We start from the raw sequence: 57,671 nt of genomic DNA on the forward strand, positions 1-57,671 counted from the left end.
AACCAAACTAAGGGCTAATATGAAGTTATCACCCAGATGCATAAGAATCAAATGCTATTGGGTACTTCCTTGATTTAAATCTTTTATTAAAAATTTGTCTGTAGTGGATGACCGAAACTAGTCATTAATTTGTAGGTAATTAACGTGACTTAGAGTATCTAAGGTTATCTGACTTTCAAGAGCTTAGGCGATCGCTTTTGTCCCAAAGTTGCTTATGTTTAATCGAATGACTTCACTCAAACCACATCAGATTGAACAATTAAGCTAAATACTCATGACTTAATTTTTGAACCTACTGGTTACGCTAATACTTGAAAGGTGAGCCATGGTGATTTACGAGACGACCGTCCGCACCATGGACGGGGCGGTCGAGCATCCACGGATGGACTTGAACAACATCCATGTTTAACTGCCAGTTCGCCGTCCATGGCTCTCGTTCATAAGCTCAGAAACCCTAGGTTTCAATTCACCGCGTCGGGGAGCAAGTGCCATGGCAATCCATTATGAAAGGCTTACAGCAACAGCTAAGCTTACAAAGACTAAATTGGCTGGTCATCCCGCTCAATTTCCATAAAAAATAGAACTTTGACAGCCCTATTTTCATAGAAAAGACCGACATCGCAAAATACTTCCTTTAACTTGCATATAGGCCCTCTTTTTTGTGATGGGATGATTCTTGGTCGAAAAATCCGAGCACTAAGAGGGCCTCTAGTTCTAACTTTCTAATCCTGAGTTCAGGTTAAATTAGCAGTGCTCAGGGCATGTTTACGCAAATCTCGTAATACCACAGGTCTGCGTATGGATGTGATACTTGCGCCCCTAAAGTAAATACGTTGCCATTTTCATCGGTTACTGAGCCTGTACCTATAGGCACTTCACCTTTGTTAATGCCGTCCCACATAAATCTGTTGGTACCGTAACTGGTGTTACTGTAAACAAAAGTTTGTCCAGTAAAGCCTGCATCGTTACGACCTTGGTTGTCACCTGCAAAGGCACATTGGGGAGTAATTGCTGCTGATGGTACAAAGCTGAAATTATCGAACTTGGCACTATAACTGGAAGACCGCGTAGTCCCCCATGTCAGAAGTTCAAATAAATCACCGGTATTAACTTCGATACCCTGAGCTGAACCAGAAGCACTGCCGGCTGTAGAGAGATTGTAAGACACGCCATTTATCAGGTACTTGATGACATCACCATATTGACCAGCTGAGTAGATGGATATCATCCAGTCAAAGTTGATGGTTCCCTTTAAGGGTATGGTGATTGATGCCGTTACACCACCTCCGCCGGAATTGACTACTGCTGTCAATGCCGAGCTGCTCATGCTTGAAGCTGCGACACCCGATATGCTCCAATGAGCCGGAGCAAAGGCTCCTGTAAATCCATGAACCGTTGCATCACTATAAGTTCCGCACTTGTAATGATACCGGATAGTATTGCTGGTGGGTCTTTCCAGTCGAAGGTAGCTCAGTACCTTATTGTTTGGACAACTCACATTGTGTCTATCAAGAAAAACTGCGTTACCAGCACCATCGTCATCTGCAGCAGTAAAATAATCCGTCACATTACTCAGCGTTTGATTGCCACAGCGGTAATTATAACGAGCAGTGCTCGCGGTCGGACGTTCTAAATGCAGATATTGAAGCCCTTTATTCTCACAATTTATAGTGTGTCGATCCAAGTAAATAACATTGCCCCCACCATCATCATTGTCAGTAGTAAAGACGTTAGTGCTGTTGTCATTGCCCATTTCGGTGCACTGATATTCATAAGCAATTTCGGTTAATGAAGGTCTGAACAAGTGAAGTGAACTCATTGCATTAACGCCGCAATCGACATGGTGCCTATCAAAGAATAGGAAGTTTCCTTGACCATCATCATTTGCAGGGGTCGACATTTGATAGGTTGCCGCGATGGCGAGGGGTGAAAATGAGGCAATTAGGGTAAAAACCAATACCGCTAAGTTTCTATATGCCCTACTTATAAAATTTATCTGACGTAGTGTGAGATTTTTAGACTCGATCTGTGTTTTCATTACCCTTTCCTTTTGGTAGATGTTTCATCGATTTGGTTTACACAATCGTATAGGTAGTCTGGATCACCTATAAGAGAAACAAATGTAGTAGAAGAATGTTAGTTTCACCACTAAGAAAAGTTCGGGTTGCGAATGTTCAAAAACGGGAAAAAGAGAAAAAAGCAGGGACTAACACATCTTTTGTTAGTCGTATTTATTTTTTGAACAAAGCCACTTACTGAAATTCTAAAAACTAGAAATGCAAACATTTTGTAATTCTGCCAATAGTATTTTATGGCTGGTTTACGACAGCTACATTCGGTGCCCTTCCCATTTTTTGTATTATTTTTATGCAAGTAACGGCACAATTGAGTTAACCGTTATTGAAATGGAAAGTACCGTTTTAAAGGCAGATGTATTCAAAGAATCCTTGTACAAGAGGTGCTATTTTTCATTAACGACTCTATCTGTGTATCAACATTCATTTATGCAAATCTTGATTTAGGCTCGAAAGTAAAAACTTTGGTGCTAATATCGCCTTTTGGTATTGAGGTCGTAGAACTTGAAAACTAACAAGCGCCTTAAACATCGTGGCCTGCGGCCACTAGACTCGCAACAAGTTACTCGCCGTTCGAGCTTGTTATATTTGAGATATTCAAAATGAAAGTTGAAATTGTTGATTACAATAGTGTATGGCCACAGAAGTATGAAAGTGAAAAAAAGCTCCTGCTTAGTGTAGTTGGAAATGCTATTGATAATATTCATCATATTGGTAGCACATCAATCGAAGGGTTAGCAGCAAAGCCAATCATCGACATCATAATTGAAAGCCCATCACTAGACATTCTAGATAGCTGCAAAGATCAATTTGAATTATTAGGTTATGAAGCTTTAGGTGAGTTCGGTATGTCAGGTAGACGCTACTATCGCAAAGGTGGAGAACAAAGAACTTATCAAATTCATGCCTTTGTTACAGATGACAAAAATGTGCACCGACATATTGCTTTTCGGGAATACTTAAAAGCTAATCCAGAGGTGCTTACTGAGTACGAAGAACTCAAAAGAAGAGTTGCACGGGAATGTAATAATGATATTAGCGTTTATTGTGATGGAAAAAATGATTTCATCCAAGAGCATGAAGCTAAGGCATTAGAGCGTTGGCAACTTCGCACATAAAAAACCAAATAAAAAAGGCGGCAGGTGAAATTCATCCTGCTGCCCCAATCCTTTATCTCTGCTTCTAGATGGCTTCTCTGTATCTTTTATATTGCTAGTGATTTCAAGGCTATTCACTTCGAACGGCATTGCGAAACTTAAAGCCGTCTTGCCTCGATCACGCTATCGACCTGGGTCAGCTTCGATAACACCCGCGATAAACCATCAAGGTTATAAAGCTCTAGTTCCAACTCAATCGCGGCGGTCTGGTTTTTAGTATCCGATGACGAACTCATGGCCAATACATTGGATTTTTCGGCAGCCAACACTGAGGTTAAGTCACGCAATAAACCGCTGCGATCGTGGGCTAATACCCGCAGACGCATGCGATAACCGCCGGAGTAATTTTCGCCCCAGACCACATCGACACCGCGCTCTGGGTGAACCCGCATTAACTCTTTAACTTGTTCACAATCAGCGCGATGTACAGAAATGCCGCGGCCTTTAGTGATAAAACCTAAGATTTCATCACCGGGAACGGGCTGGCAACAACGGGCGATATGGTTAAGCAAGTTTCCCACACCGTTGACTTCAACCTGACCACGGCCACTGGAGGTCGGCTTATGTTGGCCTTTCTTAACTAATTCTTCGACGGCATCTTCTTCTGACACTTCGTCGAGTCGCAGACGACTCTGAATATGGTTAACCACTTGATGCAGACGCACATCACCGCCGCCAATGGCCGCCAGTAAGTCATCCATGCTCGCCATATTAAAGCGCTCGACCGCGATGGCCGCGTCTTTAATTTTAAGGCTCACCCGCGCCAGTTCGGATTCGAGCATTTCTTTGCCGGCGACAATATTCTTGTCTCTGTCCTGCTGCTTAAACCAATGCTGGATTTTTGAACGCGCCCGTGAAGTACGGATATAACCTAAGTTAGGGTTAAGCCAATCGCGCTTGGGGTTGGGCTGTTTCGAGGTGATGATCTCGATACGCTCGCCCGTTTCAACCTGATAGGTGAACGGCACAATACGGCCATCGACCTTAGCACCAATACATTTATGTCCCACTTGTGAGTGAATGTAATAGGCAAAGTCGAGCACGGTTGAGCCCAGTGGCAAGTCGACAACTTCACCGCTTGGGGTGAACACATAGACTCTGTCTTCAAACACTTGGCTGCGCACTTCTTCGACCAAGTTGCCACTTTCAACCACGTCTTCCTGCCATTGCAGAATTTTACGCAGCCAGTTAATTTTTTCTTCGTAGCCGCTTTGCTTACCGGAATGATTGCCTTCTTTGTATTTCCAGTGCGCGGCCACACCCAGCTCTGCATCTTCATGCATGTCTTGGGTACGAATTTGAATTTCAACGGTTTTGCCCTCAGGCCCCACCACTACGGTATGAATCGATTGATAACCGTTAGGTTTAGGGTTAGCGACATAGTCGTCAAATTCCCGCGGAATATGGTGCCAAAGCGTATGCACAACACCTAACGCGCCATAACAATCCTGCAAACGCTCAGTAACGATACGCACGGCGCGCACGTCAAACAACTCATCAAATTTGAGGTGTTTGCCCTTCATCTTGCGCCAGATACTGTAGATATGTTTCGGCCGGCCGTAGACCTTAGCGCGAATTTGATCTTCATCTAATCTTTGTTGCAACTGACTGACAAACTTATCGATAAATACTTCACGATCCAGTCGTTTGCCATCTAATTGCTTAGCGATGTCTTTGTAGGTATCTGGATGCAAGTAGCGAAAAGAAATATCTTCCAGCTCCCACTTCAATTGGCCAATCCCTAAACGGTTGGCCAGCGGCGCGTAAATATCGGCAATTTCACGGGCCAGTAGTACGCGAGTTTCTTCGTCGGCATTTTTCACCGCCCGCAACAAACACACACGCTCAGCAAGCTTAATCACCACGGCGCGCACATCTTCAACCATAGCCAGCAACATGCGGCGGATATTGTCGATTTGCGGCTCGGTGGAGCGACTATTGGGATTGATTTTTAAGGCGCCAATCGCATTCATGGTCACAACGCTCGCCACTAAACGCGCCAGCGGCTCACCAAATTTTTCTTTGATGGCTTCTTCGGTCAGTAACCCAGCATCGAACACCACAAACAAAATTGCTGCTTGCAGGGTTTCAATGTCCATGTTCAGCGGTGCGAGGATTTCGATCATCTCTCGGGCACGTTCGAGCAGTTCTCTCTTCGCCGCAGGACTCTTAGCGGGCAAAGCATCAATCTGCCCAATCAAGGAGAGCAGCATCTGCGCTTCATCGGCATGACCGACATAGCGAGCCACCCAATCTTCTAAGTGAAAATCGGGATCATTAAAGTGCGCTTCGCGAACAGAGACCATCTAATTTATTTCCTTATCCGTGCTCAGAGAGAAAGTGGGCACCACTTCAGCTCTCCTATCTTCAGCATTGGCGCGAACTTGTCAAACCCAACCGACGCAATAATCACATTTTTTACGTTATTCAAACGCTTTGCTTACTTTGCCAGCGCAAATTACTTGGTTAATTCAAACAGTGCCATGGCTTCGATATGGTGTGTCTGTGGGAACATGTCGATAAGTCCCAATTGCTGTAAGCGGTAACCGCGCTCTAGCAGTACAGCGCTATCGCGGGCCAAGCTCGCAGGATTACACGAAACATACACGACTTTGCGCGGCTTCATTTTCTTCAGCCATTGCAAGCTTTCAAATGCCCCAGCACGGGCAGGATCGAGCAGTAATTTATCAATTTTGCCCATCCAAGGCTCAAGGGATAAATCCGCGCTTAAGTCGCCATGGTAAAAGGTCAGTTTATCCAAATTGTTAGCTTTAGCGTTCACCCGTGCCTGAGTCACCATCTCGGCAACCCCTTCGACGCCAATCACATCCGCGCCCATTTTCGCTAAGGGCAAACTGAAATTCCCCATGCCGCAGAACAAATCCAAAATGCGTTCATCAGGCGCTGGCGCTAACCAATCCATCGCTTGAGCGACCATGGCCTTGTTAATTTGTCCATTCACCTGCACAAAGTTACCTGGGGTGAAGCTTAAACTCACCGCATCCGACTCAACTTTGTCATCTAACAGCTGATAAACCGGTAACACTAACTCGGCGCCAACGCCTTGGAATTGGCCTTCATTATCCTGCAGACAAATGTGAATTTGATGCTGCTCAGCAAAGGCTGACAGCTTAGCGAGATCTTTATCGTTAAGCGCCTTAGTGATACGCAGCACGGCGAAGTGACCATTATCGGCGGCAATCAACTCAAGGTGGCCTAAGCTCGCTTTAGCCGACAATTGATTCAGCAACTTAGCAAAGGGGACGATCAAGTTCGATAACGGCTTAGCTAACACCAGACACTGACTGATTGGCACCACATTACTGCTACTGGCGGCGCGAAAACCTAAGCTTAAGTGCTTGGTATTTTTATCAAATAAGGTCGCAAGACGGGCGCGGCGACGATAATGCCACCCTTCACCCGTTAATGCGGGCGATAAAGCGCCGCCTTCGGCGCCGGCAAACTTAGCCATAATATCCAGTAGCGCCGCTTCTTTATGCTCACGCTGGCCCGATAATGACATATGCTGTAAGTCGCAGCCGCCGCAGGTGTGATAGTGTGGACACTCAGGCTCGACGCGCTCAGAGCTAGGTGCATCGACTTTAATTAACTTGGCGCGGGCATAATTTTTCTTTTGCTCGGTGAGCTGTACCGTCACGGTTTCATCGGGCAGTGCGCCTGGGATAAACACGACTTTACCTTGATGTTGTGCTATACCTGCGCCTAAGTGATCGAGCTGATTGACACTCAGTGATAACTTAGCCGACAACTGTTTGGAACTATTTGGTTTTGCTTTAAAAAATTGCGCCATTTCGGCCTCTAAATCAATAAAATACTGGCAAAGACCGCCCTCTTTCTGGCAGTCTTATAAAATTATCTTAGTCTCTGTTACAGGAAACACCGCCGCTGCTATGAACCCAGTCAACAACATGACCAAATACAGCCTACGTTCTTGGGTTCTTGTGCTGGCGCTCGCGCCAACAATCTTGGTCGGTATCCTTCTGGGCAGCTACTTTACCATAAATCGTTTTTATGAGCTTGAAGATACGCTCGTCGAACAGGGCAGCAATATTATCGAGCCGCTGTCGATTGCCAGTGAAATCGGTTTAGTGGCCAATGATCGCGAGGCGACCAAACGCTTACTCGCCGCGGCGCAGCTCAACAAATCCACCTTAGTGAAATCCATCGCGATTTTCGACGCCAATAATCAGCTCTTTGTGACCTCGCACTACCACAAAGATTTTGAAATTATGCGTTATAAAGAAGCCCTCAGCACACTGCATAAAACCGAAATAGAGCATGTGGGCGACAGTCTAATTTTACGGACACCGATTTTCTCCACCGGGCCCAGTGCCGCCCCCGCCAATTACGATATTCAGACAGACGGAGGTCAGCTCTTAGGTTATATCTCCATCATAATCAATAAAGAACGTGCCTTACTCGAGCAGCATAGAGCCGCGGTCGCCGCCTTTATTATCGTGTTGATCGGGGTACAGTTGAACTTACTGTTCACTTTCCGGCTGGTGAAAAACGTCACTCAGCCCATTACCGAGATGGTGCGCGTCGTCGCTAAAATCCGTGAAGGTAAATTGGACGCCCGCTTAGATGGCAACTTGATTGGTGAGCTGGACTTACTCAAACGCGGCATCAATGCCATGGCAGGGTCGCTATCGGAATACCATGATGAGATGCAGCAAAATATCGACCAAGCCACGTCGGATCTGCGGGAAACCTTAGAACAGATTGAAATCCAAAACGTCGAGTTAGATTTAGCTAAAAAACGCGCCCTAGAAGCCAGCCGGATTAAATCTGAATTCTTAGCGAATATGTCCCACGAGTTACGTACGCCGCTCAATGGCGTTATCGGTTTTGCGCGGCAATTAGTCAAAACACCATTGCATTCGAGCCAAGTCGATTACATCAAGACCATAGAACGCAGCGCCACTAACCTGCTGGGTATCATCAACGACATTCTCGATTTTTCTAAACTCGAAGCCGGTAAAATGGTGTTAGAAAACATGCCCTTCGGCCTTAGGGAAACCATAAGTGATACTATTACCTTGATCTCAGGCAGCGCACAGGCCAAAGGCCTAGAACTCGTCGTCGATATCGCCCCCAACGTGCCCGACAATGTCAATGGCGATGCCATGCGCGTGTGCCAAATCATCAATAACTTGGTTGGTAACGCGATTAAATTCACTGACTCTGGCAGCGTGATGGTCAAAATCGAACTGCAGAGCCAATCGGATGAACAAGTAGTACTGCGCTGTGATGTGGTCGACACCGGTATCGGTATCGATGAAAGCCAGCAGGACTTTTTATTCCAAGCCTTTGGCCAAGCCGATTCGTCGATTTCCCGCCGCTTTGGCGGTACAGGCTTAGGTTTAGTGATCACTAAGCGTTTGGTGAATCAAATGGGCGGCCAAATCGGTTTTACCTCATCCCCAGAAAAAGGCTCAAACTTCTGGTTCAGTTTGCCGCTCGGCTTAGGTCAGTTCCAAATCGGTGACTCACTGCCGCTCGAAAAACTCAAAGACAAAACCATACTGTTTTATGAGCCCCGAGTGCTGACTCATGCTGTCTTGAGTCGCCAATTGAATCAATGGGATACCAAAGTGACTCACCATCAGCATATCCCAAGCTTGCTGACCACGCTCAACACGGCCGAAGCGCCATACGACTATGTTCTCTTGAGTTGCCATGGGTTTAGCGATGCAGGACAACTGGTAAGCACACTTAACTTGGCGAAGACCAAAACCGATTGCCTTGTGGTGCTATACGATTGCCAAGAACAGGATGCCTTAACCCAATTTATTCGCCCGAATGCCGATGTGGTGTTGTCTCTGCCCGTGAGTGAGCACCAGCTTGCCCGCAACTTACTCTATCCACCGATGGAATACGACATCATAGCCCCAGTGACCATAGCCACGCCGGCGGCGCGCCAATCCTTAACCGTACTGGCGGTGGATGATAACTTTGCCAACTTAAAACTAATCGACACCTTGCTCAGTGAGTTAGTGACGACGGTTATCGCGGTCAACAGTGGTGATGAAGCGGTTAAACAGGCGAAGACTCGCACCTTCGATTTGATTTTTATGGATATTCAGATGCCAGGCACAGATGGCATTAGTGCCACTAAGCAAATTCGCCAAGGCTCAATGAACCGTAACACGCCGATTATTGCCGTGACAGCCCATGCGATTGCTGAAGAACGCGAGCTGATTTTAGGCAGTGGCATGGATGGATATTTACCTAAACCTATTGATGAAGCGGCGCTCAAAGACGTTATCCATCGCTGGATCACTCGGCCTAAATTCACCCATTTTGACCTGCATACGCTGAACTGGGATTTATGCTTAACCCAAGCTAATCACAAGGCAGACCTCGCCTTAGATATGCTGAGAATGCTGCTCGACTCCTTGCCACAAACCGTGACGACAATTCAGACGGCGCTGAGTCAAAACGATCACCCCGTCATGCTCAGTACTATCCATAAGTTGCATGGTGCGAGCTGCTACTGCGGCGTGCCTACAACCCAAAGATTATGCCAAGAAATTGAATCGGCGCTAAAACGTGAAACAGCGGTCGAAGATCTCGAACCCGAAATACTAGAGTTACTTGATGAGTTAACTAAGGTAGAATCTGCGGCAAATCAAGTGATATCACAGCTATCAGCGGAAATAACAGATGACCAAAAAAACGGGCTTCTTTAAACGTCTTAAGGCGTTAACACTGCCACAAAAACAACTCTTCGCCACTGCACTTTGCCAACGCATGTTGCCCAACTATCAACTGTTTTCCGAAGTCTGTGAGTTTGGTGACCCTGCTGTGTTGAGTACTGCGTTAGAACTACTGTGGCAATCCCTGTACGACCCTAAGCTTAAATTCAATATCGATGTGCATCTGCAACGTCTTGAAGATAACACCCCTGAACCCGCTGATTTTGAAGCCTATGGCGTCTATCCAGCCATGGACGCTGTTGTCGCCATATCGACCTTACTGGGTGCGATTCAAGGCAAGATTGAAGAAGATATCGTCAATATCAGCAAACTGTCATCGAGCACAGTGGCTAACTATATCGAAGCCATCAGCGATGTCGATTTAGTCGATGAAGCATTAGATGATTTTGTTTTTGCCCATGAAGTCATGGAAGAAGAGAAAGAGTTACAAAATTCTCTGCTGGAAATTATCGAAGAAAATCCAAAGATCACAGCGGAACTGGTCAAAGGTTTACGCAAAGACATTATCGAAGCGGGCGTATCAAATATCGGCATCAGCGTCGCTTAATTGATTCGGTGCTTGGGGCAACTCAAGCACCCTTATTTCTAAACAATATGTCTAAACAATGTTTCTAAACAATAAGCCTCTAGTCTCGACTGCAATCACTTTCAAGCAAGCCCAAAACGAGTAAAACCAAAGCTAGCAAGTTCCATCAGCCAATATTGAGTTATTCCAATGAAAAAGATTGTTTATCAAGGATTTGTCTTAACCAATAGCGAAGGACGAACCGACAGTTGGAAACTGACCATCAAAGATCAGCAGCGTATCGGTTCTTTATTCGAACTGCGGCGTTTAGTGGGATACTTCTTAGAACTCGGCATATTACCCGCGACACGCTCCAGCCTGCAGGACGCGAAACAAACGCAAAATACCATGAGCAAAAACACGGTAAAACCTAAAAGACGTTAAGCATCCGTTCCCCTCGTTAAATCAACGCATAGAGAATAACTCTGGCGCCTTTGACTGCATAAACTCAATAAAGACTCTTACCTTTAGCGGCTGCTGGCTGCGCTGATGATATAAAATCGAAATCCGCCTCTGCTCGCCAATCCATTCTGGCAATAATACTTTAAGTTTCCCCTCTTTAATCTGCTGTTTTACAAACAGTTCAGGACCATACAAGATCCCGCCATGGCCTAAGGTCGCCTGAATCGCACCGTGTAAATCCGTGAGGGTCAGCTTAGTTGGGCCATTAAAATAGAAAGACTCACCGCTCGGATGCTTTAAATGCCAATTAAACAGCGGCCAGACTTTTATCAGTTGATGGGCTTCAAGATCATCGGGATGCTCAAGTTTAGGTGCCTGAGCCAAATATTCTGGCGTGGCAAACAGGCAATAATCCAGCTCGCCTAAGGTACTCGACACCCAAGAAGAATCAGGCTGAGCCCCGCCGACAATCGCCACATCTATGCCCTTGTCGATCAAATCCACTAACTCATTGCTCTGGGAAATGTGCAAACGGATATCGGGATACAGGCGGCCAAATTCATTTAAAGCTTGAATGAACACGATGGAAATAATTGAAATCGGCGCGGCAATACGCAAGGTTCCCTCGGGTTTATCACAGCCTAAACCACTCAGTTCATCAAATTGAGCAACCACACTCTGGTAGCGTTGAAAGAGTGCCAGCCCTTCCTCCGTCAGTCGTAACTTGCGAGTACTGCGCATAAAAAGCTGCTTATCGAGCTTTTCTTCCAACTTAGCTAACTTGCGGCTCACTGTGGCAATGGGCATATCGAGCTCCTTCGCCGCCTGCGAAAAACTGCCCGCATTGACTAAATGCACAAAAAGATAGACAAGTTGTAGTTCAGCGCCTAAATCATCACTCATTGCATATCCTAATTCTGTTCTAGCAGCCCACTTTAGGCACTATATAAAGTCATCAACAATCACAGCGTACGCTAAGTCATTGTGTTTTAAACATCAATTAATCCACTTATACGACCATAGCGCAATAGCCTTAGACTGAAATGATATGTTATTTTGTGGCGAGTTTTACTGCGCTGGCGCTAGTTCTGGCTCTAAAGTGACATAAAAAAGGCAAGCGCCCACCTAAAATCATAGCGATAGTAGAAATGACGGTGATGGCTGAGTTTATTCAAATTTAATCGTAAGGATGAGTGAGGGAAATGACCATTTTAACCCCTCTGTTTGCCGTCTTCGGGATCATGTTGCTCGGCACACTAGTGCAAAAATTAAAACTCTTGCCCGTCGATACGGACCAAGTGCTAAACCAATATGTGTACTACATTGCATTCCCCGCGATCATGCTTATCGCCCTCGCGCAGCAGCCGATTGGTGAGATTTTGCAATGGGGATTTATTGCGGGCTACAGCACGGCTATGGTGATCACTTATCTTGTCTGCCTTGGGCTCTCGCTGCTTGCTAACCCCAAACAGCATGCGGTTGCCGCTATTCGAGCCCTCAATGCCACCTTTGGTAATACGGCATTTATTGGTATTCCACTACTCATCATCCTCTTTCCGCAGCAGCAAAGCGCCTTAGTCGCCGCTGCGATTGCCAGCTTATTATCCGTGCTGATGTTTGCCGTCGCCTTAGTCTCGATGGAACTGGCCACAAACACCCAAAGACAACACCACGCCTTAGTCATAATGATGATGGCGGTCGGTAAAAACCCTATCGTTATTGGTAGCTTAATTGGTGTCAGCATTTCGGCGCTAGAGATAAAACTACCTTCTGGGCTGGCGCTAATGATCCAGCAAATTGGCAATACCTCAAGCCCCTGCGCACTATTTGCTATCGGCATGGTACTCGCCAAAGCGATGCGCTACCAGAAAGATAGCAGCGTATTTAGCCCCAAAAATTTTATCGAACTGAGCCTTATCAACCTCTTCAAGCTGGCTATCCAACCGGCACTCGTCTACTTTATGCTTAACCGTTTTGGAGTCAGTGGTGACTACCTGATCATGGGCGTGATCTTGAGCGCACTGCCCACAGCCGCTAGCGTGTACTTACTCGCCCAGCGTTATAATACTCAGGCTTCAACCAGTGCTCAGGGCATTCTATTTGGCACCTTAGTCACTTTTTTCAGTTTGCCTATCTTAGAAAGCTTAGTAAGAACCTACGCATAATCAGTCAATTAAAAATATTTACTGCCGATAATGCCGATTATTTACCCAAGCCACTTTACTGTATATAAAATCAGTATATACTGTTTATCAATACAGTGGTTTGGTATGTTTTTCGACAGGAATTCACTATGCTTTGCCAACTCAGCATTAATAACTTCGCAATCGTCCGTTTTTTAGAACTGGATTTTCGCCCCGGTATGACCAGCATCACAGGTGAAACCGGTGCGGGTAAATCGATCGCCATCGATGCGCTAGGCCTGTGCCTAGGCAATCGTGCCGATGCCAGCAGTGTTCGCCCAGGAGCCAATAAAACCGAGGTCAGCGCCCGCTTTTCCTTGGACGATATTCCACTGGCAAAACGTTGGTTAGAAGATAACGATCTTGAACTCGATGATGAGTGTATCCTACGTCGAACTATTGGTAGCGATGGCCGTTCACGCGCCTACATCAATGGTAATCCAGTACCACTGACACAGCTTAAATTACTGGGTCAGTTGCTTATCGGTATTCACGGCCAACATGCGCACCATGCAATGTTGAAGAGTGAACACCAACTCACTCTGCTCGACAGTTATGCCAATCACAGATTACTTATCGATACGGTTGCCGCCAGCTTTCAACGCTGCAAACAAATTGAGGCCGATCTAAAGCAACTCGAAGCCTCCCAGCATGAACGTATTGCCCGTAAGCAATTAGTGCAATATCAAGTAGAAGAACTCGATGAGTTTGATCTTAAAGTCGATGAGTTCGATGAAATTGAGCAAGAGCACAAACGTCTTGCCAATGGCACTGAGTTGATTGATACCTGTCAGGCGAGCTTAGATATACTCACTGAAGGCGAAGAGAACAATATAGAGTCGCTGCTTAATCGAGTCGTTTCCCTCGCCGAAGATCTGCAAAGCTACGATCCTGCATTAAGCAATATCAACACTATGCTCAATGATGCCTTAATCCAAGTGCAAGAAAGCGCAGGCGAATTACAGCACTATTTGAGTAAGCTTGAACTCGATCCAACCCACTTTGCCTATTTAGAAGAACGGCTATCAAAAGCCATGCAACTGGCGCGTAAGCACCATGTCAGCCCAAATAAACTGGCCGAACATCATTTGGCATTAAAGGCAGAGCTGAGCACCTTAGACAGTGACGAAAGCAAGCTCGAAGAAATTCAACTACAGGTCGATGCCAGCAGAGCCGCTTACCTTAGCAACGCACAAAAACTCAGCCAAAGCCGCGCTAGATATGCCAAAGAACTCGACAAACTCGTGACTCAGTCAATCCACGAACTGAATATGCCTAAGGGTAAATTTACTATCGAAGTCAATTTCCACCCAGAGCAAATGTCAGCCAACGGCAGTGACAATATCGAATTTATGGTAACCACTAACCCTGGCCAACCCTTACAACCGATTTCGAAAGTCGCGTCTGGCGGTGAGCTTTCACGGATAGGCTTAGGGATCCAAGTCATTACCGCGAAGAAAGTTGCCACGCCAACATTGATTTTCGATGAGGTTGATGTCGGGATTTCCGGCCCCACCGCCGCAGTGGTTGGCCGCATGTTACGCAGCTTAGGGGAATCGACCCAAGTACTGTGCGTGACTCACTTGCCGCAAGTTGCGGGCAATGGTCATCAACACATGTTCGTCGATAAGTTTAATAAGGCGGGCAGTACAGAAACTACAATGAAGTCGCTCGATCGTGAGCAGCGTATTCAAGAACTTGCAAGACTGTTAGGTGGCGATACTATCACCAGCAATACCCTAGCAAACGCAAGGGAACTGCTGCAATAATAAAATCAAGCAGAAAAGGAATAAGGGATATTCAGCTAATCCCTTCAATCAAGCTTCAATCAGAAAAATGCGAAATCAAAAGCTAAGGGTTAGTTGTTGGCCATGTTAACTATCATGCCATGTTAGCTAACACACCAGACTAGCCCTTGCAGACAGATAAAGGCAAATACGCCCGCTAAGACATCGTCAATCATAATGCCAAAACCACCTTCGACTTTGGCATCGAGCCAACGGATTGGCCAAGGTTTGATGATGTCGAAAAAGCGAAATAAACCAAAGCCCACTAATAGCCAAATCCAGCCCGCAGGTGCCGCTATCATAGTGATCAACAGTCCAGCCACTTCATCCCACACAATCGCGCCATGGTCGTGTACGCCCATGTCATGTGCCGCTTTACCACAGATATAAAATCCTGCAAATACACTGACTAAAGTTAAGCCGATATACCAAGCAAGTGGTAATGGCGCCATCAGTAAATAGAGGGGAATAGCAGCTATGGTACCGAAAGTACCGGGCGCTTTAGCGGCGAGTCCGCTACCGAAACCGAGTGCCAAAAAGTGGACAGGATTTTTTAATGACAGGCGCGTTAACGCCTGATCCTTTGACAACCATTTCATTAGAAGTGCTCGAAACCATGATATGGAGGCGTAAACGGCTCACCATTGAGTTGTAACTTGAGCTTACTGCCCGCACAAATTTGCCCAACACGAACAAACTTTGCTCCTGCATGGCTTAATGCCGTCTCAAGCGCGCCTTTTTGCGCCTCAGGAACGGTGAACAACAATTCGTAATCTTCGCCGCCTGTCAGTGCATAACCTAAGGCATGCTCCTCGCTGACGGTATCTTGCATCGCGCGCGAAAGCGGGATGCAATTAACATCTACAACCGCGCCAACTGCCGAAGCCTTAAGTACATGACCGATATCCGAGATAAACCCGTCGGAAAGGTCGATAGCACTGGAGGCAAGCGAACGCAATGCTTGGCCCGCTAAGACTCTTGGTGTTGGACGATAATGGCGATTGATCAGGAATTCTTTATGCTCAGCTCTGGCCTGTTGCGCGCCGCGAATGATATCCAGACCTAAGGCCGAATCTCCGAGCGTGCCCGTGACATAAATCCAATCACCGGCTTTAGCACCATGACGCGTGAGTGCCTTACCCTGTGGGACTTGGCCGTGCACTGTGATGTTAATCGCCCGTGGGCCACGAGTCGTATCGCCGCCAATTAAGGCGATGCCATAGTAATCGGCTGCTTCAAATAAACCTTCGCTAAAACCACTGAGCCAAGTTTCATCGACTTCGGGTAGCGTCAAGGCAAGCGTCATCCACGCGGGTTCTGCGCCCATGGCAGCCAGATCAGATAAATTTACTGCTAAGGCTTTGTAACCTAAGGCTGCAGGAGGCATATCGGGGAAGAAATGGACATTTTCGACTAAGGTGTCACAGGAGATAGCAATCGACTTGTTTTCTGCGGGTTGCACTAAAGCGCAATCGTCACCGATGCCAAGCTTCACATCACGGCGAGTGGGGCCGCGGTTGCTAAAATAACATTCAATTAATTGGAATTCTTTCACTGTACAGTTTGGCACGACTTACATCGGCCACCTTTGTTAGCAATGAAAAACGGTATCCTAAGATACCGTTTGTCTTTATTACTTGCGTGCAACCAGTTTGTCGAGCAGTCCGTTCACAAACTTATGACTCTCGTCCGCACCGAAAGCTTTTGCCAACTCAATCGCTTCGTTAATCGCGACCTTGTATGGCACATCTTTACGGAAAGTCAGCTCATAGGTCGCTAAACGAACTATGGCTTTCTCTACTGGAGACACTTCATCAATCGGGCGTTCCAGATGCGGGATGATCAGCTCATCCAATTGGGTTTTCTTCGTTGCAACGCCTGAAAATAGCTCACGAAAATAAGCTACATCAACACCGTCGAGGCTTTGTTCAGTTAAAAACTCATGCTCGACATCGGCAATATTATTCCCGCTTAGTTGCCATGAATAGATGGCTTGAACGGCTAAACGGCGGGCCTTGCGGCGCTCAGAAGGCTTCATTATTTTTCCTACTATAACAACTGTTGTTCAAGTTCTTGCAGAACATTGACCATTTCAAGCAGACTTAAAGCAGCTTCGCCGCCTTTGTTACCCGCTTTGGTACCTGAACGTTCAATAGCTTGTTCAATGGTATCTGTGGTCAAAACACCGAAAGCAACAGGCAGATCAAATTCTAAAGCAACTTGAGCTAGACCTTTATTACATTCGCCTGCAACAAAATCAAAATGAGGAGTACCACCACGGATCACCGCACCTAATGCGATAATACCGTCGAATTTACCACTGGCAGCTACGCGACGCGCAGCTAGCGGCAACTCAACCGCACCTGGTACACGGACAACAGTGATATTGTCGTCGCTGACTTGGCCAAAACGTTTCAGCGTGTCAAGTGCACCTTCAAGCAAGCTCTCAACTAAAAAGCTGTTGAAACGCGAAATTACAATCGCAACTTTGGCATTTTTCGCTTCGATATTACCTTGAACTACGTTCATTATCTTACCTAATTTAGCTAAAGCACCCAGCTCGGGGCGAAAAGTGGCGACATGATATCACAGCCAATTGCCCAGAGCCCTATGCAAATTATCAGAAATTGTTAATTTTACTTCAGTGTAACTTTGGGTTTTAGTCCGCCACATACTCAGTCACTTCAAGGCCAAAGCCCGAAAGTGAATGGTAACGTTTAGGCGAGCTGAGCAGGCGCATCTTAGTCACGCCAAGGCTAGCGAGGATTTGCGAACCCACCCCCACACGGCGCGACGTCCCCTGCCATTTTGCAGAAGCAGGCGCTTGGCCTTGATCTTCGGCTTCAAAGGCTTTCACCTTAGAGAGGATTTCACAGGGATGTTCTTGATTCCCTAGTAAAACCAATACGCCACCTTCTGCAGAAATACGCTCCATCGCCTTTTCGAGTGGCCAGCTGCGTTGCTGATCGCGCTCTGAATGGAGTAAATCGTTGAAGGTGTTTTGCAGATGCACGCGCACCAAACAATCGCTCTTCACCTCACCTTTGACTAAGGCAAAATGCAGTTGATTGTCGATAGTGTCTCTGAAAGTCACCATATCGAACTCGCCGAAACGGGTCGGTAGTTTGCATTTAGCTTCACGCACAACCGTGGTTTCTTTGGTGTTGCGATACTCGATCAATGCCGCGATAGTGCCGATTTTGATACCGTGCAACTCGGAGAAAATCTCTAAATCTGGGCGGCGTGCCATAGTGCCGTCTTCGTTCAAAATCTCAACGATAACGCCCGATGGCTCAAGTCCCGCAAGACGGGCTAAATCACAACCAGCTTCAGTGTGGCCTGCGCGGGTTAATACGCCGCCGTCCTGTGCCATTAACGGGAAGATATGCCCAGGTTGCACTAAATCAGACGCTTTAGCCTCTTTAGCCACGGCCGCTTTTACCGTTACCGCGCGGTCGTGGGCCGAAATACCGGTAGTCACGCCTTCGGCTGCTTCAATAGAAACCGTAAAGTTAGTCGAGAACTGGGCGTTGTTATTCGTCACCATTAAGGGCAGATTTAACTGCTGACAACGGGCTTTGGTCATGGTCTGGCAAATGAGTCCACGGCCATATTTCGCCATAAAGTTAATCGCTTCTGGCGTTACCATTTCGGCCGCCATGATCAAATCACCTTCGTTTTCTCTGTCTTCGTCATCCATCAAAATAACCATTTTGCCTTGACGAATATCTTCGATGATCTCTTCTATACTGTGCAGCGCCATTGTAGGACCTTATGATTTTGCTGTTGTTATGAAATTCTATACCTTAGCAGTACGATTACCAGTGCACTAACGCACAAAGCCGGCACGGGCTAACATTTCCATGGTGACACCACCGCTCTTGCTGTCTTTGCCATCATAATTCATCAAGCGTTCAAGATAACGGGCGATTAAATCCACTTCGATATTCACCTTATCGCCCGCTTGCAGGTCGATTAACGTGGTTTCACCTGCGGTATGCGGCACTATGGTCAGGCGGAATCGACTACCGTCCACTTCGTTAACCGTCAAACTCACGCCATCAATGGTGATGGAACCTTTATGGGCAATGTAACGCCCAAGCTCTGCGGGTGCGGCTAACCAAAACTCGATAGCTTGACCACGCACTAGGCGTTGCTCAACCATAGCTATACCGTCAACATGGCCGCTGACCATGTGTCCGCCTAAGCGTGTGGTTGGGGTGACGGCTTTTTCAAGATTCACCTTAGTGCCCACTTTGTAGTGAGCAAAACCGGTGAGACTCACGGTTTCGGCAGAGACATCAGCCACATAACCGTCGGCTAATTGCTGCACAACCGTTAAGCACACACCGTTGGTGGCAATACTGTCGCCTAAACGCACATCGTTTAAATCCAGTTTGCCGCTCGCCACGGTAAGACGAATATCATCGCCTTTACGCTCCAGTTTGCGCAGGGTGCCAACGGCTTCAATAATCCCAGTAAACATGGTTAACTCACTTAATTAAATAAAGAAGTAATAAGGCATAAGACTCAAGGTTAAACGGTTATCTTGCTCCAATTCGATTTAGATAAAGAGGTATCAAGCATAACGCTCAAAGTTAAACGGGTATCTAGCCCTAATTTGCGCTCATCTACCAAAATTAGTGCAGGAATGTGTGCCATGGTTTGATAATCGGGCAATTGCAGCAGATTACGCCCATACCCACCGAGGATTTTCATCGCTTGGTACAGCACTAACTCATCGGCAAGCCCCTGCGCTAAAAATGCGCCCGCTAAGGTTGCACCCGCTTCCACCAGCACGTGATTACAGCTTTGGCCTAAATAGCTTAATAGTTCAGGCAATGAGACGCGACCTGCAATTGCTGGTAATACTAGGCAACTCACATGGGAGGGCAATTGTGCTTGAAACTCTGCGGAATAAGCCACGGTCGAGACCAAGAGTATGGGCGATACGATAGCCAAGCAGGCGGCCGATAACGGCAAACGGGCGCGACTGTCGAGTATCACTCTTAATGGCTGCAGTAATTGCGCCTCGGTTACACTGTCTTTTAAGCTGCCAAGTTCCTGATAACGCACATTGAGTGAGGGGTCGTCCGCCAATATGGTTTCAATTCCCGTGACCAGTGCACAAGAACGTAAACGTAATCGCTGCACGTCGCGGCGAGATTCTGGACCAGTTATCCATTTAGACACACCGTTAGACAGCGCGGTTTTACCATCGAGACTGGCAGCCAATTTGACAGTGACTCTGGGTAAACCTGATTCCATACGCTTCATAAAGCCTAAATTCAAGGCATAGGCTTCATCGCGATGTAATCCCACATCCACTTCAATACCGGCATCGCGCAGCATTTGAATGCCACGACCACCTACTTGCGGATTTGGATCTTCAACCGCCACCACCACACGCTTAACGCCAATATTGATCAGTGCCAAGGCACAGGGTGGCGTGCGGCCATAATGGCTACAGGGCTCTAAGGTGACATAGGCCGTTGCGCCGCGGGCGTGTTCGCCAGCCATACGTAACGCATGCACTTCGGCGTGGGGCTCACCCGCTTTTTGATGATAACCTTCGCCAATGATTTGGTTATCTTTAACGATAACGCAGCCCACACTGGGATTGGGTCTAGTGGTGTAAAATCCTTTGCGCGCCAATTGAATCGCGCGGCTCATCATTTGGGTATCGAGTACGGACCAACTTATGTTCAAGCTCATGTTCAACCCTGTTGTTAAAGGTTTCGGCTTTCACCAGTCTTGCAAATCTGTTTTTAAAACCTGTCTTGCAGAAGCTATTAATCAAAAGCCTCTTTTAAAGCTAGCGCAACCAAACACCGATAGACTAGCCACAAAAATCGAATAACTACTTTTGCAGCTTGGCGATGGCTTCGCCAAATTCAGACACGTCTTCAAAGGCGCGGTACACAGAAGCGAAACGTATGTAGGCGACTTTATCTAGGCTCATCAATTGCTCCATCATTAAGTTACCCACCATTTCTGATGGCACTTCTCGCTCGCCAGTGGCGCGTAGGGTCGATTTGATTTTACTGAGTGCTTGCTCGATTTCATCCATAGACACAGGGCGTTTTTCAACGGCGCGCAACATGCCACCTTGGAGTTTTTCTTCATCGAAGGGTTGGCGTGAACCATCGCGCTTGATCACCCTAGGCATGACTAATTCGGCGCCTTCGAAGGTGGTAAATCTTTCATGGCATTCGGTGCATTCTCGGCGACGGCGCACTTGATGGCCTTCCGCCACTAATCGAGAATCGATGACTTTAGTATCTGTAGCGCTGCAAAATGGACAATGCATTGAGCCTCCTGCCAGTGAATGACGTAAAGCCGTTGGCTTTACTATGTTATCTAAGGTTAGCCTGTTTGGTTTAAGTCTAAGATTTTAGCAATAAAAATGGCCGCTTAATGCGGCCATGGGATTTTATCCTATTTATGGGCTGAGGTTAACTACCGGATGTTAAGTACCTAATGTAAGTAACTGATGTAAGTACCTCATGTAAGTACCTAGTCAGCAAGCGATCACTCTCAGCCAGTCATCTACTTAAGCACATACGTACTTAAATTAGCCGTAAACAGGGAAACGTGCGCACAGTGCCAATACTTGGCCTTTAACACGCTCAATCACGGCAGGATTGTTAGCATCATCAAGGATGTCACAAATCCAGCCAGTCAGCTCTTTCGATTCCGCTTCTTTAAAACCGCGGCGCGTAATCGCTGGCGTACCGATACGCACACCTGAGGTCACAAAAGGTGAACGTGGATCGTTTGGCACTGAGTTTTTGTTCACGGTAATGTTAGCGCTACCTAAGGCGGCATCGGCTTCTTTACCCGTTAAGTCACGACCAATCAGGTCAACTAGCATTAAGTGGTTGCTGGTTCCGCCAGAGACGATTTTGTAACCGCGCTCAAGGAACACTTCAACCATTGCTTTAGCGTTGTTAACCACTTGCTGTTGGTACACTTTAAATTCTGGCTCTAGGGCTTCTTTGAACGCCACCGCTTTACCTGCGATAACGTGCATTAATGGGCCACCTTGACCGCCAGGGAATACTGCAGAGTTCAACTTTTTGTACAAGTCTTCATCATCAGCAGCAGACAGGATCACGCCACCACGGGGACCGGCTAAGGTTTTGTGGGTCGTAGATGTCACAACATGTGCGTGTGGTACTGGGTTTGGATAAACGCCCGCAGCAATAAGACCGGCAACGTGTGCCATATCGACAAATAAATAAGCACCGATTTTGTCTGCGATTTCACGCATTTTTGCCCAATCAACGATACCTGAGTAGGCAGAGAAACCGCCGATCATCATCTTAGGCTTGTGTTCTAAGGCAATACGTTCCATCTCGTCGTAGTCAATTTTGCCAGACTCGTCGATACCGTAAGGAATGATGTTGTACAGTTTGCCAGAGAAGTTAACCGGTGAACCGTGGGTCAAGTGACCACCATGAGCTAAGTTCATACCCAGTACGGTATCGCCAGGTTTTAACAATGCCATGTAAACAGCGCTGTTTGCCTGTGAACCTGAATGAGGTTGTACGTTAGCGTAAGTTGCGCCAAACAATTCTTTAGCACGTTCAATCGCTAAGGTTTCAACTACGTCCACATACTCACAACCACCGTAGTAACGCTTACCTGGATAGCCTTCAGCGTACTTATTGGTTAACTGTGAACCTTGCGCTTCCATCACGCGTGGACTGGTGTAGTTTTCAGAAGCAATCAGCTCAATATGCTCTTCTTGACGCAGAGTTTCGTTCTGAATTGCGTTAAACAGTTCCGGATCATAATCTGCGATATTCATATCTTTTTTCAGCATTGCTTACTCCAGCTGCCAATTCTTATAGGTAGGGTTGCGCGGTATTCTACTCGGAACGCGACCACAATCCCAGTATTTGAAACATGAAATTCCTAGCGTTTTAGCTTGAACTTGGCTCAATGTCGAGTTGAGTTCGGCGTGCAATCGAGTAGAATTAGCCGCATCATTAGTCACTTAAGATAGAGAAAAATGGCTCAGTTTGTTTACAGCATGCTGCGGGTGGGAAAAATTGTTCCGCCTAAGAAGCAGATCCTTAAAGATATTTCTTTAAGCTTTTTCCCCGGCGCCAAAATTGGTGTACTCGGCCTTAACGGTTCAGGTAAGTCGACACTACTGCGTATTATGGCGGGTATCGACACCGAAATTGAAGGTGAAGCGCGCCCAATGCCGGGATTGAAAATCGGTTACCTACCGCAGGAACCTAAACTCGATCCAACTCAAACCGTGCGTGAAGCGATTGAAGAAGCCGTCTCTGAGGCAAAAAATGCCCTAACTCGCCTCGATGCCGTTTATGCAGCCTACGCCGAGCCGGATGCAGATTTCGACGCCCTTGCCAAAGAGCAAGGTGAACTCGAAGCCATTATCCAAGCCCAGGATGCGCATAACTTAGATCATATCCTTGAGCGCGCAGCTAACGCCCTGCGTCTGCCGGATTGGGATGAAAAAATCGAAGTGTTATCCGGTGGTGAACGTCGCCGCGTAGCGATTTGTCGTTTGCTGCTTGAAAAGCCAGAAATGCTGTTACTGGACGAACCAACCAACCACTTGGATGCTGAATCTGTGGCGTGGCTTGAGCACTTTTTGCAGGAATATGCCGGTACTGTGGTCGCGATTACCCATGACAGATACTTCCTCGACAATGCCGCTGGCTGGATTTTAGAACTCGACCGCGGTGAAGGTATTCCGTGGGAAGGTAACTATTCTTCATGGCTTGAGCAGAAAGACGCCCGTCTGAAACAAGAATCTGCCACCGAAAGTGCTCGCCAAAAAACCATTGCCAAGGAATTGGAATGGGTACGCCAAGGTGCGAAAGGCCGTCAGTCTAAGGGCAAAGCCCGTATGGCACGCTTTGAAGAACTGAACACTAACGATTACCAAAAACGTAACGAAACCAACGAGCTGTTTATTCCGCCCGGACCACGTTTAGGTGACAAGGTTATTGAAGTAAATAACCTGACCAAGTCTTACGGTGACCGCGTACTCATCGACAACCTGTCGTTCTCTGTGCCTAAGGGCGCGATCGTCGGTATTATCGGTGCCAACGGCGCGGGTAAATCAACCCTGTTCCGCATGTTATCCGGCGCTGAAACGCCAGACAGCGGCACGATTGAACTGGGTGATACAGTGCAATTGGCATCAGTTGAGCAGTTCCGCGATTCGATGAATGATAAGAACACCATTTGGGAAGAAATCTCCGGTGGTCAAGACATCATGCGTATCAACAACATGGAAATCCCGAGCCGCGCCTATGTGGGCCGCTTTAACTTCCGTGGTGGCGATCAGCAAAAAGTCATCGGTACTTTATCTGGTGGTGAACGTAACCGAGTGCATTTAGCCAAACTGCTGCAAGCAGGCGGTAACGTCTTACTCCTCGACGAACCCACCAACGACTTAGACGTTGAAACCCTGCGCGCACTGGAAGAAGCGATTCTGGAATTCCCAGGTTGCGCTATGGTGATTTCGCATGACCGTTGGTTCCTCGACCGTATCGCGACCCACATTCTGGATTACCGTGACGAAGGCCAAGTGAACTTCTACGAAGGTAACTACACAGAATACTCGGCATGGTTGAAAAACACCTATGGCGCCGATGTGGTTGAGCCACACCGCTTGAAATACAAGCGCATGATTAAGTAGTCAAACGCATAATTAATTAAGCCAAAAAGGAGCTCAGGTCGAAGGATCTGCGCTCCTTTTTATTGGATGCTTTTTATGGGGAAGTTTTTATGAATAGTTTTTATGAATAGTTTTCTGTACTCGCTTTATCGACTCGTTTTTATTGGATGCTGTCGAATAGTTCCGATAAAACGACTCAGCTTTTCAAACTGGCAAAATAAGCCACCAGCATGTCCATCATCACCCTGAGTGCAGGCTGCATATGTTTGCGGGATTGATACACGCCATACACTCCCAGTGACTGCGGCATGAACTCAGTTAACAAAGGCACTAACTGACCCGAATCTAAATAGGGTTTCGCCGCCCATAGTGGCTGCATTGCAATCCCCTCACCTGCCAGCGTGGCATTGAGCACCACCATGGAATCATTGGCACTAAAATTACCATTCACAGGCACATTAAACGCCTGGCCTTGGTTTAACTTAGGATCAGAGTTCAGCGCCTGAGCCTGTTTCGCAGCCACATCGGCTTGATAAAACCGCCACATCACATCGCCAAAGTAGGAATAGGTTAAGCAATTATGCTGGGTCAAATCTTCGGGATGCAGCACGGCGGCACGCGCGGCAAGATAACTCGGTGCAGCGCACACCACAGATTCACATTCCCCCAAGCGCCTTGCGATAAGATTGGGATCGAGTTCATTGGTGATGCGAATCGCCAGATCAATCCGCTCGGCGACCAGATCGACAGTTTGGCTACTCACGTGGATATTCACACTCGCCTGCGGATAACTGGCTAAGTATTGGTGCACCACGGGCGCTAAAATCTGATGCGCCAAAAACTGGGAGCAGCTAATGCGCAATAATCCGCGCGGAATCGCCACCGAAGCATGACTCACCGCTGGCACTTCGTTCGCCAGTTCGAGCAGTCGATGGCAGTAATCCAGCACTTGCTCACCCGCTGGCGTTAAGCTGAGGCTACGCGTCGAACGATGCAACAATCTAGCACCGGACCATTCTTCCATTTCGCTCAAGTAACGGGTCACCATAGAACGCGACATATCTAAAGCATTAGCTGCGCTGATCATGCTGCCGCGCTCGACAATAGTGACAAACACTTTAGCCGCTTCGAGTCTATCCATGATTTATCTCCACTCACGTTCAATCAATAACGTTTAATCACTCACTTTCAATCACTCGAAGGCTCACTCACATACTCGCGCCCCACATGAATAATAACTAAGAGTACATCCGGCCATTCGTCCGATTAATGCAACAAACATGGGCAGATACTCGCATTTATCTATTGATTACTGCAACCTATACTTAACTCACTTTTTGCAGCAGCTGCAAATCAATGAATGCTAAATCGAACCTTTTTACTCTTTCATCCTGTGACTATAAGTGAGCCAAAAATGAACACATCGACCTATGCTATACGCAACACAGTTAACGCCACATTGAAGGCCTCGTCTAAAATCAGTCTAGCCGCTACCTTGCTGCTAGCGGGACTCGGTGTGGTCAATGCGGCACCATTGCAAGTGAGCCATTTTAATCCGGGCGAAAACAGCATCTTTGCCGTGTCATCGAGCTTTATCAGCGGCGAACACGAAATGATGTTAGTCGATGCGCAATTTCAAAATAACGATGCCCAAACCTTGGTTGATACGATTAAGGCCAGCGGTAAAAAGCTGACTCAGGTATATATCAGCCATAGTGACCCTGACTTTTATTTCGGCTTAGCCGTGATTAAAAAGAATTTCCCCGATGCACAAATTGTCGCGACTCAAACCACAGTCGATGCCATTAAAGCCTCAATGGAAGGCAAGCTCGCCTACTGGGGTCCGATTTTAAAGGACAATGCGCCAAGTGAATTAGTGTTACCTAAGGCGATTCACAGCGACACTTTCACCATCGACGGTGAGCAAGTGATTATCGAAGGTTTTAATGATAAACATCCTAAACACACTTTCCTGTGGGTACCATCGGCAAAAACCATTACAGGTGGCGTAGAAGTATTTGATAACACGCATGTTTGGATGGCTGACACTCAAACTACCGCAGAGCGTCAGGAATGGTTAACTCATTTAGATGCGATGGAAAAACTGCTGCCGACCACAGTGATCCCGGGGCACTATTTAGGCGAAGCGCGATTTGATACCCGTGCCATCGGTTTTACCCGTGACTATGTGAAAGCCTTTGAAGTCGCAGCAAAAGCCTCGAAAGATTCAGCCGAATTAATCCAAAAGATGCTGGCGCTATACCCACAAATGCCAGCCGATGCAGGGCTTGAGATCAGCGCCAAAGTTTACATGGGCGAAATGACCTGGCCTATGTAAGTCCAGCCATAGCTATCTCGGTGATGAGGTACAGCTAGTTAGGTGTAAAAGATAGTTAAGTGCAAACAGTTAAAGACAGGCACGTGAGCGATTGCGTGCCATTTTTAGCTAAATGCCTGTACCTAAATAACTGCACCTAAATAACGGTACCAAACTAACGATTTTAATTGATGATTTCAAAGGGCTTAAGTCGCTAATGTAGCGACGAACTTAAGCCAAAAGGTTTAACACTATGACTCACCCAACAACTCCTTCTACTCGCACGGCCAACAGCACAGCAACGGCTAAAGTGCGTACTCTGCACGCAATTATCGACCCTTTATGTGGTTGGTGTTATGCCGCAGCGCCACTGCTAGATGCAGCCGCAAAAGCTGGCTTTAGCATTAAGCTCCACGGCGGCGGTATGCTTACAGGACCAAGACGCAAACAAATCGATGCCAACTGGCGCGACTATGTTATGCCCCACGATCTGCGCATTGGCGAGCTAACCGGACAGCCTTTTGGTGCAAACTACTTTGATGGTCTGCTGCGCGATACCACAGTTGTACTCGACTCTGCGCCTCCTATTAAAGCTATGCTCGCAGTCGATGCTTTGGGTGGAGACAGTTTGGCTTATCTACACTCAGTACAACTCGCCCATTACCGTGATGGTCACAGCGCCAGTGATGAAGGTAATCTCGCAAGCTTAGCCGCTGAACTTGGGCTCGACCCTATGAGCTTTGCACAACATTATGCCCAAGGTGACGACAAGCTGTATGAGCATATCGTTGAATCTAGAGCATTATTGAATTTGATAGGCGCCCAAGGTTTCCCTTCGATGGCTATAGAGGATAATGATGGCAACATCACCGCCATTAATATTAACCGCTTCTACGGCCAACCCGCCCAGTGGCTAAGCCATCTTGAAGCACAGTTTGAGTCATAATCATGCCAACGTTTAATGGTGTTTCAACAGCTTCATTAGTGAGTGAGCCTGCTCAGTTAAGTCTTATCGAAACAGCAAGGCAGGCTGATGCGAATCTTACTCTGGTTAAAAGCACCTATGAGGGAAGTAGCTCAGCCGAGAACGCCAAAAATCTTCAGCATGCCTTAGCGAGTGACGCACGCTGGACAGAGGCGGCAGGTTTTCCCTATGCGGGCACTTACGTAGGCTTTAGCGCGATAGCCGCCAAGGTGTTCGCCCGCCTTGAAACTGAATGGGATAACTATCGGGTCGATATCGAAGACTATGTCGCCCAAGGCGATAAGGTTTTTGCCTTCGGCACTTATTCAGGTACCTATGTCAAAACAGGCAAGCATTTTAGCGCCAGAGTCGCCCACTTATGGAAGATACACAGCGGTAAAATCGTCAGTTTTGAGCAGTTTGTCGATAGTCATACCGTAGTCAATACCATGTAATTGCCAATACCCATAACAACAGTTATGCACGATAGAAATGCCATGATGCAATAACTGAACAATGAGGCGGGCAAGTTTACTTTAGCCCGTCTCACGACTTGCCGATGTTAAGCCTTATCCGTATGATTTAGTGTTTTGAATATCTTGAGCGCTTAAGATTAAGCCTTTGAGACTGAACGTTTGAAATTGAGCATTTGAGATTAACTTCGTAAAACTACACATTCGAAGCCTCATCAACTCAAGTGTCTAAAATGACAGAATGAATAACTAAAACAAGAACAAGGATGCGGTCTAATGCGAATCAATTCGATGCCAGTCGGGGCCCACCCCAACACACTCTCTAATACCCGACTGAGCCGAGCCAGCCAATGGATAATGAAGCAACATAGAAAATTCACGCCCCTATTATGGTTTGTTACCGCGCTTCCCTTTGTCTCACTCTCCTTTAACTCATTCGCGGCCAATACCAGTGAAGCCGAGCCAGAACTAAAGATTCAAGAAAGCAGCGTCACCGATGGCCCTTATGTGTTTTTAAACGATACTCAACAAGACACTGCCTATTGGATTTGTCAGAGTGAGCTTAAACAAACGCCGATTGCAAAAGCGCAGTTAACCCGCCCTGCCAGTTGCGGTGAATTACCAGAGCCCCATCTTCACACACTAGCGGCCACCGTTGAGCCCGATACCTTTACTCATGTCAGCAAAATTGTCGCCCTTAGCGATGTGCATGGCCAATTTGATGTGATGATTAACTTACTAAAAGCCCATAAGATTATCGACAAAGATAACCACTGGGCCTTTGGTGACGGTCATATGGTGATGACGGGCGACATGTTTGACCGAGGTCATCAAGTCAATGAAGTATTGTGGTTTTTATATACCTTAGACCAAGAAGCCCAAGCTGCGGGCGGACGCTTACATCTACTCATGGGCAATCACGAGCAAATGGTGTTTCGCGGCGACTTACGCTACGTCAACGAACGCTATCAAGTCTCGGCAGATTTACTCAAACGCAGCTACGATGCGCTCTACAACAAAGACACCGAAATCGGCCAATGGCTTCGCAGCAAACATACCTTAGTCAAAATCAATAATATCTTGTTTATGCACGGCGGCATCAGCCCTGAATGGGTCGAGCGTAAATTACATATCGGCGAGGCTAACCAACTCTTTCGTCAGCATTTAGATGATAAAAAAGCCGATTTGAAAAAGGATGATTTACTCAACTTTCTGTTTTTTACCAATGGCCCGACTTGGTATCGCGGATACTTTAAAGATGAACTGAAAGAGTCGGATATCGATAGCATACTGAACTATTTCAAGGTAGAGCATATTGTCGTTGGACACACATCGCAGGAGCAAGTGCTTGGTCTCTATCACAATAAAGTCATTGCGATAGACAGCAGCATTAAGAATGGTCAATCCGGTGAACTCTTGCTTATCGACGCCGGCAAACTCAGCCGCGGTCTGTATCAGGGTGAGCAGGTTTCGCTATAAGACACCTCGCTAATCTCTTCACCATAATATGTGAATACCCTAGCGCTCTAATGCATGAATAAGCTAGGGCGCGAATGTATAAATAAGTAAGGGCAAACATGCACGCATCTTAGTATTCATAAGTTCGCCAGTTTCAATTAACTCTGACTATACTCAAGCCAAGTGCGACTCACCTCAGTGCTGGAGTGGAAATGGGGAAGCAATTACTCACATTATCTGGCTTTTGCTTGTTTATGCTCGGCTTCATCCAGCCCGCATTTGCGGGTCGAGAACTTCATTTAGTCGCCACTAACTACCCTCCTTTTTATGCCGATGCCTTACCCGAACAAGGCGGCGTCGCACAAGTCGTCAAAGAAGCCTTTAAACGCCAAGGTTACAATGCCAGCCTCAAGTTTTATCCCTTCGCTCGCGCCGCCTTACTCGTTAAAACGGGCCAAGCCGATGGCATCATTGGGCTCTGGTATCGTAAAGAGCGTGAGCAATGGGCTCAATATTCTGCGCCTATCCAACCGGTGCAAATTGTGTTTTATAAACGTAAAGATGCGCCGCTGAGTTTCAGTCAGCTCTCAGATCTCAAACCCTACACGATTGGCATAGGCCGCGGTTACGCTAATCCACCCGAAATCTTCGCCGCTGGGCTCACCACCGAAGAAGGCAATTCGGATGAAATGAACCTCAAGAAGCTATTTTTAAAGCGCATCGACTTAGTCTTGATTGGCCATAACTTAGCCAGATACTTAATCAAAAAAGGCCCCGCTGAATATGACGATGCCTTTGAACAAGTCGGTCACCCCATAGCAACTGAGGTATTTCACTTAGGGGTGTCTTTGGCCGTGACGGATCATCAGCAGTTAGTGACGGATTTTAATCAAGGCTTAGACAGTATGCGCAGCGATGGTCGCTTAGCTTCTATTTTAAGCCAATTTCCTCAGGTGGAAACGACTCAAGCGCCTGTCGAAAAATCGCCTACAGAGGTCCATCCCTAGCGTCGAGGGTCTTCTCGCTCAGGCCATTTGCACAAAAAAAACACAAAAGCTGCGTTGAATTGTGCTCAAGGCTCAAAAAACACAATTTCTTTCATTTTCGTTCGCTTACCTTTACAAACTTTTACCCAACTGGCGTACGTTATTCACTAGAATAGCGCCATTAGAGCGATTACCTTTTTAAACTGCCTTTGCGCGAGATAATAATTACAATGAAAAAAACCATTATTGCCATTGCCCTGCTTGCGGTTATCGCCACAGCGGTAAGTTTTAGTGATGTCCTTCAAGCGGCTAAACCCGAAAGCGCACCTCATCTTATGCGAACCGTTCCAGTGGTCACGGGGGAAGTCGTTGAATATCCATTAGCACAATCTATTTCACTTATCGGCAAGCTCGCTGCCGAACGCGCTGTGGTGATCGCGCCGCAAGTCACAGGTAAGATTAAACAAGTCGCCGTGACCTCAAACCAAGCGGTGAAAAAAGGTCAGTTGCTTATCGAACTCGATGATATGAAAGCCCAAGCCGCCGTCGCCGAGGCTAATGCCTTTCTCAACGATGAAAAACGTAAACTCAAAGAGTTTGAAAAGCTGATCAGCCGCAACGCCATCACCCAAACCGAAATTGACGCACAAAAAGCCAGTGTCGATATCGCCCAAGCACGTTTAGCTTCAGCCCAAGCGGATTTACATTACCACTCGCTGATTGCACCGTTTGCGGGCAATACTGGACTGATTAATTTCAGCGAAGGCAAGATGGTCAGCATAGGCACTGAATTAATGTCGCTGGATGATTTATCTAGCATGCGCCTCGACTTACAAGTGCCAGAGCATTTCCTGTCGCAGTTGAGCATAGGTATGCAAGTGGCGGCCACCAGCCGTGCTTGGCCGGATGAAACCTTTACCGGCAAAGTTGTCGCTATCGATCCCCGCGTCAACGAAGAAACCTTAAACCTTAAAGTGCGGGTACAATTCGACAACCCAAAAAATCGCTTAAAACCCGGCATGATGATGTCATCCACTATCACTTTTCCTGCTATTTCAGCACCTATGGTGCCAGTACAAGCCCTTGAATATTCAGGCACTAAACGTTACGTATACGTAGTTAATGCCGATCACATTGCCAACCGCACCGAAGTGCAGTTAGGGGCGCGTATCGATAATCAAGTCTTGATTGAAAACGGTTTAAAAATAGGTGACAAAGTCGTGGTGCAGGGCTTAGTGAATATGCGCGATGGCCTGCAAATCAATGAAGTGACGCTCGATGCCAAGGTATCTACCCGTGCGGCTGAGCTTTCGAGCCCAAAAGCTACGGAGACTAAATAATGTGGTTGTCCGATGTTTCGGTTAAACGCCCCGTCGTTGCCATCGTTTTAAGCTTACTGCTGTGCGTATTCGGCATAGTCTCCTTCTCTAAGTTGTCGATACGGGAAATGCCCGACGTCGAAAGCCCAGTGGTCACCATTAGCACCAGTTACTCAGGTGCGTCGGCGGCCATTATGGAAAGCCAGATCACTAAAACCCTAGAAGATGAACTGACGGGGATCAGTGGTATCGACGAAATCACGTCGACCACACGTAATGGTAGCTCGCGTATCACAGTGAAATTCCTCCTCGGGTGGAACTTAACCGAAGGCGTGAGTGATGTGCGTGATGCGGTGGCACGCGCCCAGCGCAGGCTGCCTGAAGATGCGAAAGATCCTGTCGTCTCAAAAGACAACGGCTCGGGCGAGCCCTCCGTCTATGTGAATTTAAGTTCGAGTGTGATGGACCGCACTCAATTAACGGATTACGCCCAGCGCGTGTTAGAGGACAGATTTAGCCTTATCAGTGGCGTGAGCTCCATCAGTATTTCCGGCGGTTTGTACAAGGTGATGTACGTTAAGCTCAGACCCGAGCAAATGGCGGGACGCAATGTCACAGTCACCGACATAACGAACGCGCTGCGTAAAGAAAACATCGAAACACCCGGCGGCCAAGTGCGAAACGACACCACAGTGATGTCGGTGCGTACCAAACGCTTGTACTACACGCCAAAGGATTTTGACTACCTTGTGGTGCGTACCGCCAGCGATGGCACGCCTATCTACTTAAAAGATGTGGCCGATGTGGCTGTTGGCGCACAAAACGAAAACTCGACCTTCAAAAGCGACGGTATAGTTAACATCAGCTTAGGCATTATTGCCCAGTCCGATGCCAACCCCTTGCTTGTTGCTAAAGAAGTGCACAAAGAAGTCGATCGCGTACAAGACTTCCTGCCCGAAGGCACAAGCCTAGTGGTCGACTTCGACTCGACAGTATTTATAGACCGCTCGATTAACGAGGTCTATAGCACCCTTTATGTCACCGGCGCCTTAGTGGTACTGGTGCTGTATATCTTTATCGGACAAGCGCGGGCGACACTCATTCCTGCGGTAACGGTTCCGGTATCGTTAATCTCGGCATTTATCGCCGCCAATATGTTAGGTTATTCGATTAACCTACTGACATTGATGGCATTAATCCTCTCCATCGGTCTAGTGGTCGATGATGCGATTGTGGTGGTCGAGAACATTTTCCACCATATCGAAAAAGGCGAAGAGCCGTTACTCGCCGCCTATAAAGGTACCCGCGAAGTAGGTTTTGCCGTTGTCGCCACCACAGCAGTATTAGTCATGGTGTTTCTACCTATATCTTTTATGGACGGCATGGTCGGACTATTATTTACCGAGTTCTCTGTGATGCTAGCGGTATCGGTACTGTTCTCATCCTTAGTGGCACTGACACTTACCCCTGTACTGAGCAGCAAACTGCTGAAAGCTAACATCAAACCGAATCGCTTTAACCGTTGGGTCGACAACGGCTTTGCTCGCATGGAAAGTGTCTATCGTGTTGCTGTGACTCGGGCAATTAAACTCCGTCTACTCGCGCCCTTAGTTATCCTCGCTTGTATCGGCGGCAGCGCTTGGTTAATGCAACAAGTACCGTCACAGCTCGCGCCGCAGGAAGACCGCGGTGTATTGTTCGCCTTTATTAAAGGCGCCGAAGGCACCAGTTATAACCGTATGACAGCCAACATGGACATAGTCGAAGACAGACTCATGCCCTTGCTGGGTCAAGGTGTGCTGCGCTCATTCAGCGTGCAAGCCCCCGCGTTTGGTGGCCGTGCGGGCGATCAAACGGGCTTTGTGATCATGCAGCTTGAAGATTGGGGCACACGCACCGAATCAGCACAGCAAGCGCTTGGGATTATTAGCAAAGCATTGAAAGACATTCCCGATGTGATGGTTCGCCCTATGATGCCAGGCTTTAGGGGCCAATCGAGCGAACCGGTGCAATTTGTGCTTGGTGGTTCGGACTACGCCGAACTGTTTAAGTGGGCGCAGGTGCTTAAAGAAGAAGCCAATGCCAGCCCTATGATGGAAGGCGCCGACTTAGATTACGCCGAAACCACGCCTGAGCTTATCGTGACTGTTGATAAAGAACGCGCAGCGGAGCTTGGGATCAGTGTCGATGACGTCTCTCAAACCTTAGAAGTGATGCTCGGCGGTCGCACCGAAACCACCTATGTGGATCGAGGCGAAGAGTACGATGTGTACTTGCGCGGTGATGAAAACAGTTTTAACAACGTTGGCGATCTTAGCCAAATCTACATGCGTTCCGGTAAAGGCGAATTAGTGACGCTTGATACCGTGACCCATATCGAAGAAATTGCCTCGGCACAAAGATTAAGTCACACCAATAAGCAAAAATCGATCACCCTCAAGGCTAACGTCAGTGAAGGTTACACCTTAGGTGAAGGCTTAAAGTTTCTTGATGCTAAAGCCATTGAATTATTGCCTAAAGATATTTCCATTGGTTACACCGGCGAATCCAAAGACTTTAAGGAAAACCAAAGCAGTATCTTCATCGTATTTGGTTTGGCCTTACTGGTCGCTTACTTAGTGTTAGCCGCGCAGTTTGAAAGTTTTATCAACCCGTTAGTGGTGATGTTTACTGTGCCTATGGGCGTGTTTGGTGGTTTCTTAGGTCTACTGCTCACCAGTCAAGGGATCAACATCTACAGTCAGATCGGCATGATCATGTTGATTGGTATGGTGACCAAAAACGGTATCCTTATCGTGGAGTTTGCTAACCAATTGCGTGACCGCGGCTTTGAACTCGATAAAGCCATTATCGACGCTTCATCCCGTCGTTTGCGGCCAATCCTAATGACAGCCTTCACCACATTAGTGGGCGCTGTACCGTTAATTTTCTCGACGGGCGCAGGCTCAGAAAGTCGTATCGCTGTGGGTACTGTAGTGTTCTTCGGTATGGCATTCGCCACCTTTGTGACACTACTCGTCATCCCTGCCATGTATCGATTAATCTCGGCAGCGACCCATTCACCGGGATATGTTGAAGCTAAGCTCGAAGCGGCCATCAAAGCCCAAAAATTAGCAGCACAAGAGTTAGCGGCCCAAGAGGCGGCGGCAAAGCAGCAGGAGCTTGCGCCTAAAGCCTAGTGCTTCACGCCTACTCATCAATGTAAATAATCACATAACAAAAAGCCAAGGCACTCAGTGCCTTGGCTTTTTCTATTTATATTTAAGCGTTTTTTGCTTTATGGGCTAAGCCCACATTTACACCTAATCTAACACAAAGCAGTGCACTTAACGTAATCACTATACCTAAATGGTGAATGATTCCTGCGCCGCCTAAACCCAGTCCCAACAAAATGTAATAAAACAGTCCGAAGAGTGCGCCAGCAGAGCCCGCATAGGCGCGGTAGTTTGCCAGAGCCGAGCTGAGTATGTTCGGAATCGCGATACCGTAAGCAATCACAATCAATAGCATAGGCGCTAAAAAGTAAACATTATTCAGCCCTATAAAGATCGATTGGATCAGCCAAATCCCCAATCCACCGACAAGTGCAATAGCACTGGCTAAGCGAACCAGTCGTGCACCGGTGTGGCCTCGACCCAGCATTATTTTATTAACATAACTGCCAAGGAATGTACCAAAACCTAACAGTAAGCCACTAGTACCAAAGGCAAGCGTCGATAACCCTTGCGCCTGAAACATAAATGGCGCCAGTGAAAAGTAGCTAAACCACATCAGATTAAACGCCGCTACCAACAAGGTGTTCTTAATAATCCCGCTGTCACTAAGCATCTTAATCGCTAACTCGCCTATGGCGATTTTCTGAGTATGTGCGGGTTTAGTTTCGGGTAAAGATCTTACCGACAAAAATAACAACACGATTGCAGAGACCATGAGTGCGACAAACACACCTTGATATCCCCAATACGCACTGAGAACACTGCCCAATAGCAATCCGATAACTGGGCTTATTCCAAGTGACATCCCCATCACAGAAAAGACTTTCGCTAATTCCTCTCCGCTATAACTGTCACGCATCATAGTTTGGGTAATCACAGACCCCACTGCCGCACCAAAGGCCGACAATACGCGGGCCATCAACAACAGGCTAAAGTCGCTAACCATCAAGGCTAATACTGAGCCAATGGCATAACAGACTAATCCAGCGAGCATAGCTTTACGGCGACCAATAATGTCGGCTAAGCGGCCCCAGCAAAATACGCCGATGGCAAAGGCCATAAAGTACACAGATAAGGTTTGCGATGCGCCAGCAACCGACACCGCAAAGTTTTCTGCAATATTAGGCAAAGCTGGGCTATAGATGGTTTCCATAATTTGCGGAAACATCATTAGCAGCACAACGAGCCCTAATGGTGGTTTTATATTCATGATTCTTAGTCCATTTCAGTCATCCAAATGAGTTGGTTTACCGAAATGTCGCTCCATACTTGTCAAAGATGGCGCAGTATAGATAGAATCCACACCAGACAATTAGCAACACTTAGACAATAAACATCAAAAATAGGACAAAATGGCCTTTATTCGACCTGAACATCAATTTAATCCAGATCTGTTGGATAATCTGGTCATTGGTATTGCCGCAGATATGGGCGAACACGACTCGGGAGTGCATCACCACGAGAAGGCGCAGCTACTGTACGCCCCCGCAGGGGTAATGACATTTACTCTAGCCGAGACTCAAGTGGTGTTACCACCGACACGTGCGGCTTGGTTGCCAGCAGGCGTTGAGCACAGCGTTACCATGCGTAATGTGGTTGCCTATCGCTCACTCTACTTTGAGCCTGAGACGGTCAGCTCATTGCCCGATAGGGTCACTATTTTCCAGGTGAACCCGCTACTCAAAGCGTTAATCGACACTATGTCGTTTTGGCCATGGGACAAACCAAGAAGCACTCAGCACAATGCCTTTTTGCTGCTCTGCGAAGAATTGGGCAATGCCACGGAAGAAAATCTGGCTTTACCCCTCCCACAGGATAAACGTTTAACAACCTGGCTTGCGCAACTACAGCAACATCAGAAACCGCCAGCCAATCTTAAGGATATGGCAGTAGAAATCGGAGCCAGTGAACGCACAATTAGCCGCATTTTTAGCGCACAAACGGGAATGGCTTATCAAGCATGGCGCCAGCAATGGCGTTTACTCTCGGCCATTGAACAATTGGCGGCGGGGAAATCGGTGGCGCAGGTGGGCTTTAATTTACACTTTTCCAGCGACAGTGCCTTTATTAGCTTTTTTAAGCAATATACCGGCACCACTCCGGCGCAATATTTTAAATCCCCTAACATTTAGCCAAATATCCAATCCCGCGAGTACAACTCTGGTGAGGCAATTTCCCCGCTCAACCGAGAGCTGTACTTTCCATTTAGCGCCCGTTGGCGACTTGCTGTGTTATAGTGCGAGAAGTCTTTTCCCAGATCGAAAAATACGAATCCCTTGAAAAAAATCGCTTTATTTGTGGATGTACAAAACATTTATTACACCTGCCGTGAAGCCTATGGCCGCCAATTTAATTACCGTAAATTATGGCAACACTTAGGTTACGAGGGGGACATAGCGTTGGCCGTAGCTTATGCCATCCACAAGGGGGACGATGGGCAGTTAAAATTCCAGGACGCGTTAAAGCACATAGGCTTTGAAGTGAAGTTAAAACCTTTCATTCAGCGCAGCGATGGCTCGGCCAAAGGCGACTGGGATGTGGGGATCACTATCGATATTATGGAAGCGGCGAGTGAAGTGGATACTGTGATCTTATTGTCTGGTGATGGCGATTTCGATTTATTGCTGCAAAAAATCCATCAAAAATATGGCGTTGAAACCCAAGTCTATGGCGTCCCTACCCTGACGGCTAAATCCTTAAGGGATGCAGCGTCTCAATTTCACCCCATCGATGAAGCGCTCTTGCTCTAGCGCAAATAAAAATGCTGCTATCAATCACGGCAGCAGCATCTGAAGTTCACTATTTTAGCCATCAAAGTTACAACACATCTAATGATAGGTAATGTCCGAATACATAGGTGCGAGAAGTTTTAGGAGGGCATTGCGGGTCGATAATGGTATGTGTTGCTCCTTCATCGATTCAATTAAATGGCCCACTAAGGCATCAAAATCCGCCTGAGTAATATTCAACCCTTGGTGACTCAGTGCCATATTTTCACCGTGATACACACAACCGCCATCAGCAATCAGACAAAAATGCTCAATGGCGCGCTCACGAAATAACGCAATATCCGTCTCTTGGAAGTGATGCACTATGCGTGGATCGGTTGCTATACGGGCAAGTAAGCCATCGACAATCGCTGATAAACCAGCTTCACCACCTAACTCTTGATATAAGGTTTGCTGGCTTGAGTTGCCATTATTTGAGTTAACCTGTGGCGCCGATGATTCAGCCGTTTGCACTGCGCAGCCAGTGAAAAAAAACAAAGCGGCGACAGGTAATAGCTTCAGCAATAAACGACTCATAGTGCTCCCTCCACCGACACATACCAACCTTGCTGATCGGCAAAACCCGCAATACTGCCTAAATTCGCATAAGCCGTGACCACGGAAAGATGCTTATTGATAAACCACGCTAAAAACACATCCTGCCAATCATCTTCACGGGCAAAAGCTAACTCATTGGGTTTCTGGCGATATTCGATACCCAGCGCCACATTATCCGTTAGTAATACCGCCACAGACGCTTCGAGCACAAACTGATAATCATTACTGGCTTGGGTACCAAAACCCAATAAACCCGTTTGATTCGCCTTGGTCGCGCGCACGGTACCATTAAGTAATAAATTGCGCCCCGCCACCGCATCAAAAAACACTTTGCTGGCAGCAATATACACATCTAACCCCCAATCATCCCGCGCCCCAACCGCCTGAGGAATCGCAAAGTCATCGACTCTTTTATACTGAGCACCTAAGGTGATTTGCGGCATAGCCGTATAAAGTAACTCGCCGGCAAGCTTGTATTTTACCCCAAAGATATCTTGGCCTAACTCGCCGCCCATAGTATCTAAATCAAAGGTTTGCCGCGCAACGCTGAGCTCGAATCGATTATCAAAACTCAAGGAAGCGCCAATCACTTTCAGCGTAAAGTCATCGACATAAACGCCTGTCGCCATCGCCGTAGCGGACCATTCATCGCTACTGCCATAACCGTTGAACACCGCCCACGGCACTATGCCACCGCCAGCACTGCCCTCAATCGTCGTCCCGCCGCCAGTCGCAACCACGCGGCTACCTTCGGCAAACGCAGGAACTGTGCCCAATAGCAAAAACAGGCAAGGCAAAGCCTTAGCACAATTCCAAGCTAATGAATTCAACTTCAATGCATTCATGGCAATGTTCACTCGCTACTCCGCTTTATTCTATCGAAGACGTCTAATTTTAACGCCTTTTGTGCGCTTTCTTGGGCAAATTAACTTATGTGTCTGAGGGATTTGCATGGTTAAATGCTTCGAACCACAGATCAAATTCAGCCGCTTTTAAGGGTTTTGAAAACACGTAGCCTTGGATGATGTCGCAATTGAGGTTACGCAGGATTTCAACGCCTTCTGGTTCCTCAACCCCTTCGGCCACAACGGTAAAACCTAGGCCGTGGATCAACTGAATGCTCGTATTCACTATCATCACATCTTGACTATTCGTGAGCATGTCTTTGATAAAGCTACGATCAATCTTTACTTCATTGACGGGCAAAATTTTCAAATAAGCTAAGGATGAATGCCCTGTGCCAAAGTCATCGATGGCGACGGATACACCCATGTCACGGAATCGCTGCAACACACTCACCACAGTCTGCGCATCTTTCATCACAGCGCCTTCGGTGACTTCAATGCAGAGTGCGCCACTTGGCAGATTATTGTCTTTTAATAAACTGGCAATTTGATTCGGCAAGCGGGTATCGACTAAATCATGGGCCGACAGGTTAATGGCCAGTTTCAGCGCCATACCCCGCTGCTGCCATGCGACTAATTGTTGAATCGCCTGCTGCAACACCCATTGGCTGACGATATCAATGTTACCTGAGTTTTCAGCGAGTTGGATAAACTCATCGGGCGGAATAAACCCTAAGGTTGGATGCTGCCAGCGGATCAGTGCCTCGGCGCCGGTACACTGATTTAAGTGTAAATCCACCTTAGGTTGAAACACGAGATAGAGTTGGTTTTGCGCCAAACCTATGGGTAAATCGCGGATAATAGTCAGCTCACGCTGGTATTTCTCATCGGCACCCTGACGATAACTGACGATGCGTTGCTCCTCGAGACAGGCTTGATTGAGGGCAATTTCGGCGCGGCGCACTAACACATCGATATCGGCACCATTGCCATCGATTTCCAGTAATCCCGCCCGCACGGTAAGAGAGATATTTGAGCCTTGGATTGGAAATGGCGACTCCAACATATCCAATGATTTCAACAAGTGCTCGGGACGAATACCTTGGCTATATAGGAGTAAAAAAGAGTCGCCATCTAATCGCGCGAGTAAATCCGGTGTGGGGGCTAATTGCTCTAAACGGCGGGCAAAAAGCACCAACAAGGTATCTGCGTTGGCAAAACCGATAATGTCGTTGATATGGCGAAAATGTTTAATATCCAGCAATACCATAGCGCCGGCTAGCTCATGTTTAAGATCCGCTAAATGCTGTTTTGCCGCAAAACGATTGAGCAATCCCGTCAAACTGTCGTGGCGGGATTGATAGACTAAATCCTTTTCCCGCGCCTCAATATCGTCGCGCATCAAGGACAAACTTTTGGCCAACACCCGCAGTTCTGCTGGCGCACCTTGAATACTGCCAGGCTGCTTACCTTGACCAATTTTACGGGCATAGGTTACCAATTGATGCACGGGCTCAGTCAAACTGCCCGACAACCAAATCGCAATCACAATCGCCAGCGCTAAGGTCAAGGCAAAAATCAGCAACATATTATTGCGTAGATGCTGATAACTTTGCTGCCACTTGAGGTTTGACTGATGCAGTAGGGCTAATTGGCTGCCGTTATGATCATAGAGTTTGATCGCCATGGACAGATAGTCCACGGGAATGTTCTCACTGGGCATTTTCAGTAGGCTGGGAAATAGGCTCGCCTGCTCTACCACACTGCGTTTTTCATCGTCGGATAAGGTTGACGCGATTTCGGTGCGACCCGTGGCTTGATTGACAAAGCTGACATCGATACCGGTAATGGCTTTAGCTTGTTGGGCGACTTTCTCATCCAATAGGAACCCCATTCCGACCCAAGCAATCAAGGTCGGCGCCTTCACGGGCTGCAACACAAACTGATAGCTGGCATGATCAAAATTGAGGATAGCTAAAGCATTGTTATTGCTGGTGGTCATATCGAATAAGGATTGAATGTCATCCTGAGTGAGTCCGGGTAGACTCGAGGTCAAGAGCTCTCCTTTTGGAGACAACAATACTGCAGCGTCGGCGCCGATACGAGAGCCGTGATTAGATAACACAGACTCAATGGTTTCTTGCTCGCCGGTGGCAATTGCGCGCTTAAAACCAAAATCGGCACTGAGCACAGACAAACTTTGGCTGAGCTGAATACCGCGATTCGAAAGGACTTCGAGAAACACATTGGCACCAATATCGAGGCTTTTTTGTTGCTGTAAAAAGTTGTCCCTTTCGGTCGCCGTCAATACAGAAAATGCCGTGGCAAACTGCACTAGAGTCAGCACAATAAAGAAAACTAAAATCAGCCGTGCGCGAAAACTATTTAGCATGTAATGGCTTGCCTTGAGCATCGTAGTGGCCAAATCCCGACGGCGGGGCTGACGGTTTAGCTTGGCGCTCAATGTCTAAGGACAAACTGAGTTGATTCGCGCCAGTGGTTAACACTAGCTCAGTCGGCTCGGAGGCCGCCTTCTGCCATGGATGCCAGAGTTTGACTTTGTATTGACCGGCCGCAAGATCCTTAAACTGGATCTCACCTTTTTCGTCCGTCACCGCGACAATTGGGCTATCCGCCACATAGATAAATGCCTGCATATAATCGTGAATATTGCAGCCAAGTGCAACTAAGCCGGGTTTATCGAACAGGATCGGCGCTTCGGCTTGACCCACATACAGTTTAAGTTCGAAAGGTTTCGCCTCGGAAAAGGAATACACATGGTGACGAGTGCGATCTAGGTTAGGAAAATCCACCTTGGCGCCCTTAGGGACCGCCAACACAAAAGGGATAAAGGTTCGATTTTTTTGTGACATTTCATAATGTCCAACAGGCATAGCCTTATCGGGCATCACTGCTGGGATCAACTCCACGACAGTATCGGCAATCGCCTGCTGCTGTAAATCCACCAGCTTAATATTGAGCTCAGCGGCCATGACTTGAGGCGTCAGAGAGGCAGAAACACTCAGAACTAGAGCAAATAAAGCGCGATTTAAGATCATCAGTTACCTCGGGCATAGTGATGCAAGGTCAACAAGTACCTTAGCTGAGTACGGCGTAAAACAAACTATTTTTATTCGTGTAGCATTGTACATCACTAATATATCGAATATTCCATTGGAACCTATAGAAGAGCGCCAAAACAGTAATCATTCTAATCGTCCAACTGCCATTACGCACGAAAGTGACCACAAATAATGGATAAACAACATCATGCACACATTTAAAGCACGGATAACCACAAGCGTTTAAATCGAACCATGCTGACTCAACGCTGGCACTTCCGTTTCATTATATTCTTGGGTAGATAACTGATAAAAACTATCGGCATCAGCTTGCAACACACCATAGACATACGAGTCCAACTTACCTTGCTCAACCATAGGAGTCATAATTTCAAAGACTTCTGTCAGTTTCAATGAGCCCCGATAAGGCCGTTTCTGCGTGAGTGCTTGGAATACATCGACGATAGCCAAAACTCGTGATGGTAAATCTAACTCTTCCTGCTGCTTGCTAAAGGGATAACCTGAACCATCGAGACGTTCATGATGGTTTGAAGCCCATTCACCAATCACTGATTTTGGGAAAAAACATTTCAGGGTGTTTTCGGTATCGACTGTGTGGCGTTTTACGATGGAATATTCTTCTTTCGTTAACTTGCCTTCTTTGTGTAATAACGCATCGGGGGTTTTAAGTTTGCCGACATCGTGTAATAAACCGGCGACATATAACAACTCGGCATCGAGAGCTGGCACGCCACAATCGAGGGCAACCAGTTTTGCGAGCAAGGCCACTTTATCGGAATGATGGAAAGTAAAAGGACTTTTGGCATCGACTATTTTTGCGAGAAATCTTGCCAGTTGAATAACGCCGTCGAGATCTAATTCTTTGTCATAAAAATGGTTTATCTCAAAATCAACGGCCATCTGCTCTATGCTATTGACGTCCATGCTGTACCAAAAACCATCTTTATTAACCAGTTGGCACATAGCCTCAACCATATTCGGTTCAAATAAACTGCCACTGTGCACCCTTAAATTTTCAGCCACTAAGCTCTCATGCAAAGTGATGAGTTCCTCATGATAACCTTGAGTATATCGAGCGCGTAAAAAGTCTGTACGGTCTGCCAGAAAAATCAGTGCAGCAATATCTCGCTCAAACGCTGACAACACTAGGCTCTGACTCTCTATCCATGGGGTATGATGATAGCGCACTGAGGCTGCAAACTTATCCAATAGTGGACACTTTACTAAAGCTTGATAGCCACGTTCGCAATGGGAGTTGGCACCCTCTGGCTGCATCAGCTTGAGTAGGCGTAAATGTTCCTCCGATGAGGACACACCACAGTCATGAATTAGCCCAGCAAAATAGGCAAACTGCTTCTTATCATCGGGCCAATTTAACACCGAGGCACATTTATAGGCCATATACGCGACCCTGTGCCCATGGTGTAAGTCATCAACGCCCACAAAATCTAATGCTTTAGCTACGGCTAATAAAGCATGTCTTACATCAATTTTCACTTTTAGTTCATGAGGTTGAAAAGTGTCCATTACAATTGTCCAATCGTCCTTTTACTCTGATTAAACTATAGTCAACGCTAATGATTTTCGCCGCGAACAAACAAAAAAGGCCTACTTGATGTAGGCCTTTTTTTACGCATTTATCCATCGCGAGAAACAAGCTTAACTGACGGTTAGCTCTTTATGCTCTTCGACTTTTTTACTGCCTCGCTTTGCCAGTGCGTAGTAGAACAATGGCGTTAGGATAAGACCAAACACAGTCACCCCAATCATACCGGCGAATACTGCCACGCCCATGGCTTGACGCATCTCGGCGCCAGCGCCAGTGGAGAATACCATAGGCACTACTCCCATAATAAAGGCGATAGATGTCATCAAGATAGGACGTAAACGTAATCTTGCTGCCTCTAATATCGCATCCATAGGTGCCATACCGTGATCTTGTTTCTCCTTGGCGAACTCGACAATCAAGATAGCATTCTTAGTCGCGAGTCCCACCAGCACTATCAGGCCAATTTGGGTGAAGATATTGTTGTCGCCACCGTAAATTAATACTCCACTGAGGGCTGAGAGCAAGGTCATTGGAATGATTAAGATAATCGCCAATGGCAAGCTTAAGCTCTCGTACTGGGCTGCGAGCACCATGAACACCAGCAAGATCACCAGCGGGAAGACTAACAAGCCCGTATTGCCCGCTAAGATTTGCTGATAAGTTAACTCAGTCCATTCGTAGGTCATACCGTTTGGCAACGTTTCGGCGAGGATTTTTTCAATCGCTGCCTGCGCTTGGCCGGTACTCACACCTGCTGCTGGGCCACCGTTGATTTCAGCGGTCGTAAAGCCGTTATAGTGCATCACTCTGTCTGGGCCTGAGCTTTGGCTGACGTTGATAAACGACCCTAACGGGATCATATCACCATTCAGATTCGGTACCTTCAGCTGACTTATCTGCTGCGGGCTTTGACGGAACGCCTCATCGGCTTGCATATTCACCTGATAGGTTCTACCGAAACGATTGAAATCGTTGACATAGGTCGAGCCCATATAGGTTTGTAATGTCTGGAAGATTTGATCGAGCGACACTGCCTGCTGTTTCGCTTTAGTTCGATCAATATCCAGTTCAAGTTGTGGCACATTCACCTGATAGCTAGAGAAAATTCCGGCTAACTGAGGATCGGCCCACGCCTTGTACATCACTTGTTGGGTCACCTGATACAAGGCCTCATAACCAAGGTTGGCTCTGTCTTGAATTTGCAGACGGAACCCTCCTATAGTGCCGAGGCCTTGCACAGGTGGCGGCGGGAAGATGGCAATAAATGCGTCTTGAATACCAGCAAACTCTTTATTCAATTGTCCAGCAATGGCATTCGCCGACAGCTCTGGACTCTTACGCAATTCAAAATCATCAAGCGCGACAAACACAACGCCTGAGTTAGGACTATTAGTAAAACCGTTGATACTAAGGCCTGGGAAGGCAATCGAGTGCGCCACACCAGGGTGATTAAGGGCAATCTCAGACATCTTTTTGATCACGGTATCGGTACGTTCAAGGGAAGCCGCATCGGGCAACTGAGCAAACGCCACTAAATACTGTTTATCTTGACCCGGTACATAACCCGTTGGTGTATGAGCAAATTGCACGCCCGTTAGCGCTACCATGCCTAAATACACTAGGCCGATAATGCCGCCAAAACGGATCACTTTACGCACTAACCAACCATAGCCATCGGATGCACGGCTAAATAAGCGGTTAAAAGGCATGAACAACCAACCACCCAGCAACTTGTCCATTAGACGGGTTAAACCATCCTTCGGCGCATCATGACTCTTGAGCAATAACGCGGATAATGCTGGACTCAAAGTGAGTGAGTTAATCGCCGAAATAAAGGTCGAAATAGTGATTGTCAAGGCAAACTGTTTATAAAACTGCCCGGTTAAACCACTCATAAACGCCGTAGGAATAAACACCGCCGCCAGCACCAAGGTGGTTGCCACAATCGGGCCGGTCACTTCTTTCATCGCCTTTTGCGTTGCCGCAACTGGGCTTAAACCAGCGGCAATATTACGCTCGACGTTTTCGACCACCACAATTGCATCGTCCACCACAATCCCGATGGCGAGCACGAGTCCAAACAGCGACAGTGCGTTAAGCGAGAAGCCGAGCAAATGCATAAAGGCAAAGGTACCAACTAACGATACAGGCACAGCCACCAGCGGAATAATTGAGGCGCGCCACGTTTGCAAGAACAGCACTACCACTAACACCACCAGCAACACGGCTTCAAGCAAGGTTTTCATCACCGCCTCAATCGAGCCGCGCACGAACACGGTTGGGTCGTAAACGATTTCGTACGTTAATCCTTCGGGGAATCCTTTAGACAATTCAGCCATTTTGGCGCGCACATCATCGGAAATCTGAATCGCATTTGAACCCGATGCTTGGAACACAGGAATCGCCACGGCATCTTTGTTATCCAGCAGTGAGCGCAGCGCATAGCTTGTCGCACCCAGCTCGATACGAGCTACATCCTTCAAACGATTCACTTCACCGTTTTGACCGACTTTGATGATGATATCTTCAAATTCAGACAGTTCAGTTAAACGGCCTTTCACGTTAATTAAGAGTTGGAAGTCAGCACTACCACTTGGCTGAGCACCTAAACTGCCCGCTGCCGCCTGTTGGTTTTGCTCACGCACGGCAGCAATAATGTCCGCAGGTGATAAACCCAGCGCCGAGACTTTATTCGGGTCGAGCCAAATACGCAGGCTGTATTCCCCAGCGCCAAACAAGCGTACCGCGCCCACACCTTTAATCCGTGCGAGCTCATCTTTAACGTTCAGCGCCGCATAGTTAGACAAATACAACATGTCATAACGGTTATCCGGTGACAGCAAATGCACCACCATGGTGAGGTCCGGCGATGACTTTTCGGTGACTATGCCTAAGCGTTGCACTTCCTGTGGCAGACGCGGCATAGCGCGATCGACTCGGCTCTGCACTTGGGTTTGCGCCCTGTCCACATCCGTGCCAATGGCAAAGGTGATGGTCAAGGTCATGCGTCCATCGGACGTCGCTTGCGATGACATGTACAACATGTCTTCGACGCCGTTGATTTCCTGCTCCAGCGGCGAAGCCACGGTTTCGGCAATCACTTTAGGGTTAGCGCCTGGGTAGTTAGCGGTCACCACGACTGTGGGCGGCACAACTTCAGGGTATTCAGTGATCGGCAGTTGCCAAACAGCAATCGCCCCTGTGATAAAAAACAGCAGTGAGAGTACGGCTGCAAATATCGGTCTTTTAATAAAAAACTGCGATAACATGGTGTTCTATTCCTTAACCGCGGCTAGCCGTTTCGACCGCTTGCGCCGTCAAAGTATCTTGGTTTTTATCTAGGATTAACTGGGCTTGGCGTAATGCTTCGAGCTTGTCGCTGTCGACCATTTCAACCATGTGCGGATCAATTTGCATCTTAGGACGCACGCGCTGCATACCGTTGACGACGATCTTATCTTCGGCCATCAAACCTTGGGTCACGATGCGCAGTCCTTGGACTTTTTCGCCTAAGGTCACGCCGCGATATTCAACTAAACCATCGGCGCCCACCACTAACACAAACTTATTATTCAGATCTGTGCCAACGGCTTTATCGTCAATCAAGATACCTTCATAAGCGCCACTACCTGCGGTGCGAAGACGAGCAAACAAGCCAGGCAATAAGCTATTGTCTTCATTGTCAAAAGAGGCTCTCACGCGAATGGTACCGGTCTGTTTATCCATCGCATTATCCACAAAGTCGACCATGCCGATATGTTGATAATCACGCTCATTGGCTAAGGCCATGTACACAGGGTTGTCGCCAGCGCGGGGATCATTACGTTTCTTCTCGGCCGTTAATTTCACGTATTTAAGATAGGTTTGCTCATCCACATCAAAATACGCATACATGCTGGCGGTAGAGACTAGACTGGTCAGCACACTCTGCCCTGCAGTGACATAATTGCCCGCGGTGACATTCGCGTAGGACACGCGACCATCAATCGGCGCTTGCACTTGGGTATAAGCTAAATCAAGCTCGGCGCGCATCAGGGCCGCTTTCACCGAAGCCACTGCAGCCGCGGTTTGACGTTTGTTTGACTCACGGGTATCGAGTAACTCGGCAGACACCGCTTTTTGGTCAAACAATTTATGGGCTCGTTCGAAGTCATTTGTGGCCAGTTGCTCAGCAGAGATAGCGCTAGCAAGATCTGCTTTTAACCGGGCCACTTCCACTTCAAATACGCTCGGGTCGATGCGGAATAACACGTCGCCTTTTTTCACTAAGGCGCCTTCTTTAAAATTCACTGAGTCGATATATCCAGATACACGCGGGATAAGGGTGACACTTTCTGGCGCCTGTAAACGGCCGGTAAACTCGTCCCATTCGGTCACTCGCTCATGCAATACTTGGGCGACATCCACCATAGGCGCACTTGGTGCTGGCCCCTGCTGCGCTGTTTGCTCACCACAAGCTGACAGAACGAAAGCGGCCACTGCCGTTAACATCATTATTCGTAAGGGTTTATTGCTCTTCATATTACTATCCTCAAAGTGGCGAGCATGTCACGCTGTTCGAACCACACACATTTAAATACCGACTGGTAAAAAATATTCTGTACTGGACGGTAATATATAGCGTAAAATGACTCTGTCAACAAATTTATGTACCGACTGGTATTAAATTAAAAGCGCGCACTGACCTTTACTTTGCAATGCGCCCTTAGGCGGAAAGCCACAAGTTTGATCTTCAAAGCATTTTTATGAATATTGAGGCGAACGCTGACTGACACGGATTGAATGCTGAACTTAGGTGACACCTTGGATGACTAAGTAGACAAATCCCCTTAGTCTGTCATCAGTCAGCAAGTGTGGCTGGACACGGACTAAACCCATGTCTATCCTAGGGGCAATTGAGAATTGAGGAGCCTAATGATGTCAACCGTCACCCAGACGCCCTGTGTAGGTCGCCCACGTGCCTTCGACACTGACGATGCATTAGCCAAAGCCTTAGAAGTCTTCTGGCGCAAAGGTTTTGAAGGTACATCGTTAACCGATTTAACCCAAGCTATGGGCATTAATAAGCCAAGCCTTTATGCCGCCTTCGGCAATAAAGAACAGTTATTTCTCAAAGCGATAGAATTATATGAACAACGCCCCTGTGCGTTTTTCTATCCCGCGCTGGAGCAGAAAACCGCCTATCTAGTGGTTGAGTCAATGCTGCTCGGGGCCGCGAGCTCTTTGGTGGATAAAAGCCATCCGCAGGGATGTTTGATTGTTCAAGGGGCATTAACCTGCAGTGAAGCAGGGCAAGCGATTAAAGATACCTTGATTAATCGTCGCCGCGACGGTGAAATCGCTCTGTGCGAAAGATTGCAACGCGCCAAAGATGAAGGGGATTTGCCCGCAGATGCCGAGCCGTTACTGCTTGCCCGTTATGTCGGCACAGTTTTGCAAGGCATGGCCGTACAAGCGACCAGTGGGATTTGCCCGAATGAATTACGCAAAGTCGCCGAGCTAGTGCTCGCTAACTTTCCGCGCAATGATGAGTCCTGATCCATAAATCCTAATGCACAAATCCTAATGCGCACAAACAATAAACCCCAGTTGAGTCCTCACTTAACTGGGGGTTTATTCATGCTTTGCTTTATTTCTGTCCAACCATTTACTTCTGTCCAACCAAGAGCTCTCTAAACAGTTGCCTGAGTCGTTTCAATAATGGCAGGCTGCTTTTATCTTGATGCTGGATCACATCGACGTTTGCATACCAGCCTATCTGCTCAAATTCTATGGGGACCCGAGTTAAGTTACCCGATGAAACTGAGCTGGATGCCATATGCTCTGGCAACAGACACCAACCATGGCCCTGTAATGCGAGCTCCAATAACACATAATAGTTATCGGCATACCAAACATCAGGACTGAACGCCTGCTGAAAACTACTGGTTTTAGTATTACGTGAGCGGATGCATAATTGTCGATACAGTCGCAATGAGTCCATGTTCGGTGCAACTGATTTCGCTAAGGGATGCGAACTCGCCACATACAGATCGAATTCAATCACACCAATACTCTCAAAATCTATACTACTTGGCATAGATAATTCGCTAAAAATCAGTCCTGTAGATGCTCTTCCCGAATGTACCATGTCGATAATATCTATGCTTGAGGCACTGAGAAACTCAAGTTCGATATTAGGGAAATCACTTTCTAACAACTGAATGATTTCAGATATTCTCTGTATCGGAATGCCTTCATCCATCGCAAGGCACACTTCTGAAGATTGACTACCAAAAAGCGATAAGGCGGTATGTTTGAGCCTTCTATGTTGAAGAATCGTCGCTCTTGCGTAGGGCAGTAATTTACTGCCTACGGCCGTTAATACTGGGTAACGACCCGAACGGTCAAATAACTCAACTCCACAGTCAATTTCAAGATTCATCACATGCTGACTAACCACGGATTGTGCTTTCTTAAGTTGCCTTGCGGCATTCGAAAATGAACCAGATTCTACGGTTTCCATAAAGGCTTCGAGTTGTTCGAGACTAAACATATCGCTTTTACCGATACTATCTAATTATTACTTATCCCTATACTAGATAAAATATGGCCATAGTCACATTGAATGAATGGGAAATAGCCATGAAAACGACAGAACGTATCTTTAACGCCTTACTCTTTGAAGCGATTGCACTCGCGATTATTATTCCCGTTTCTGCCCTCATATCAGGCAAGGGAACCAGTGAGCTTGTCATAGTCGGTATCGCTTTGAGTCTTTATACCGTGGTGTGGAACTACTTCTACAACCTAGGATTCGACAGGGTAATTGGGGCAAATCGAGAGCAACGCACTTTAAAAACCCGAATACTGCATACCTTTGGATTTGAAGGGGGACTTATTTTCATTAGCATACCGACCATCGCTTGGTTTTTACAGATAGGCTGGTTGGCAGACATGGGCTTAGAAGCGGTTTTTTTGATCTTTTTCTTCTTCTACAGCACCCTATTCCATTGGTGCTATGACAAGTATCAGCCCTATAAGACTTGGTTTACGATGCAAGCCACTAAGGTCAAATAGCCCAGCTAACATCAACACAACACACCATCAAACGAACCTCACTAAGCACTTTAGCGGTTCGTTTGATGGCAGTTTTGAAACCTATCCATTTCAATTTCTTCTACTTAGCAAAAATGCTAAGCCTGTTCATTCGTTGCCCAGCGCAAAATCCCACTTAAATATGGTAAACACAGTAAACGATCCGCACACAGTGAACTGAGGTTGTTGAAATATCCTATAAACATCACAAAAGTACTCGCTATCAATAATTAATATTCAAATCATTAGTCTAGATATAATTCTTTATGCTATAAAAGCCATATATTAAGCAGGGAGATGGCAGCAAAATGCGTGTAGGGAACAGAGTGAAGCTCAGGATGCAGCAGGCATTAAATTTGCCATCAGCATTGATACTTAGCATCGTTTTATTACTCGCATCCATGACTTACAACATGGCATTCGCCCAAGAAAGCAATGCCGTGCCCGCAGAATCGCAGCCTCAGGCGATAACCTTAGCCGCAGAAGACAGTTGGCCGCCCTTTGCCAATCAATTTGGCCAAGGCATTTCCCATCGTTTAATCCAAGCCGCCTTTAAACAATCGCATATTGAAGTAAATAGCTTAGTCGTGCCCTATTCTCGCGCCTTAATGATGGCGGAAAAAGGCGCCGTAGACGGGGTATTTAACGTCACTCGCGAGAACAGCACCGAACAGCGCTTCATCTTCGGTAAAACCCCATTATTTATCGCCACCGCATCTTTTTATCAAAAGAAACAGAAGCCTATTTTGGCTGATAATAAATGGGCGCTACCTAAAGGCACGGTTATTGGGGTGATTAAAAGCTATGAGTATGGCGATGATTTTCCCAAGTTAGTCAAACAGCAACAGCTCAATATCGTCACCGTCGCTAATCAGCAGCAGCTAATCAATTTATTGTTGATTGGCCGCATAGATGCCGCATTGATGTTTGACTTAGTCGCCAAGGAGAACCTAAAAAAAATGGGCGTGGATGATGATGTCATTCCAGTATTTGCTAACCACAGCAGCGATATTTTTTTGGCATTCTCGAAGGAAAACCCACAGGCGCAGACCTTAGCGACCCAACTCGACGCGGGCTTATCACTGCTAAAAGCCACAGGCCAATACGAAAAATTACTCTTAGTCGCTGACTAATCCCCTATCGCTGCGAGCGAATGATCTCTTGATTCACCCAATATAATAGCTGCTTGATGGCCTTAGACAGGATCTGATTCTGGCGCACAATATAACCCAAACTGGTTGTGGGGAATTGCGGTAAAGGGGTGACTTTAGTAGTCAAATTAGCCTTAGTATAAACCGAAAACTCCGGCACGATCGCTACCCCAAACCCCGCCTCGGCCCAATCGATTTGCGCGTCCACACTGCCCACCTCCATAATCCTGTAATTCGGCAAATTCAGCGACGGCAGTGCGGGATCGAGCAATTCACGGGTTCGCGTATCATGGCCCAGTAAAATCAACGTCGGTTGCTCAGCCAAGGGCGTATCCACAGAGAGGTTTGCCTGCTGCCATTGCTGTAAATTGTCCCCTATTGCACACCATTTTATCTGTTGTAACTCAGTAAAATGCAGCGGCTGACTCTCCTTTTGCGCGATCACAAACCCTAAATCGGCCTCAGCATTTTTCACCAGTTCAGAAGCTTGGGATGATGTGGTATTGAGCAGCGAGAAATCGATCCCCGGAAACTCCGCCTTAAAAAGCTGAAACGGCTGGATCAACAATAACCGCGAAATAATGTCGCTGGCGGCAATGGTCAAGGTGCCTTGGCTAAGGTCATTAATCGCATTGAGGTCCGCCTGACAAATTTGCAGCTCCATTAACGTCTTCTGACTGCTCTCTAACAGGCGAAATCCCGCTTGCGTTAATCGAAAAGGATTGCGGTCAATCAGCTTGACTCGAGTGCTTTGCTCTAACTGCTTAATATGCAAGCTAACATTGGGCTGTGTCATGTGCAGCGCCGTGGCCGCTTTGCCAAAATGCTTATGTTCAGCCAAAGTCACAAAGGTCTTTAACCAATGGATATCGAGCATAAAACCCCCTTTTACTGTGTATTCGCGTTAATTATAGCCAATGATATATGAAATCCTTATTGAGATGATAACCATAATTAATTTCTCTTATTCAAATGACGGGTCTAGCATAGCGTCTTAATCAATGAGGAGATGTTGTTATGCCGTCGATCGTGGTTGTGGGTGCAAATTGGGGTGATGAAGGCAAAGGCCGCATCGTAGATTATTTAGCCGCGGATGCCGCTGCCAGTATTCGCTTTCAAGGCGGTAACAACGCCGGACATACCGTAGTCAACGACTATGGCACCTTTAAATTACACCAATTACCGAGTGGCATTTTCAACCCTAACTGCATTGCAGTATTGGGCCCTGGCATGGTGATCAGCCCAGAAAAGCTCAGCGTTGAAATTGCTGAAGTACAAGCAACAGGTGTTGAAGTCAAATTATGCATTTCTGACCGTGCGACCCTGTGCTTACCTTTACATGCATTAGAAGATACCTTAGAAGAACAACGTCTTGGCGATTTAGCCTATGGTTCAACCCGTCAAGGAATTGCACCTGCCTATGGTGATCGCGTGATGAAAAAAGGCATTTTAGTCGGTTGGTTAAACCAACCTGAAGTGCTGCAAGAACGTATTCAATTTATGCTCGACTGGAAAATGCCACAATTAAAGGCACTTTATCCAAGCTGTGATTTTAATCAAACTGCCGCTGAAATGACTGCATGGTTATTAGAAGTGACTGCGCCATGGCGTCCATTTATTTGCAATGTGACTGAGCCATTAAAAGCATTACAAAAACAAGATGCAAGCTTACTGTTTGAAGCGCAATTAGGTGCTGGCCGCGACTTAGTCTACGGCGAATATCCTTATACTACTTCATCAAACGTGACTGCGGCTTACGCAGGTATCGGCAGCGGTTTACCTGCGCTGCGCCCTGAGCGCGTGATTGCTGTGGCGAAAGCCTTTAGCTCATCTGTGGGTACTGGCACTTTAGTGACAGCTATGGAAGAGCAAGACGCCTTCCGTGAAAACGCCAATGAATTTGGTGCAACCACAGGCCGTCCACGTGACATGGGTTACTTCGATGCTGTTGCCACCCGTAATGGTGTTGAGCTGCAAGCGGCAACTGAAATTGCCCTAACTAAGATTGATTGCCTGTCAGGCATGAAAGATCTGAAAATCTGTGTTGCCTATGAAGGTGAGCACACTGAGAACCCAATTTGGCCACAAACTGCCGCGTTGAGCCCAGTGTATGAGCAAATGCCAAGCTGGAGCGAAGATATTACCGGTTGTCGCACCTTCGAGAGCCTGCCAGTGGCAGCGCAACACTATGTTGAACGTATTGAAGCCCTAATGGGTGTGCGCGTTAGCATGGTTTCTGTTGGACCTGAGCGCGATCAAATGATCATCCGCTAGTCGCGAAGTTTACCCTACAAAAAAGCCATATTCGCTTCGGTGAATATGGCTTTTTACTTTTATATCGTTTGTCATTGAAGAATCTCTCAAGACGCTGGTAGCTACGATTCACATATTTAGTACTAAGTATTTGATACTCAAAGATCGCAGCGCAATGAAATAGCATTACTCTTCGAATACGTATTTATCTATCATACCGACCATACGGCCAATTTCGGGTTTAGTAATAGTGTCATTTGCCCCCAATGCCATCGCCTTTGTGCGGTTATCCTCACTCATTAGGGAAGAAAACATCACAATCGGCATTTGTTGGTATGCCTTGGATTCTCTTAATCGTTTAACCAGATGCATCCCATCCATGCGAGGCATTTCAACGTCCGTGATAACAGCACTGACAAAATCAGAAATAGAGGCATTATCTTGCTCAGCCAGGCTCTCAAATTCCATTAGCATTTCAAGAGCATCACCACCATCTTTGGCGGTAATAATGTTGTAACCTGCGCTACGGAGCGTATTTTCGATCATTTTGCGAATGAAGGCAGAGTCATCAACGATTAAAATCGTTTTCGCTTCACGTTTGGCCAGCATTTTGTCATTAATCAGCACACTCCTATCGAGCGTGACATCGTACTTATCCATACTCAGTTCAGGATTGATATCGGCAATAATCTTCTCAAAATCCAATATCATAATCAGCATACCATCACGGCGAACCACGGCAACGACACAATCATTTTCACCCGCTTCTAAAAACTGACTCGGCGATTCAACTTGCTCCCACGACACCCGATGAATGCTGCGAACACTATCAATTAAGAAGCCATTAATCATCTTATTAAAATCAGTGACGATAACGACCTTATGGGTTAAATCCTCCGGTGTCGATATGCCAAGCCAACCGGCAAGATCGACTAAAGGGATCAGCTTTTCTCGCAACGAGAACACCCCCACCATATGCGGTTGTGCATTGGGATAGTCGGAGGTTTCTGGCACCCGAATCACTTCCCGCACTTTGGCGACATTGATCCCGTAATGACAGACTTTATGGCCGCCGTTAGGGAGAATCTTATGCAGATGAAACTCAATAATCTCGAGTTCATTTGTGCCACTTTCGGTCAATATTTCTGATTTTTTTATTTCGCTCATATGAAGCTCTCAACCTAGCAAATCAACATAAGAAAGGTATTCCAGCTATCAGTATAGGAAGGGATTAATGAGTTAGGCACGATAGTGCGATTTTACTGCCTGATTAGCGTGATATTTCTTGAATATGAGTTGTTCACAGATTGATCACGGGCTTACTTTTGTTTAAAGAGATAAGCCGCTAAACTAATGCGCCATAATACTCCCTAGAATAACCTTAACCCCATGCCGCAATTTAGCCCGACCTTTTCCTTTCCAGTGCAAATCTACTATGAAGATACTGATTTTTCTGGCGTGGTGTATCACCCCAACTTTTTGAAATACTTCGAGCGTGCCCGTGAGCATGTAATTGGTGCGGAGCGTTTAAGTGCCTTGTGGCAACAAAACCAGCTGGGTTTTGCTGTGTATCGTAGCGATATGCTGTGCCATGAGGGGGTGGAATTTGCCGATATCATCGATGTACGCACTCAGTTTTACTTTGAGAGCAAGTACCGCACTGTGTGGCAGCAGGAGATTTGGCGCCCACAAGGTAAAAAGCCTGCCGTCACCGCCACCATTGAAATGGTGTGCATGAATCAAGCTCGCCAATTAGCGCCTATGCCAGCGGAGTTAATCGCCGTTTTAAGCCAAGGTTTTGCCTCAAAGGTGCAAAACTAATACGGGCGATTTGACTAAAGCGATAATGAATATCGTTAGAGCCCCATAGGAATGGGGCGAGCAACGACTCATTAAAGCTGCCCTAACGTTAATTGGTGTCGGATTTACTGGGTCTAACATTACTCAGAGTTGGTTTAATGAATGGCAGATTTAAATGTGATGCAGCTTAGCCCAATTCATTTCAAGTTCGGCGGCACGCATAGGTTTAGCGTAATACATACCTTGTAGGGTATCGACGCCCATAGCGACCAGCCTATCTCTGATCTCAAGGGTTTCGATCCCTTCGACTGTGACTTCATAACCTAATTTTTTAGCAATATTGATGCTGGCTTCGAGGATATATTCCGATGGTTTATCTTGCTCAAGATCCTTTAAAAAGGCTTTATCGATTTTGACTTCATTAACGGGTAGATGCTTCAAATAAGCCAATGAAGAATGACCGGTACCAAAATCATCAATCGCGAGCCTAACCCCTAACGCACGAATTTTATCTAAGGTTTCGACCGCCTTAGTTAAATCCGCCATTAAAGTACTTTCGGTAATTTCAATCATTAAAGATTCGGGTGGAAGCTGGTAATAAGCTAATCTCGCCGCAATTTCTTGGGGCAAGGTTTCACTATCGAGATCCCGTGTTGATAGATTGACTGCGACGCACAATTGTATTCCTGCCGCGCGCCATTTTGCCTGCTGCGCTAACACTTGGTCGAGTGCCCATTGGCTCACTAAATCAATCATGCCAGCATATTCGGCTAAGGGGATAAACTCGCCAGGAGAAATAACCCCAAGCTCGTCGTGCTCCCAGCGCATCAAGGCTTCAACCTGAAAACACCGTCCCGTCGCAATATCCTGTTTCGCTTGATACACCATATACACTTGATTGCGTTGTAAACCTTTGGGCAAGCTATCGATAATTCTCAGTTCTCTTAACTGTTGAATATCATCATTCTCGGCATAGTAAGCAATCGCGCTACGAGAGTGGCGGGCTTTCTTCAGCGCCAAATCGACGCGACGTAACATCTGGCTCGTATCGGCGTGGTGTTCTTGTAAATGCACACAACCGATTTGAAGTTTAACGCTGACTGGCGTGTTCTTAATGCTAAAAGGCACCTGCAAACGGCCTCTCAAATGGACTAATTGCTCCTCAGTCAACGCTTGCTCGTAATATAGGCAAAATTCATCACCATTGAGCCGTGCGATTAATCTTGGAGATAAACTTAAGCTGTTTAACCGTTCCGCAAATTGTTTTAATAGGATATCGCCA

Annotated in this window: 47 protein-coding genes (1 of these 47 running past the window's edge); 21 read left to right on the top strand and 26 right to left on the bottom strand. The window is 47.0% G+C overall.

Going from position 1 to position 57,671, the window contains the following annotated elements:
* Positions 1-754 precede the first annotated feature (754 nt).
* Positions 755-2,038 (bottom strand): hypothetical protein, encoded by a 1,284-nt coding sequence (locus Q4Q46_RS19110; RefSeq protein ID WP_311906787.1) that lies wholly within the window; start codon positions 2,036-2,038, stop codon positions 755-757.
* Between the two features lie 639 nt (positions 2,039-2,677).
* On the opposite strand from Q4Q46_RS19110, the gene Q4Q46_RS19115 reads away from it, so the two are divergent.
* A complete protein-coding gene (locus Q4Q46_RS19115; protein WP_011847448.1) occupies positions 2,678-3,193 on the top strand; it encodes a GrpB family protein in 516 nt (171 codons plus the stop codon).
* Between the two features lie 137 nt (positions 3,194-3,330).
* Here Q4Q46_RS19115 and relA read toward each other — a convergent pair whose 3' ends face one another.
* Together relA and rlmD are read right to left on the bottom strand one after the other, a co-directional pair.
* Complete coding sequence (relA, locus tag Q4Q46_RS19120; protein WP_242325971.1) at positions 3,331-5,538, bottom strand: GTP diphosphokinase; 2,208 nt, start codon at positions 5,536-5,538, stop codon at positions 3,331-3,333.
* A 152-nt stretch (positions 5,539-5,690) separates the two neighbouring features.
* On the bottom strand, positions 5,691-7,043 hold the full coding sequence (gene rlmD / locus Q4Q46_RS19125) for a 23S rRNA (uracil(1939)-C(5))-methyltransferase RlmD (protein WP_311906788.1): 1,353 nt from the start codon (positions 7,041-7,043) through the stop codon (positions 5,691-5,693).
* Positions 7,044-7,143: 100 nt separating this feature from the next.
* Between rlmD and barA the strand changes: the two genes are divergently transcribed.
* From barA to Q4Q46_RS19140, 3 genes are all read left to right on the top strand, one after another.
* Positions 7,144-9,945 (top strand): two-component sensor histidine kinase BarA, encoded by a 2,802-nt coding sequence (gene barA, locus Q4Q46_RS19130; RefSeq protein ID WP_311906789.1) that lies wholly within the window; start codon positions 7,144-7,146, stop codon positions 9,943-9,945.
* Positions 9,920-10,519 carry a YjaG family protein gene (locus Q4Q46_RS19135; RefSeq protein ID WP_006082631.1) on the top strand — a complete coding sequence of 200 codons (600 nt, stop codon included), beginning with the start codon at positions 9,920-9,922 and terminating at the stop codon, positions 10,517-10,519. The genes barA and Q4Q46_RS19135 overlap by 26 nt, the downstream gene beginning before the upstream one ends.
* 168 nt (positions 10,520-10,687) lie before the next feature.
* Positions 10,688-10,921 (top strand): DUF3319 domain-containing protein, encoded by a 234-nt coding sequence (locus Q4Q46_RS19140; RefSeq protein ID WP_006082632.1) that lies wholly within the window; start codon positions 10,688-10,690, stop codon positions 10,919-10,921.
* Between the two features lie 21 nt (positions 10,922-10,942).
* Here the strand turns inward: Q4Q46_RS19140 and Q4Q46_RS19145 are convergent, their stop codons facing one another.
* Complete coding sequence (locus tag Q4Q46_RS19145) at positions 10,943-11,842, bottom strand: LysR family transcriptional regulator (RefSeq protein WP_126492526.1); 900 nt, start codon at positions 11,840-11,842, stop codon at positions 10,943-10,945.
* A gap of 299 nt (positions 11,843-12,141) precedes the next feature.
* Here Q4Q46_RS19145 and Q4Q46_RS19150 point away from each other — a divergent pair, with 299 nt between their 5' ends.
* Together Q4Q46_RS19150 and recN are read left to right on the top strand one after the other, a co-directional pair.
* Positions 12,142-13,104, top strand: coding sequence for an AEC family transporter (locus Q4Q46_RS19150; RefSeq protein WP_311906790.1), 963 nt, complete (start codon positions 12,142-12,144; stop codon positions 13,102-13,104).
* A 128-nt stretch (positions 13,105-13,232) separates the two neighbouring features.
* Positions 13,233-14,891, top strand: a complete 1,659-nt coding sequence (gene recN, locus Q4Q46_RS19155; RefSeq protein ID WP_006086873.1) for a DNA repair protein RecN — start codon at positions 13,233-13,235, stop codon at positions 14,889-14,891.
* Between the two features lie 122 nt (positions 14,892-15,013).
* Here recN and Q4Q46_RS19160 read toward each other — a convergent pair whose 3' ends face one another.
* From Q4Q46_RS19160 to glyA, 9 genes are all read right to left on the bottom strand, one after another.
* The gene (locus Q4Q46_RS19160) at positions 15,014-15,508 is read right to left on the bottom strand and encodes a phosphatidylglycerophosphatase A family protein (RefSeq protein WP_006082636.1); all 495 of its coding nucleotides are present in this window, start codon (positions 15,506-15,508) and stop codon (positions 15,014-15,016) included.
* The gene (gene thiL / locus Q4Q46_RS19165) at positions 15,508-16,464 is read right to left on the bottom strand and encodes a thiamine-phosphate kinase (protein WP_037392620.1); all 957 of its coding nucleotides are present in this window, start codon (positions 16,462-16,464) and stop codon (positions 15,508-15,510) included. Before thiL ends, Q4Q46_RS19160 begins: the two co-directional genes overlap by 1 nt.
* Positions 16,465-16,542: 78 nt before the next feature.
* Complete coding sequence (nusB, locus tag Q4Q46_RS19170) at positions 16,543-16,947, bottom strand: transcription antitermination factor NusB (RefSeq protein ID WP_006082638.1); 405 nt, start codon at positions 16,945-16,947, stop codon at positions 16,543-16,545.
* A gap of 11 nt (positions 16,948-16,958) precedes the next feature.
* On the bottom strand, positions 16,959-17,438 hold the full coding sequence (gene ribH, locus Q4Q46_RS19175) for a 6,7-dimethyl-8-ribityllumazine synthase (RefSeq protein WP_006082639.1): 480 nt from the start codon (positions 17,436-17,438) through the stop codon (positions 16,959-16,961).
* A 130-nt stretch (positions 17,439-17,568) separates the two neighbouring features.
* Positions 17,569-18,672 (bottom strand): bifunctional 3,4-dihydroxy-2-butanone-4-phosphate synthase/GTP cyclohydrolase II, encoded by a 1,104-nt coding sequence (gene ribBA / locus Q4Q46_RS19180; protein WP_006082640.1) that lies wholly within the window; start codon positions 18,670-18,672, stop codon positions 17,569-17,571.
* A gap of 66 nt (positions 18,673-18,738) precedes the next feature.
* Complete coding sequence (locus Q4Q46_RS19185; protein WP_107948637.1) at positions 18,739-19,395, bottom strand: riboflavin synthase; 657 nt, start codon at positions 19,393-19,395, stop codon at positions 18,739-18,741.
* Between the two features lie 50 nt (positions 19,396-19,445).
* Complete coding sequence (gene ribD / locus Q4Q46_RS19190; protein WP_311906791.1) at positions 19,446-20,624, bottom strand: bifunctional diaminohydroxyphosphoribosylaminopyrimidine deaminase/5-amino-6-(5-phosphoribosylamino)uracil reductase RibD; 1,179 nt, start codon at positions 20,622-20,624, stop codon at positions 19,446-19,448.
* A gap of 145 nt (positions 20,625-20,769) precedes the next feature.
* On the bottom strand, positions 20,770-21,219 hold the full coding sequence (nrdR, locus tag Q4Q46_RS19195; RefSeq protein ID WP_006082643.1) for a transcriptional regulator NrdR: 450 nt from the start codon (positions 21,217-21,219) through the stop codon (positions 20,770-20,772).
* Positions 21,220-21,483: 264 nt separating this feature from the next.
* The gene (gene glyA / locus Q4Q46_RS19200) at positions 21,484-22,737 is read right to left on the bottom strand and encodes a serine hydroxymethyltransferase (RefSeq protein ID WP_126492529.1); all 1,254 of its coding nucleotides are present in this window, start codon (positions 22,735-22,737) and stop codon (positions 21,484-21,486) included.
* A 189-nt stretch (positions 22,738-22,926) separates the two neighbouring features.
* On the opposite strand from glyA, the gene ettA reads away from it, so the two are divergent.
* Positions 22,927-24,594, top strand: coding sequence for an energy-dependent translational throttle protein EttA (ettA, locus tag Q4Q46_RS19205; RefSeq protein WP_126492530.1), 1,668 nt, complete (start codon positions 22,927-22,929; stop codon positions 24,592-24,594).
* Between the two features lie 175 nt (positions 24,595-24,769).
* Here the strand turns inward: ettA and Q4Q46_RS19210 are convergent, their stop codons facing one another.
* On the bottom strand, positions 24,770-25,714 hold the full coding sequence (locus Q4Q46_RS19210; protein ID WP_126492531.1) for a LysR family transcriptional regulator: 945 nt from the start codon (positions 25,712-25,714) through the stop codon (positions 24,770-24,772).
* Between the two features lie 273 nt (positions 25,715-25,987).
* Between Q4Q46_RS19210 and Q4Q46_RS19215 the strand changes: the two genes are divergently transcribed.
* The 7 genes from Q4Q46_RS19215 to Q4Q46_RS19245 all read left to right on the top strand — a co-directional run bounded on the left by Q4Q46_RS19215 (position 25,988) and on the right by Q4Q46_RS19245 (position 35,269).
* Positions 25,988-26,911 carry an MBL fold metallo-hydrolase gene (locus Q4Q46_RS19215; protein WP_115334120.1) on the top strand — a complete coding sequence of 308 codons (924 nt, stop codon included), beginning with the start codon at positions 25,988-25,990 and terminating at the stop codon, positions 26,909-26,911.
* A gap of 232 nt (positions 26,912-27,143) precedes the next feature.
* Positions 27,144-27,836 carry a DsbA family protein gene (locus tag Q4Q46_RS19220; RefSeq protein WP_311906792.1) on the top strand — a complete coding sequence of 231 codons (693 nt, stop codon included), beginning with the start codon at positions 27,144-27,146 and terminating at the stop codon, positions 27,834-27,836.
* A 2-nt stretch (positions 27,837-27,838) separates the two neighbouring features.
* Positions 27,839-28,309, top strand: coding sequence for a nuclear transport factor 2 family protein (locus Q4Q46_RS19225; RefSeq protein WP_311906793.1), 471 nt, complete (start codon positions 27,839-27,841; stop codon positions 28,307-28,309).
* Positions 28,310-28,603: 294 nt separating this feature from the next.
* Entirely contained in the window at positions 28,604-29,806 is a 1,203-nt protein-coding gene (locus Q4Q46_RS19230) for a metallophosphoesterase (RefSeq protein ID WP_311906794.1), read from the top strand.
* A 191-nt stretch (positions 29,807-29,997) separates the two neighbouring features.
* Positions 29,998-30,792: a substrate-binding periplasmic protein gene (locus Q4Q46_RS19235; RefSeq protein ID WP_261272458.1), complete on the top strand. Its 795-nt coding sequence runs from the start codon at positions 29,998-30,000 to the stop codon at positions 30,790-30,792.
* A 209-nt stretch (positions 30,793-31,001) separates the two neighbouring features.
* A complete protein-coding gene (locus tag Q4Q46_RS19240) occupies positions 31,002-32,111 on the top strand; it encodes an efflux RND transporter periplasmic adaptor subunit (RefSeq protein ID WP_311906795.1) in 1,110 nt (369 codons plus the stop codon).
* Positions 32,111-35,269 carry a multidrug efflux RND transporter permease subunit gene (locus Q4Q46_RS19245; protein ID WP_311906796.1) on the top strand — a complete coding sequence of 1,053 codons (3,159 nt, stop codon included), beginning with the start codon at positions 32,111-32,113 and terminating at the stop codon, positions 35,267-35,269. Before Q4Q46_RS19240 ends, Q4Q46_RS19245 begins: the two co-directional genes overlap by 1 nt.
* Positions 35,270-35,351: 82 nt before the next feature.
* Here the strand turns inward: Q4Q46_RS19245 and Q4Q46_RS19250 are convergent, their stop codons facing one another.
* A complete protein-coding gene (locus Q4Q46_RS19250) occupies positions 35,352-36,515 on the bottom strand; it encodes a multidrug effflux MFS transporter (RefSeq protein ID WP_311906797.1) in 1,164 nt (387 codons plus the stop codon).
* Between the two features lie 142 nt (positions 36,516-36,657).
* Here Q4Q46_RS19250 and Q4Q46_RS19255 point away from each other — a divergent pair, with 142 nt between their 5' ends.
* The gene (locus tag Q4Q46_RS19255; protein ID WP_311906798.1) at positions 36,658-37,437 is read left to right on the top strand and encodes an AraC family transcriptional regulator; all 780 of its coding nucleotides are present in this window, start codon (positions 36,658-36,660) and stop codon (positions 37,435-37,437) included.
* Positions 37,438-37,581: 144 nt separating this feature from the next.
* On the top strand, positions 37,582-38,055 hold the full coding sequence (locus Q4Q46_RS19260; protein WP_006082658.1) for a LabA-like NYN domain-containing protein: 474 nt from the start codon (positions 37,582-37,584) through the stop codon (positions 38,053-38,055).
* 78 nt (positions 38,056-38,133) lie between these two features.
* Here Q4Q46_RS19260 and Q4Q46_RS19265 read toward each other — a convergent pair whose 3' ends face one another.
* From Q4Q46_RS19265 to Q4Q46_RS19295, 7 genes are all read right to left on the bottom strand, one after another.
* Positions 38,134-38,610 carry a group I truncated hemoglobin gene (locus Q4Q46_RS19265; RefSeq protein ID WP_006082659.1) on the bottom strand — a complete coding sequence of 159 codons (477 nt, stop codon included), beginning with the start codon at positions 38,608-38,610 and terminating at the stop codon, positions 38,134-38,136.
* Positions 38,607-39,476: a DUF3034 family protein gene (locus Q4Q46_RS19270; protein WP_311906808.1), complete on the bottom strand. Its 870-nt coding sequence runs from the start codon at positions 39,474-39,476 to the stop codon at positions 38,607-38,609. The genes Q4Q46_RS19265 and Q4Q46_RS19270 overlap by 4 nt, the downstream gene beginning before the upstream one ends.
* A gap of 85 nt (positions 39,477-39,561) precedes the next feature.
* Entirely contained in the window at positions 39,562-41,868 is a 2,307-nt protein-coding gene (locus Q4Q46_RS19275; protein WP_311906799.1) for a bifunctional diguanylate cyclase/phosphodiesterase, read from the bottom strand.
* Complete coding sequence (locus tag Q4Q46_RS19280) at positions 41,858-42,535, bottom strand: methylamine utilization protein (protein ID WP_259213299.1); 678 nt, start codon at positions 42,533-42,535, stop codon at positions 41,858-41,860. Before Q4Q46_RS19280 ends, Q4Q46_RS19275 begins: the two co-directional genes overlap by 11 nt.
* 246 nt (positions 42,536-42,781) lie before the next feature.
* Entirely contained in the window at positions 42,782-44,086 is a 1,305-nt protein-coding gene (locus Q4Q46_RS19285) for an HD-GYP domain-containing protein (protein WP_259213302.1), read from the bottom strand.
* Positions 44,087-44,218: 132 nt separating this feature from the next.
* Positions 44,219-47,377, bottom strand: coding sequence for an efflux RND transporter permease subunit (locus Q4Q46_RS19290; RefSeq protein WP_259503715.1), 3,159 nt, complete (start codon positions 47,375-47,377; stop codon positions 44,219-44,221).
* Positions 47,378-47,390: 13 nt separating this feature from the next.
* Positions 47,391-48,629: an efflux RND transporter periplasmic adaptor subunit gene (locus tag Q4Q46_RS19295; RefSeq protein ID WP_012587069.1), complete on the bottom strand. Its 1,239-nt coding sequence runs from the start codon at positions 48,627-48,629 to the stop codon at positions 47,391-47,393.
* Between the two features lie 393 nt (positions 48,630-49,022).
* Between Q4Q46_RS19295 and Q4Q46_RS19300 the strand changes: the two genes are divergently transcribed.
* The gene (locus Q4Q46_RS19300; RefSeq protein ID WP_011847480.1) at positions 49,023-49,646 is read left to right on the top strand and encodes a TetR/AcrR family transcriptional regulator; all 624 of its coding nucleotides are present in this window, start codon (positions 49,023-49,025) and stop codon (positions 49,644-49,646) included.
* A 109-nt stretch (positions 49,647-49,755) separates the two neighbouring features.
* Here Q4Q46_RS19300 and Q4Q46_RS19305 read toward each other — a convergent pair whose 3' ends face one another.
* The gene (locus tag Q4Q46_RS19305; protein ID WP_311906801.1) at positions 49,756-50,643 is read right to left on the bottom strand and encodes a LysR family transcriptional regulator; all 888 of its coding nucleotides are present in this window, start codon (positions 50,641-50,643) and stop codon (positions 49,756-49,758) included.
* 89 nt (positions 50,644-50,732) lie between these two features.
* Between Q4Q46_RS19305 and Q4Q46_RS19310 the strand changes: the two genes are divergently transcribed.
* Together Q4Q46_RS19310 and Q4Q46_RS19315 are read left to right on the top strand one after the other, a co-directional pair.
* The gene (locus Q4Q46_RS19310) at positions 50,733-51,167 is read left to right on the top strand and encodes a PACE efflux transporter (protein ID WP_311906802.1); all 435 of its coding nucleotides are present in this window, start codon (positions 50,733-50,735) and stop codon (positions 51,165-51,167) included.
* A gap of 326 nt (positions 51,168-51,493) precedes the next feature.
* Complete coding sequence (locus Q4Q46_RS19315) at positions 51,494-52,318, top strand: substrate-binding periplasmic protein (protein WP_115334103.1); 825 nt, start codon at positions 51,494-51,496, stop codon at positions 52,316-52,318.
* Positions 52,319-52,322: 4 nt separating this feature from the next.
* Here the strand turns inward: Q4Q46_RS19315 and Q4Q46_RS19320 are convergent, their stop codons facing one another.
* A complete protein-coding gene (locus Q4Q46_RS19320) occupies positions 52,323-53,213 on the bottom strand; it encodes a LysR family transcriptional regulator (protein ID WP_006082669.1) in 891 nt (296 codons plus the stop codon).
* 140 nt (positions 53,214-53,353) lie between these two features.
* On the opposite strand from Q4Q46_RS19320, the gene Q4Q46_RS19325 reads away from it, so the two are divergent.
* Complete coding sequence (locus tag Q4Q46_RS19325; protein ID WP_106651270.1) at positions 53,354-54,610, top strand: adenylosuccinate synthase; 1,257 nt, start codon at positions 53,354-53,356, stop codon at positions 54,608-54,610.
* A gap of 165 nt (positions 54,611-54,775) precedes the next feature.
* On the opposite strand, the gene Q4Q46_RS19330 is transcribed toward Q4Q46_RS19325, so the two are convergent.
* Complete coding sequence (locus tag Q4Q46_RS19330; RefSeq protein WP_006082671.1) at positions 54,776-55,756, bottom strand: chemotaxis protein; 981 nt, start codon at positions 55,754-55,756, stop codon at positions 54,776-54,778.
* 222 nt (positions 55,757-55,978) lie between these two features.
* On the opposite strand from Q4Q46_RS19330, the gene Q4Q46_RS19335 reads away from it, so the two are divergent.
* A complete protein-coding gene (locus Q4Q46_RS19335) occupies positions 55,979-56,410 on the top strand; it encodes a thioesterase family protein (RefSeq protein ID WP_106651272.1) in 432 nt (143 codons plus the stop codon).
* A gap of 150 nt (positions 56,411-56,560) precedes the next feature.
* Here the strand turns inward: Q4Q46_RS19335 and Q4Q46_RS19340 are convergent, their stop codons facing one another.
* Positions 56,561-57,671, bottom strand: the 3' portion of a protein-coding gene (locus Q4Q46_RS19340; RefSeq protein ID WP_311906803.1) for a putative bifunctional diguanylate cyclase/phosphodiesterase. It continues 380 nt past the right edge of the window; 1,111 of the gene's 1,491 nt are visible here — the last part of the coding sequence; its start codon lies off the right edge, out of view; it ends in the stop codon at positions 56,561-56,563.

The organism is Shewanella vaxholmensis, from assembly GCF_031932135.1.
Classification (GTDB): domain Bacteria; phylum Pseudomonadota; class Gammaproteobacteria; order Enterobacterales; family Shewanellaceae; genus Shewanella; species Shewanella hafniensis.

What these genes read in the sequence shown, in the direction of transcription:
- Q4Q46_RS19110 (WP_311906787.1), bottom strand. Translation starts at nt 2,038, where the DNA reads ATGAAAACACAGATCGAGTCTAAAAATCTCACACTACGTCAGATAAAT.
- Q4Q46_RS19115 (WP_011847448.1), top strand. Translation starts at nt 2,678, where the DNA reads ATGAAAGTTGAAATTGTTGATTACAATAGTGTATGGCCACAGAAGTAT.
- relA (WP_242325971.1), bottom strand. Translation starts at nt 5,538, where the DNA reads ATGGTCTCTGTTCGCGAAGCGCACTTTAATGATCCCGATTTTCACTTA.
- rlmD (WP_311906788.1), bottom strand. Translation starts at nt 7,043, where the DNA reads ATGGCGCAATTTTTTAAAGCAAAACCAAATAGTTCCAAACAGTTGTCG.
- barA (WP_311906789.1), top strand. Translation starts at nt 7,144, where the DNA reads ATGAACCCAGTCAACAACATGACCAAATACAGCCTACGTTCTTGGGTT.
- Q4Q46_RS19135 (WP_006082631.1), top strand. Translation starts at nt 9,920, where the DNA reads ATGACCAAAAAAACGGGCTTCTTTAAACGTCTTAAGGCGTTAACACTG.
- Q4Q46_RS19140 (WP_006082632.1), top strand. Translation starts at nt 10,688, where the DNA reads ATGAAAAAGATTGTTTATCAAGGATTTGTCTTAACCAATAGCGAAGGA.
- Q4Q46_RS19145 (WP_126492526.1), bottom strand. Translation starts at nt 11,842, where the DNA reads ATGAGTGATGATTTAGGCGCTGAACTACAACTTGTCTATCTTTTTGTG.
- Q4Q46_RS19150 (WP_311906790.1), top strand. Translation starts at nt 12,142, where the DNA reads ATGACCATTTTAACCCCTCTGTTTGCCGTCTTCGGGATCATGTTGCTC.
- recN (WP_006086873.1), top strand. Translation starts at nt 13,233, where the DNA reads ATGCTTTGCCAACTCAGCATTAATAACTTCGCAATCGTCCGTTTTTTA.
- Q4Q46_RS19160 (WP_006082636.1), bottom strand. Translation starts at nt 15,508, where the DNA reads ATGAAATGGTTGTCAAAGGATCAGGCGTTAACGCGCCTGTCATTAAAA.
- nusB (WP_006082638.1), bottom strand. Translation starts at nt 16,947, where the DNA reads ATGAAGCCTTCTGAGCGCCGCAAGGCCCGCCGTTTAGCCGTTCAAGCC.
- ribH (WP_006082639.1), bottom strand. Translation starts at nt 17,438, where the DNA reads ATGAACGTAGTTCAAGGTAATATCGAAGCGAAAAATGCCAAAGTTGCG.
- ribBA (WP_006082640.1), bottom strand. Translation starts at nt 18,672, where the DNA reads ATGGCGCTGCACAGTATAGAAGAGATCATCGAAGATATTCGTCAAGGC.
- Q4Q46_RS19185 (WP_107948637.1), bottom strand. Translation starts at nt 19,395, where the DNA reads ATGTTTACTGGGATTATTGAAGCCGTTGGCACCCTGCGCAAACTGGAG.
- ribD (WP_311906791.1), bottom strand. Translation starts at nt 20,624, where the DNA reads ATGAGCTTGAACATAAGTTGGTCCGTACTCGATACCCAAATGATGAGC.
- nrdR (WP_006082643.1), bottom strand. Translation starts at nt 21,219, where the DNA reads ATGCATTGTCCATTTTGCAGCGCTACAGATACTAAAGTCATCGATTCT.
- glyA (WP_126492529.1), bottom strand. Translation starts at nt 22,737, where the DNA reads ATGCTGAAAAAAGATATGAATATCGCAGATTATGATCCGGAACTGTTT.
- ettA (WP_126492530.1), top strand. Translation starts at nt 22,927, where the DNA reads ATGGCTCAGTTTGTTTACAGCATGCTGCGGGTGGGAAAAATTGTTCCG.
- Q4Q46_RS19210 (WP_126492531.1), bottom strand. Translation starts at nt 25,714, where the DNA reads ATGGATAGACTCGAAGCGGCTAAAGTGTTTGTCACTATTGTCGAGCGC.
- Q4Q46_RS19215 (WP_115334120.1), top strand. Translation starts at nt 25,988, where the DNA reads ATGAACACATCGACCTATGCTATACGCAACACAGTTAACGCCACATTG.
- Q4Q46_RS19220 (WP_311906792.1), top strand. Translation starts at nt 27,144, where the DNA reads ATGACTCACCCAACAACTCCTTCTACTCGCACGGCCAACAGCACAGCA.
- Q4Q46_RS19225 (WP_311906793.1), top strand. Translation starts at nt 27,839, where the DNA reads ATGCCAACGTTTAATGGTGTTTCAACAGCTTCATTAGTGAGTGAGCCT.
- Q4Q46_RS19230 (WP_311906794.1), top strand. Translation starts at nt 28,604, where the DNA reads ATGCGAATCAATTCGATGCCAGTCGGGGCCCACCCCAACACACTCTCT.
- Q4Q46_RS19235 (WP_261272458.1), top strand. Translation starts at nt 29,998, where the DNA reads ATGGGGAAGCAATTACTCACATTATCTGGCTTTTGCTTGTTTATGCTC.
- Q4Q46_RS19240 (WP_311906795.1), top strand. Translation starts at nt 31,002, where the DNA reads ATGAAAAAAACCATTATTGCCATTGCCCTGCTTGCGGTTATCGCCACA.
- Q4Q46_RS19245 (WP_311906796.1), top strand. Translation starts at nt 32,111, where the DNA reads ATGTGGTTGTCCGATGTTTCGGTTAAACGCCCCGTCGTTGCCATCGTT.
- Q4Q46_RS19250 (WP_311906797.1), bottom strand. Translation starts at nt 36,515, where the DNA reads ATGAATATAAAACCACCATTAGGGCTCGTTGTGCTGCTAATGATGTTT.
- Q4Q46_RS19255 (WP_311906798.1), top strand. Translation starts at nt 36,658, where the DNA reads ATGGCCTTTATTCGACCTGAACATCAATTTAATCCAGATCTGTTGGAT.
- Q4Q46_RS19265 (WP_006082659.1), bottom strand. Translation starts at nt 38,610, where the DNA reads ATGAGTCGTTTATTGCTGAAGCTATTACCTGTCGCCGCTTTGTTTTTT.
- Q4Q46_RS19270 (WP_311906808.1), bottom strand. Translation starts at nt 39,476, where the DNA reads ATGAATGCATTGAAGTTGAATTCATTAGCTTGGAATTGTGCTAAGGCT.
- Q4Q46_RS19275 (WP_311906799.1), bottom strand. Translation starts at nt 41,868, where the DNA reads ATGCTAAATAGTTTTCGCGCACGGCTGATTTTAGTTTTCTTTATTGTG.
- Q4Q46_RS19280 (WP_259213299.1), bottom strand. Translation starts at nt 42,535, where the DNA reads ATGATCTTAAATCGCGCTTTATTTGCTCTAGTTCTGAGTGTTTCTGCC.
- Q4Q46_RS19285 (WP_259213302.1), bottom strand. Translation starts at nt 44,086, where the DNA reads ATGGACACTTTTCAACCTCATGAACTAAAAGTGAAAATTGATGTAAGA.
- Q4Q46_RS19290 (WP_259503715.1), bottom strand. Translation starts at nt 47,377, where the DNA reads ATGTTATCGCAGTTTTTTATTAAAAGACCGATATTTGCAGCCGTACTC.
- Q4Q46_RS19295 (WP_012587069.1), bottom strand. Translation starts at nt 48,629, where the DNA reads ATGAAGAGCAATAAACCCTTACGAATAATGATGTTAACGGCAGTGGCC.
- Q4Q46_RS19300 (WP_011847480.1), top strand. Translation starts at nt 49,023, where the DNA reads ATGATGTCAACCGTCACCCAGACGCCCTGTGTAGGTCGCCCACGTGCC.
- Q4Q46_RS19305 (WP_311906801.1), bottom strand. Translation starts at nt 50,643, where the DNA reads ATGTTTAGTCTCGAACAACTCGAAGCCTTTATGGAAACCGTAGAATCT.
- Q4Q46_RS19310 (WP_311906802.1), top strand. Translation starts at nt 50,733, where the DNA reads ATGAAAACGACAGAACGTATCTTTAACGCCTTACTCTTTGAAGCGATT.
- Q4Q46_RS19315 (WP_115334103.1), top strand. Translation starts at nt 51,494, where the DNA reads ATGCGTGTAGGGAACAGAGTGAAGCTCAGGATGCAGCAGGCATTAAAT.
- Q4Q46_RS19320 (WP_006082669.1), bottom strand. Translation starts at nt 53,213, where the DNA reads ATGCTCGATATCCATTGGTTAAAGACCTTTGTGACTTTGGCTGAACAT.
- Q4Q46_RS19325 (WP_106651270.1), top strand. Translation starts at nt 53,354, where the DNA reads ATGCCGTCGATCGTGGTTGTGGGTGCAAATTGGGGTGATGAAGGCAAA.
- Q4Q46_RS19330 (WP_006082671.1), bottom strand. Translation starts at nt 55,756, where the DNA reads ATGAGCGAAATAAAAAAATCAGAAATATTGACCGAAAGTGGCACAAAT.
- Q4Q46_RS19335 (WP_106651272.1), top strand. Translation starts at nt 55,979, where the DNA reads ATGCCGCAATTTAGCCCGACCTTTTCCTTTCCAGTGCAAATCTACTAT.